A 45,279-nucleotide genomic window follows, 5' to 3' on the forward strand; every position below is an offset into this window, starting at 1 on the left:
CACACTCAAAACTAGGCTGTCAAACCCCGTTGGAATTTGTGAGGGATTTTGATAGGAATGCCGCCTAAAAAAGTGTCCGGTTTTAGTTGACCATTACAGATTATCGTGCTGGCATTAAACTGGAAGACTTGAATGCGGCAATGGAAGAAGAGCGATATATCGACATTTTGCATACTTGTAAACTTTGTGTGGGTAAAAATATTGATGTTGAAATAAAAAACAACCTGATATCGGGGGAACTTATGTTTATAAATAGTCGCGGACATTACGTCTTGAACAATGCGGGGCAGTCATTTTTTTCAGCGTTGAAAGAGGGGTATGAAAGGGATAGTTAGCCTGTGGTTGAGCCGATAATCCCCGCTAACTTTATGTTGCTGGGTTTCGTACCTCAACGCAGCAAACAAAGTAGATTGTCGAAATTGCCCTGGATATGTAGCAATGGAGACGCAAAATATTGCGTTTCCACGTTTTAATAATTATGTCAGTAAATTAATGAGTATTTGTTCGTAGATGGCTGACAGCACTTCAAGATCGTTCAGATCAATATGTTCGTTGATTTTATGGATACTTTCATTAATCGGTCCAAGCTCGATGACTTGTGCGCCAGTTGGGGCGATAAAACGGCCATCTGACGTGCCGCCGCCCGTGTCGTCTTTGGTTTCATAGCCAGTGATGGTTTTGATAGCAGCATGGGCGGCTTCAATCAGTTCGCCACGTTTAGTCAGGAAGGGATTGCCGGACAAGCGCCATTGCATATCATAGCTAAATCCGTGTTTATCCAGAATAGCGTGAGTGCGTTGTTTGATGATGTGCTCATCTAATTCCGTGGAAAAACGTAGATTAAATTGTACTTCCACGTTGCCGGGGATGATGTTCTCCGCCCCCGTACCTGAATGAATATTGGAGACTTGCAAGCTGGTTGGTGGGAAGTTGTGATTGCCTTGATCCCAAACTTCTTCCGTTAATTCCTTTAACGCAGGAGCAAAATTATGGATGGGATTATTGGCAAGTTCAGGATAAGCGACATGACCTTGAATGCCTTGGATCGTTAGTTTGGCACATAGAGAACCACGTCGACCTACGCGAATTACATCGCCGATTTTTTTGTCACTGGACGGCTCACCGACTAAACACCAGTCAATTTTTTCGTGTCGGGCTTCCAAAACCTCCACAACTTTAACGACACCATTGGTGGCTATGCCTTCTTCATCGCTGGTCATCATTACCGCAATTGATCCTTGATGATGAGGATGCTTGGCAACAAAGCGTTCAATAGCGGTTACGAAGGCTGCAATACCGCCTTTCATATCAGCGGCACCACGACCGTATAGCTTGCCGTCACGGATAGTTGGTTCAAACGGCGGCGAAACCCAGGCATCCAAAGAGCCGGTCGGTACAACATCCGTATGTCCTAAGAATACGAACAACGGTTTTGCAGTTCCTTTACGTAGCCAGAGATTTTGCGTATCGACAAAATCAAGGCGTTCTTCACTAAACCCTAATGGTTTGAGGCGATCTGTCAGCACATCTTGACAGCCTTCATCCAGGGGAGTGACCGAAGGACGGCGGATAAGGTCTTTAAGGAGTTCCAGGGTGTTGCTCATGTTAACTTGGCTTGGTAGATGTCTGGTTTAAAACCGATCAAGAGTTCACTGCCGGTATCTAAGATAGGTCGTTTAATCAGGGTAGGAATTCCCAGCATAAGCTGCAAAGCTTTTTCTTCTGTGAGATCAGCTTGTTGCTCGGCACTCAGTTGCCGCCAACTGGTGCTGCTGCGGTTAAGCATGGTTTCCCAGCCCAAATCAGCAGCAAAATGTTGAAGCTGTTCTGCTGTTAATCCATCGGCACGATAATCGTGGAACTGATAAGCGATACCGTTATTGTCCAGCCAGCCACGCGCTTTTTTGACGGTATCGCAGTTTTTTATGCCATAAAGCACAGCCATAATTACAACTGGCTGTTCAGCAATTCGTCAATATCAGGCAGTTCTTTGTCGGATTTACAGCGAATTTTATACAGATCGACGAATTCCATAAAAGCTTGCTGTAAGTCTTCAAGAATTTCCTCCTCATTTTCCCGCTCATCTTCGGGAACTTCGCTTGATTCTAAATACTCTTGTTGCAGTGCGATTTCGCTGTTAAGGGCAAGGGTCGCGTAGATGATGGCATTGTTGCTTAGGTTTTGGCTCATATATTTCTCTAATTAGTTAATGGTTTTTTCTTCGGGTTCACAATATCCGATTGGTTTTTCAGCGCCATACCCAAACATCTCATCAAGCATTTTCCAAGCTCTTTTCCTTGCTCGTTCTGAAAGATGAGAAGCACGATCAAGATTGCCCGCAGCTATTTCTCTTTGGACAAGCGTTCCATGATGGTTCATGTGAATTAATGAATCAGCCCACTCGGTCAACTTATCTCTACTAATTTTTATCTCATCTGTCATCTCGAAATCATTGTCTAAATTTGTTGTTTAATCCCGCAACAATTCATTAATACCCGTTTTGCTACGTGTCCTTTCATCAACTTGCTTGATAATCACTGCACAATACAGGCTGTATTTGCCATCAGAAGAAGGCAGGTTGCCGGAGACGACGACTGAGCCGGCGGGAATGCGGCCATAAGTGACTTCACTCGTCATGCGGTTGAAGATTTTGGTGCTTTGCCCAATATAAACGCCCATTGAAATAACGCAACCGTCTTCAACGATAACGCCTTCGACGACTTCTGAACGTGCACCGATAAAGCAATTGTCTCCGATGATGGTCGGGCCTGCTTGCAAAGGTTCCAAAACCCCGCCGATACCGACACCGCCGGAAAGATGGACATTTTTGCCGATTTGAGCGCAAGAACCCACCGTCACCCAGGTATCCACCATCGTGCCGCTATCGACATACGCGCCGATATTGACATACGAAGGCATCAGGATTGCGCCGGGTGCAATATAAGAACCACGGCGAGCAACCGCATTAGGTACGACACGGACACCGGCTTTGGCGAAGTCTTCTTCAGAATAGTTAGAGAATTTACATTCGACCTTATCGTAATAACGGGTGTTGCCGCCGTCCATCAGGCGGTTTTCGTTGATGCGGAAAGATAGCAACACAGCTTTTTTCAGCCATTGGTTGGTTACCCAGTCGCCGTTGATTTTTTCGGCGACGCGGGCTTTGCCTGTATCGAGTAAGGTCAGGGCTTCATTTACCGCATTGCGGACTTCTGCGCTGGCATTGGTGGGTGTGATGTCGGCGCGTTGTTCAAAGGCGTTGTTGATGATGTTTTCTAGTTCAGTCATGGTTGTTACTTTTAGTTTAAGGTGTTGATGAAATTTTTGATTCGATGTGCGGCTTCGACACAGTCAGCTAATGGCGCAACCAATGCTATACGAACGTAATTTTGACCAGGGTTAATATTAGCGAATTCACGGGATAAGTAACTGCCGGGTAAAACCGTAATGTTTTCTTTAGCAAAAAGTTGTTGGGCGAATTCGGTATCGGCAGTTGCTCCAGACAACTTGCTGTACTCTCTCTGACCTTGTAGGTCGTCAGATAAGTTTGTCTTTAGCCATATATAAAAGCTGGCCTCTGGTTTACTAATATCGCAGACATTGCTAAGTATGTCGATAAAAGCAGCGAATTTGGCACGGTACAATTCGCGATTTTCGATAACGTGGGCTTCATCCTGCCAAGCACGAATACTGGCATGTTGCGTGGGCAATGGCATGGCGCAGCCCTGATACGTACGATATTGAAAATAAGACTGTAAAATTTCCGCATCACCCGCAACAAAGCCAGAACGCAAGCCCGGCGCATTAGACCGCTTGGATAAGCTATGGAAAACCAAGCAACGTTTGAACGCGGTATTGCCCATTGCACAAGCGGTTTGCAGCAAGCCCACGGGCGGCTTGTCTTCGTCATCATAAAGTTCGCTGTAACATTCATCCGAGGCGATGATGAAATCGTATTTTTCAGCCAGCCGAACTAGCTTTTCCTGGTTTACTTGTGGCATGACAGCACCGCTAGGATTGCCTGGGGAACAAATATAAATTAACTGGCAACGCAGCCATATTTCTTCCGGTACGGAGTCAAAATCAGGCAGATAACCGGAAGATTCGGTGGTGTTCAGAAAGTAAGGTACTGCTCCCGACAATAATGCCGCGCCTTCATAAATCTGGTAGAAAGGGTTCGGCATGATGATTATAGGCTTTGCTGAAGCATCAACCACACACTGCGCTATCGAAAACAAGGCTTCGCGTGTGCCACTTACGGGCAAAATCTGGGTTTCGGGATCAATCACCTCACGCGGGATTTTGAAACGAAAACTCAACCAATCGGCAATGGCCTGCCTTAATGCGGGAATGCCTTTGGTGGTTGGGTAAGTACCAAGTCCTTTGATGTGTTCAAAGAGCGCATCCTGGATAAATGCTGGGGTTGGGTGCGTTGGCTCACCGATGGATAAGCTGATGTGCGCTTTGTCTTTCGGCGCAGTTATACCCTGCTTAAGTCGAGCCAGTTTTTCAAAGGGATACGGGTGGCAAAGTGCTAAACCTGGATTCATTTCAGATACAGTGCGGTTGTTTACCCATAGCTTGAGCTTGTTGATACAGCCCCATTGCTTGCTGCATATGCTGTTCCAAGTCTTGGATGCGGGTAGCGTGCGAGGGATGGGTGGACATGAATTCCACCGTTTGCTTCCCTTGAGTAGCTTGTGCCATTTTCTGCCATAACGAGACGCTAAACCGTGGATCAAAACCCGCTTTAGCCATCAAATCTACGCCAATTATATCGGCTTCGCTTTCCTGAGTACGACCATAAGGTTTAAGTACGCCATATTCCGCACCGACTCCCAACAGCCCGAAACCGAGCTGACCCAAAGGGGATGACGGCATCGCGAGGGCTTGCAAAATGTTCAGTCCTTGGCTCATCGCCATTTCTTGTGAAGCCCGTTCATTGCTATGCTTAGCCATTACGTGGCCGATTTCATGACCAATAACAGCAGCCAATTGCTCCTGATTATCGACCAATTGCAGCATTCCGGTATGCACGCCGATTTTATTGCCGGGCAGCGCGAAGGCATTCGGGCTGGTGTCCTCAAATACCACGACTTCCCAACTGCCGCCCACTATCCGCGTGATGGCGTTTGCAATACAAGTGGTTGCTTGATTATATTGGCTGTTATAGCTGAGTTTTTTATCTCTTTTTAAGGTATCAAATGCCTGTAAACCCATCTGGTTGATTTGCGTGTCAGGCATGAAAATGAACTGGCTTCTGCCAGTAGGGCTAGTAGCGCAAGCAGTGAGTGCTAACGTAGTTGCCAGAATAGGAAGTATTTTTTTGATCATAAGAACGCCCTATAGATGTTAACAGTGACGATTATTTTAACGTAACTTGGTGTATACAAGCTAAAAATGTACAGGGGTAAGAGGACTAGCGGTTCAAGGATAATGCTCCAAGCATAGATGTTCATAAAAAGACTATAATATGTGCCTTAATTAAAATCATTTTTCGACGGATGGTGTGGCCTCGTCTCGCTTATCACAGGCTAGATACTTGCCAAAAGACCACCAAGATCGAATTCAAAATATCCAAGCTTGCTCAGCGTATATGTGATGCAAGCTTGGGCAATGAAGCAAGGTCTTGTCGGTTCAATACTGGTTGATTCCAATCATAAACTTCCTTTAATGTTCTGTTTGCAGTTGACTAACTCAAAATAATTGAAGATAGAGCATTAAGCGAATTGCAAATTTCTTGTAGTTTTCGCGCGAAATCACTATTGCTCTTCAAATAGCAACTCAGCGGCAATTTATAATTTAACCAACACCTCCCCTCGCCCCATTTCCGACATATCACCCGCATAACGTTGGACTCGGCTGAATGCGACGATTGGATCGGAAAATTTAGAGTTACTACTTTTAAATGACGCAAATAATAATGGCAGAAAACCCAGCGTATGCGCCCCGCAGTCATTAAAACTGGCTGGTAGTTGAGGTTTATTCCATAGTAATAACGTACCGCGACGCATGGCATAACCTAAATATCGCCCCGTGTTACCCATGACGGCAATGGTTCCTGCTGTCATACGCGAACCGCAATAATCACCTGCATTGCCTTCAATTAGGATAGTACCGCGCCGCATGTGATCTCCTGCGCGTTCACCGACATTGCCTTTAACGAGAATAGTGCCACCCTTCATGCCCATCTTGTTGCCAGGAAGCGCAGCACCGAGAAAATCGCCGACACTGCCGGAAATTTCCAGATAGCCTTTTTTCATTTCGCAAGCGGCATATAATCCTACATTGCCGGAAACTTTTATTTCGCCGGATTTCATGCCCATGCCGAGATAAGCCCCCACATCGCCGTTTACGGTAATACTACCGCCATTCAATTCTTTACCGATAAAATCCAGTTTGTCATAGCTGTTGTTTATGACAATAGTCTGCGTATCGTCACCTGAAATAGTGAACAAATCACCTGCTGGAATTTGTTGTTTGCCACATTGCAAAGCTATCGCAGCGATTTCATTTGCCGTTTTGCCTAATAAGTTAAGAGGCACTAAAGGTGACATATCAACACGTTGCTTGGGCTGGATTTTCAATGTAAAAGTCAATGCACTCATGCCATAATCTCCTGCAAATGGAAGTGGAAAGGTCCCAGCTTACCACCATAATTTCCGGCACTAATGCGTTTAATACCGTTGGCTGCGCCTAGGTTACAAACAGCTTGAATACCTGCTCGCATGGCTTTATCAATATCTTCTTTGCTTAAACCATCAATCACAATTTCCATAACTGCTTCGATGTCAGGCGAAAGTTCGGTTTTGGTCGCACCTTTTAAGGTCGGGCAAAAAGCATCGTTGGTTGAGGCGTTTAATGTGGTGTATTTGGAACCCACTTTGGAACCTGATCGCACCACACCCCCTGGAAACGGCATAATCACATTGGGTATTTTGTTCATAACCTCTATCGCAGCTTCACACGCCGTTAACACTTGCGCTTGAGATTGCCCCAACACCAAGAAGTTACCACCGCCAATGGCTTCAACTTGCCCTGTGGTAGCTTCAGTTAAGAATTCGCCATCCATTACCGGCACACGCCAATACCGCTTTCCAGCGATAACTTTAGCAATCTGAAACCCATCGCCAAAGTAACGCAAGTTTTTACCGAGCGGAATTTTAGTAGCGCTCTCAATTCCGGCAAACAAAGCCGAAGTTGGAGAGGTCAGCACGCACTGCCCAGCCCTGGTTTCTAACTGTTTAGCCAAGCCTTTGCCGCCCATAGCAAAAATCATGACTGCCACACCTGGACGACCATCTGGCGTTTCTGAAGAATCCAGAATCCTGTCAATACCTGCTTCGCAGCCACACATGATTACTGACGTGGCAAAACCCGTCATGGTTTGGGCGGCAATCATCGCCCATTTCTCATTAATGGCTGTGATAATCGCCCGGGTTGCTTTCATAGGAAAAGCTTCGGCAAAAGTTGCGTCGATAGTTACGCCGTTGATAATCATATTGTTATGCTCACACCTTATATTTTTTATTCATTTACTAACAATTGCATAATAGGGATCTCTAATAATCCCCTCTCCCTCTGGGAGAGGGCTAGGGTGAGGGAAATAACCACTTGATTTTAAAGCCCTCATCCCAACCTTCTCCCAAAAAGGGAGAAGGAGCTTTTTGAATTATTAGAGGTTACCTAATGTATTTGTGGCAACAGAATCTTATTCTGAAATTTTATGATTCCAATATTGAAGCATGGAAACGAAAATTTGTGCGCCTAATCGACACTAAAAAGTGGGATTTCTAGCTACCCCCTCCCTAAATGTTAGTTATAGCCTGTTAGCTCTTAGAACCCCATCATAATCAATTGCCGACCTGATGAGTTACGCTTTGCCCTACCCAATCTATCCAACTTACAAGTCGCTCCATTGATCCACTTCATCCTCCGTACGGACGTACAGTCCACCCAAGCTATGGTTTACTTAAATAGGTGGCTTGTGCAGTTTTTGTGTTGAGCAGGCTCGACCACCCGTTCTATTATGCTACTTGGAATAAGGAAATCAAGGAATCTCTGATTCAAGATAAGGATGAACGAGTAACTCGTTGATTATGTTTGTTTGAGTCCTTCAGCGCACGCAGGGAAGCCATGTCGAACCATAAGCAGAATCAACTGCTTATGCCCTTCATTCTAATCTGTGATGGTCAACTAAAACTGGACGCTTCTTCACTTGCTTCAATCGCTTTACACAAATATCGCTCCATATGAGGTCATGTTGGGCCTCCCTTATTGTCCAAGTAGTACTATGTTCGTTGATATAAGCTAACAGTTTGTAATTGCATAGCAGGTAGTCCGTGTATAACTCTAGCTTTTCTTTTTCGATCCCAAAATGATATGCCTTTTGGTAGTGGGTTCGTAACATCAGTTAAGACGGTATGTCGCTCATCTTCATTAATGGCACGAGTGGTGTTTGGCTGCGTCTATTCGGGATTCATCAGGAAAATACGTGGGCAAGGCTTTATGAAGGATTGATTTAAAATTGTAACCGGATTCGGTGCGTACTAAACCCTTGTCCAACATCATCACACCCATAATAATCAAAACGATGGCCGATACCCGCATAAAGTAGTGTGTGGCAGCACTCGATAGTTTCCGCGCCAACCAGCCAAAACTCAGTAAGGCGGGTAATGTACCCAAGCCAAACAAGGTTAACATGGTTGCGCCTTCAAGCGGATTGCCATTGCCTGCTGCCAGAACATACATCGCTTGTAAGGGGCCGCAACCCAGTAAAAATCCGGAGAAAAAACCGATGAAAAAAGGGCTGCCCGATTGCCGCCGCTTCGCCATCGCAAAACGTGTCATTGCTTCAGGCTGTTTGATGCGGATATGTTTTAATGGGGACAAGATATTCAGCATATTCAGGCCGAATAACATCAAAAACAATCCCGCAACAATGGCGCTAACCCCGCTCATAAAAGGCGTGATGGTGAATAGTGAACCCAAAATCCCAAACAGCGCCCCAAAAAGGGCATAAGACAAGGTTTTGCCTGCACCGTAAAGAAGGTGAGACCGGTAAGCCGGACGGCCTTGCTCCACATCTTTTATAGTATATGAAAGCACGAAATTACCGCACATGCCTATGCAATGCAGCCCGGAAATCAGCCCAACGACAAATATCATCCCATTACCGGTGTGTGAATTGATCTCAGGCATGCTAACGCGCTGCCATAATTCTCTGGAAAACAGCATTAACAGGATCACGCCGCCTACAAAAAGCATCGTCAGCCCAAGCTTAAGGACACACTGCTTTTTGGAGGTGTTAGAAGGCAACTTGATCGCGTAACCCTTGGCGGCGATGAGACGGCCAATTTCTGTCAAACTGGTTTTTGAGGTATCAAAACACACATTAACGTTAGCGTGGGCATAGTCTGCCTGAACTTGATAAATCCCCGGCATATGGCTCAGTGTTTCTTCAATAATGGTTTCGCAACCAGTACACTGCATGCCGTTAATGGTTACTTGTCTACAAATATTCATGATTTATCTCCTAAGTTATTGACTATCTCTAGTTGCCAACAAGGGTCGATACCGCTTGATCCTTGTCCTTAAAATCCATAACTCCAACTAACGGCCAAGCCGTAATCACGATCAAGTTGGTAACCGTTGTAATCAGTGTGAACAGGTTGTAACCATTCAAACTTTAAGGTGTTGCCTTGGAATGCGCCACTTGGAATGGTGACGTTAACGCCCAGGCCTAAATCGACAAACTGGCCGCCATAGTTAGCGGGGAAGTCGAAGGGACCAATGTGTTGGAGGACAAAAGGAAGTCCCGTATTACTATCAATTTCTGTTGAAGCAGGATAAGCGCCATGAACCTTGCCTTGCGAGGTGTACACGCCGCGTACCGTGGTCGCCAGCCAGTTTGTCCAATGATAGCCGCCCCAGACGCTACCCTGGAAAATGTCGCCGAAAGCAAAACCTGATTCGTTATGGTCTTCCAGCCGCACCGTCCCTGTGGCTTGTGCGCCCCAGAGAAATTCGTCCACCTCGCCCATGTACGTCAGGCTGGGTTTAAAATCCCAGGTACCGCTGCCCAGTTGCATCCCGTAATGGATGCGCTGGTTATCGACGGGAGTGACCAGGGTTTTGCGTAAGTTAATATCGGCATCGCCCGTGGGCGCGGTACCGCCAAAACTTAAGGTAAGGTGATGGTGGGGCTTATCAAACACTTTAAACAAAGCATATATCCCCAGGACGCCGACGCCCCCAGTTTGGTGGGCATGCCCCGTCGGATGATCGCCGTGTATTGTGTTAAAATGCACGTTCGGGTTGGCAGTCATGGTCATCTCCATGTCTGCCCACTGCGGCATCAGCATCAGGGTGAGCCAATCGGTCGGGGCGACCATCAAGTCCAGCATGTGCATGTTCATCGCCATAAAGTTGGGCGTGACCGCGCACCCTCTGCCACCGCAACCGTCCGCACGCACGGTGTTGATACTGGCAGGATGGCTACCCAGCATCACATCACCAGACTGTTCGCTGCGCATATAACGGTAACCCACCATAAAATCGCCGGATTTCGGCAAGGCATGATCAAACATCACACCAGCGGGCGAATTGGAATGATTATGTTGATGATGTCCACCATGCCCATCATTACCGCTACCTCTCGTATTCAACGCACCCAGATTAACCTTGAGCGCGGCATTCGCCACCCAGTAATCATAATCGGCAAAAGCCTGTTCGCCACCGCCACCCAGCTTGAGGCTACCCTGATGAGTGTAATATTCAAAGCCGGTTTCCAGGCTGATCCCTTTGGCGAATTGTTTATTCACCGTCACCCCGCCGCTTAAAGTGCCAAACCCTGATAAGCGCTGATCGCTGGAGAAGTATTTTGGAAAGGTACGGAGCATTTTGCCGCTAATTGGTTCGCCAGCACGGTCTAAAACACCTTCAAACACTTGAAAGATACCTCTGGTATAAAAATCCGCCGCTGATTGCGAGTAATAGCGGATACGCGGGGTCACCGTCCAGCCTGCACCCAAAGGTTGCACCCAGTCGGCTTCAAAAGTGTGGGCATTGATGCTCCAGTCGTCATGGGCAAAATGGTAGTCGAAATGCAGGGCGGCATTTAAAGGCTCGATAAACTGGTCATACCCCAGATGCCAGTTAAACAGGTTGCGTTCATCGGGGCGAACTTCAATATACCCAAGAACGCCTGCAGGGCCTTCAAGATTGGTAAGGACAAATTCCTGGCCAGGCTTGAAATTGACGAAGTGGGCGTAGACTACTTTATAAGGGTTTGCCAGATAACCGGTGCTACGGGTATAGCCTAGGTCTAAGGAAAGGAGGGAATTTTTACCCAATACTTGAGTTAGTCCCAGTTGGCTGCCCCAATCCTCACGGTTGCCGTGCAAAATAGAGTTTGTCCGTAATATTTCTCTATTTTTATCGGCAGCATAGGTACTTTCGATATACCCGACGGGGACGGTTGGCACAACCGGTTTAACGACAATATTGCCAGCATTGTCGAAATCTGCCGAGGAATTATAGTAAGGGCTTGGGTCGTAGAAATTTCGTGCATCCGGATCTATTGTGGCAAACGTATCACTGTTAGTGTAACTGACCCCCCAGTTGACGGTAGTCTGCTTCTGGTTGAAATCAAAGCGCCCACCCAGGTTGGCAAAGCGGGATTCGTAATCATTTTCTACCGAGATACCGCCGCCAATGTCCAGCACCGCCTCGTCCCATTCATAACTCAACTTGAAATCGCCTTGTTTTCGGGTCTCAGGGGATGCTGTAGACATTACATGGGTGAGCTGGTTATTTCGCAGGGCAGGAACTGAATTAGCTGAGCCAAGGTCGGGTTATTAACAAGAGAATAAAAATTAAGGTTCCTGTCGATAAAAACATTCTGCACTTGTTGCGGAGCGGCATAGGGCGATGCCCCGACAGCTATAAAATTGCCTTTGCTGTCTTTAACGCCTCTGGGGTTAGATACTCCATAAACAGCCGGTGCAGTCCCGAAGGGCGTGGCACCAGACCAAGTGTCCTGGGTGTAATTGAAGGCAAACTTGATACGGTCAGTTAGGGTAAACCGCCCGCTACCGTGGATACTGTCAACTTCAATTGGATTGAGGTTTTGCGGCAACTTTGACGCTTGCAGCACACTTGGTTCCGGCGTTTCGACCAGTCCATAAATAGCCCGCTTGCCTTCCTGGTAATGGCTGTATTGGAAATCCACGCTGTCTTCGTCTGCTGCTTGTGCAGGGCTATACAGTAAGCCGGGCAAGATCAGTGCGGCGGATGATAAGGCGGCGAGCGGTGCAAGTACGGAAGCCGGATGGCTTTTTTGTTTGTTTGTGTAATTAGGTTTTTTATTTTTATTATCCATAACGATCTCAGTAGTTAAGAGAAGGCGGTTGCAAGGTTAAAATTAAGGTATCTCTGATTAAGTCCTTCGACTGGCTCAGGACGAACGGCCAGTATGGATAACGCCTGTTTACGCAATTCGGCGAATTGATCATCGTGTAATAGCTGCGCCATTTGTAGCACTACACTTTGTCCATTTTGCTTTCTCGTCCGAAACGCGAACCTAATATCCAGATTTCTTCCGCTTGGCCGCTTGTTATGATGGACAAAGGTGTTTGATGATTTAGCTGCGTTTAGCTTAGCCAAACCAGATTGCGGATTGCGGCATACTCGATCTATCCGCGAACCCAGCAGACATTCCATGACGTACCTGACATTTGCACCGACACAAGTAAAGGTTACGGTGCTGGGTAAGACGGAATAATGGATGACTGCTCCAGTCTTATCAGCGATTGCTTTCGGTATTTGCCCTAACGGCGCATACCTAGCCCCAAGCCTTATAGCGGTTGTGGCTTGTTTGGATAAGGTGATCTGGATGCTGGAAGATTGGCTTGCTTGTACGACATTGCTTACATTGTCTGCGCTGGCAAATGCACGGACGGCTACCAGCAACATCAGGCTGGAAAAAACGATCGGCAGAGCTAACGTCAGAGGTGTATTCATCAATAAACGATTTTGTCGGTTATTAGTGTCACTAAAAAACAACTCGGCACTCTAAATACGTATGCACTCAGACTGTTTGTTTTTATAGGTTTAGGACGGCGACTGACTATCTCTACACTTCGTTGTCGGTGCTTTCATTCCCTTATCCTGTCGGATGGGCTTTAAAAATCGACTTTTGAAGGCATACCAGCACTGGATGTCCGATACTTCTTCTCAAACAAAAATCGGGTGTAATTAGCAACTGACCCCAAGATCTTAATTCGATGCCATTTTCTTAGCACTTACTTTGTCAAGAGCTATTGACCATAAAAAAATTATTAATCAATATGTTGTAATAATTCCGTGTAAAACACGGTACGCTACAAAATGGTAGTTTTACTTCTTTAAATCAATAAAAACCACTAACTTATTTTGCAGCGGTACATCCTGAAAAAGATGCGGACTAAGAGCGTATATTTCTATAAACCCTCAATCCGCATTAGAACTCGAGGGGCAACTTAGTAAGATATGAACACTCGCAGAAGTCGCATATAGCCTAACAGCTTTTCCCTGCCTTTGGAATGCGGCAAATTGTCGCACCCATGCAGCCAAATATAATCATTAATAATCAAACATTTAACCTATATAGCAACACCGTTCGTGAGAAAATTTTGGCAAGAGGGGATACCTGCGACTTAAATGCAAGAGAGCTTTGGGCTATCAGTAAAACCTTTGTGTGAACCAAGATAATGAATCGATATTGATATTAGGTACACAAGCGCGTTTGTACAAAAGTTTTGTTTAGTATCGTATAGATAGGGTACTTACATTAAGACCTTCTTACTGTTGTGAGTTACAATTATACTGGCTCACAAGATTAAAGGATTCAAAGTACAAATTGGCAAATGTCAACCTTGAAACGTTGTTGTTTTTGCGTACGCAAGCAATCGATAATAGCCATTAAACTCATTTACTAGCACACCGAATATAAACTTTGTATAACGAATACTTTCATTTTAGCGAGCTGCCGTTTTCGATAGCGCCAGACCCGCATTTCATGTTTATGAGTACCCGTCATCAAGAAGGGTTAGCACACCTGTTGTACGGCATTAATTACGGCGGCGGCTTTGTCGCCTTAACGGGCGAAGTCGGCACGGGTAAAACCACATTGTGCCACTGTTTATTGCAGCAACTGCCAAAACACATTGATATTGCCCTCATCCTAAATCCCATGCTCAATGCCACCGAATTATTGGCGACCATTTGTGATGAATTAAAGATTATTTACGACCCAAACTGGCACACATTAAAAACCCTCATTGATGCCTTAAATCTGCATTTACTCACCGCCTATGCCAGTGGTAGGCGCACGGTGATCGTCATTGACGAAGCCCAAAACCTAAGCATGGACGTGTTAGAACAAATCAGGTTGCTGACCAACCTTGAAACCAGCAAAACAAAGTTACTGCAAATCATTCTGGTCGGACAACCTGAACTGAAAGATTTATTAAACCAGTCCGAACTGCGCCAACTAAATCAGCGGATTACCGCCCGCTATCATCTACTACCACTCTCACTGGATGAAACCCGCACGTACATTCGCCATCGGCTCATGGTTTGCAAAGGTGATCCCTATCTTTTTACAGAGAGTGCCATCAATAAAATCTTTCAACTCTCCAAAGGCATTCCTCGTGTCATCAACATTATTTGTCATTGCGCCTTATTGGGAGCCTACTCAACTGATACGCGCATCATCACTCCGCCTATCATCAAACGCGCGGCCAAAGAAACACTGGGGGTTAACGACACACCATCACGGTTAAAACCTTTGTTAGCCATATTGGCATTAAGTTGTCTTGCTGCGAGGCTATTTTATGTATACGGTGACATAACATACCCAACACCACCCAAATCTAAGACGATTTTATCCGGCAAGTTTCCTGAAAAAGCGGCTCAAAAACAACCAATACCCGTCAAGGTTTCACCAACTATTGCCACGCATGAACCTGTCATTGAAACAAAGCCCTTTAGCTCATGGTTAGATAATCCAGATCTTACCTTGAATACAGGATTAACTAACGCCCTTAAACTTTGGGGCAAAGAAATACCAGCTAATCAGCAAGTAGACTGTAATTACGCACAAAAAACAGGTTTGTTGTGCCTGTTCGACAGAAGTAACTGGAAAGACCTAATCGCATTCAATCGCCCAGTCGTGTTGGAGTTTTCTTTATCTCCAGATACCAAACGCTATGCGTTACTAACAGCCATAAAGGATGGTCAACCTACCCTGAGCTTCGACCACAACGTGACATTTCCGTTAGCCGATGTACTGAGCTTTTGGGATGGGTATTACGTATTACTCTGGCAATCACCTGCTCCCACAATGAAGGCGATTTATCCTGGGCAATCATCTGCAAACGTATTATGGTTACGTCAACAGTTGACGGCAGTTGACGGCATAAACCAGGAAATCCAATACCCCCAGTTTTTTGATGTAAGCCTGAAAGCACGAGTCATTAATTTCCAACAAGCACATCATCTTACCCCAGATGGTAAAGTGGGTATTCAGACTATTTTTCATCTTGATAATGCAACCGGCGCAAAGGGTTCGCCACACCTAAAACAGGACTGATTCGCACTATGTCATATATTCTCGACGCTCTCCGAAAATCTGAACAGCAAAGGCAAACCATCCAGCCTGATACTGTTACGGACAGAATACTGATTAACCAACCACAACCCAAACAAAAACGGCCAAAGTGGATAGTTGCACTCGTTATCGGCAACTTGCTGGTTATCGCCTATTTTGTCTGGTTTTTTACCCATAAAGCTCCTATGGAACAGCAGTTTAAGGTAGTAGCGGACAATTCAGAAAAACAGCTTTTACCACTGCCTGTTACGCAGCCACAGAATAGGATTAACGAAGAACCCAATCAATCGTTACCTAAACCGCCAGAACCAGCATCGACCTCTATTGCCCAATGGGTTGAAGCAAAAAAAGAAGCAAAAAAAATGGCCGATATTCAACGCACAAATAAACAACTTTCAGAAAAAAAACCGCTTCCCGTCAAAAAGGAGCTTTCTATTCATAAACTAACGACAGCTCCCAAGCCTGAAATGTTAGAAACGATAGCGGAAAAACCAGCAACCCTACCACCGAAGCAAGGTATAGTCGCCGTAGATGAATTGCCTTATGAAATCCGTAACAACTTACCTAACCTGAACATCAACGTGTTCAGCTATGCTAACCAGCCTGAAGATCGTTTTGTGATTATCGACATGGTTAAATACCGAACTGGGCAGCTCATCAAAGGCTCGGTAAAGCTCAAAGAAATTCTTCCTAACAGCATTGTCTTGCAGTATGGCAGCAGCACGTTCAGAATTGAAAGGCCTTGAGTCCTCTCTGGCTATATGGAAAAACCATCAACCAAAAAAATTATTGCAATGAGTGCCGCGTTATCGTGCTTGGCGGCGGGATTAGAGAGCATTGCAAGTCTTGCTATAAAAAATAAAATGGAAAGGCTGGCGGGAAAATTCCCGCCAGCACATTAATTTTTAAGGAGGTGTCGTCATGGTTGGCGAACAAAGTGTCGTTATGCTGATTCGAAAACGCCTTATTGTTCGGTTCTCAATAAAAACGATAATAGCCAAGCCATGACCCGCCCTATCAAGATTAAATAACCTCTTACTCATTTAATTGAAGACCTAAGGAACTCTGACCAAAGTATTTCCGCAGGTATAAGTATAAGGGGCTACGCCTCTGGAATAAGTGGATAAAACAATTTGACTTCCGTCGGTTTTAGCACCGACGGCATAGCTTGCGTAATAATAACTACAACTACCTATGGCAAAAGTTATACCATTAGTCAGTCCCCAGGTTTGGGTTGCAACGTCGCTATATAAGTTGGCTTTTTTTGCGGTTAATTCTGCAAAATATGGATGACCAGCTGAAATAGTGCCATTTGCCACAGACAATTCGTTAACTGCCGTACCTCTGGTGCATTTAAAAAAGCTTTGGACACGACCGTTCGTCAACGTGATATTATTGACTTTGCAAGTATCCGTGCTGCCAGTGACCTTATAATTTCCGGGAACTATGACCTTGGTGGTAATAACTGGTGAAGGTGTCGCCAGGACATTGGCTGTCGAACTAATAATTCCCCCAGCATTTACATTAAGGTCTATGATGACATCAAAATATCTGACCTTGCCTGTGCTATCTGTGGTTGGTACGCTGAATGCGCGTACGGTATCTCTTAGAGCATAACTTGCGCTTTTTTCAAGCATGATAGCCGGAATAGCTGCCTGAGCCAAGGCAGGCAGGATTGCCCCCGCCATTAATACGATTGCTACAATTTTCTTGGTATTGTTTTTCATTGCTTTTCCCCATGATTATTTGTGTCAGAATTTAGGTGCTGCCACGTCACCTTTACGCCGAACTTCTGCAATATCTTGATAGATAATTTTTTGGTTAGCATGAACCATGTTTTAAATCAAATCAATTTTTTTTAGATTTAAAACTATTGCCCGGCGGGGACATGAAACACGGAATGTTTCTTCGCCAGAAACAAATAAAAAGTAGGCACGACGAATAAGGTAAATAGCGTACCCACAACCTAAGCCACCTGCGATAACCAGGCCGATGTCGAAACGGCTGGCTTGCTCCTGGGCCAGATGCCATGAGCAGGGGAAGCATCGCTACAATCATCGCTACGGCAGTCATCAGGATAGGTCTTAACCGGATAGCGGAAGCCTGCTCGATAGCTTCTTGCTTGCTTAATCCCTCCTTGATTTGTAACTGATTGGCGAATTCTACAATCAGGATGCCGTTTTTGCCGCCAATAATCAATAACGTGGTGAAACTGGACACATAAAGGCAAATAAAATGGCCGATATTCAACGCACAAATAAACAACTTTCAGAAAAAAAACCGCTTCCCGTCAAAAAAGAGCTTTCTATTCATAAACTAACGACAGCTCCCAAGCCTGAAATGTTAGAAACGATAGCGGAAAAACCAGCAACCCTACCACCGAAGCAAGGTATAGTCGCCGTAGATGAATTGCCTTATGAAATCCGTAACAACTTACCTAACCTGAACATCAACGTGTTCAGCTATGCTAACCAGCCTGAAGATCGTTTTGTGATTATCGACATGGTTAAATACCGAACTGGGCAGCTCATCAAAGGCTCGGTAAAGCTCAAAGAAATCCTTCCTAACAGCATTATCTTGCAGTATGGCAGCAGCACGTTCAGAATTGAAAGGCCTTGAGTCCTCTCCCACTGGGAGAGGACATTTGCCGTTTGAAGAAGAGATTAGGAAGAGCAAAGCTTTCCTAAAGTTAGGCGCATAAAAACCAGACTTTCCCTGGTCTTTATTGTTGGATGGTTAGGGTAGATACCTTACGCGTGTCGTTACCCAATCCAGAGAAAAATCGCGCGCCGTCGAACTGGAAACATTAGTTAAACGGACTCTGAAGTTACTGTTTGTCAGTTCAGTATCAAACCAAGTACGCCCCCATGTATCAATGGGAGCACCCAAAATATAAGTTTTACTGCCTGTAGCCAATGTTCCTGTAGCTTTAGCAGTAGTCCAACTAATACCGCCGTTCCAGGATAGCTCAACGCAAACTTTCGGCGTTCCTGCTGTGCTATCGGCCTTAGCATTTAGACGAACCTCAACACCTTTTATAACAGCTCCGGCTGGAACGTTAATACCGAAGTTGAGGTATTGATGTTTATCTTTACCACTATTAGTGCAGGTGGTGTTAGTGTTCGTACCACTGTTAGTATCAACCGCAAAGAGACCATTCAGGCTATAGGCATTAGTGGGGTTGGCGCCATAACCGTTATTGTCGCCAGCACCTGTGGTAACAGCTACATGTGCGCCGGGGCTAAAAAACCCTGTCGTGGTCACATCACAGTATTGAGCTTGTTTGCCTATCGAACTATAGGGGCAAGCAGCTTGGGTCAAAAGATACAAGATAGCACTCCGGTTGCGAGCTGTTTCGGCTGGGATTACTTCATCAGCCGGATAAAAACCCCCAAGTGCGGCAGTTGCTGGATACATTTCAAATGTATAGTTTAGAATGCCATGCACACCATAAAGCCAATCGTTTATAGTTCCGTCAGTAAGATAAAGATCGCTTGCTTGCTCAGGTGTATAACCGTTAGTTGCAGCCATACTAACCCCCATGGCAGCTAAGGTATTGCGGTCATCTAAAGTCATATCAGCGGGCACATCGGTCGTTGTATAGCCATAAGGCCAAAGAATTAACTCACTATAGGTATGAAAATCAATCGCGACAGAAATTTGCTGTTTCCCATTGATGACCCGACTGTTAACAAAATTGCGAACCACCGTGGTTTCAGGTGCTGAAAATGCCGATGAGCCTCGGTACGTTTCACTGCTTGTGACACTGCTGCTACCACCGCAACATCCCCAAAGATAATCCCAGTTACGATTTAAATCAGTGCCGACAAATGCAGAACCCGCATTAATTTGGCGATTTTTGCGCCAAGATTGATACGTACCTGTGGCGATGTCATATTCTCCACCATCGGGATTCATATCAAACACCATCCATATTTCACGGCTATTCACCAAAGCAGTGATTTGAGTATCAACACTGTATTCATCAGTCAGCATTTTCAAGGTGTATAAGGCCTGTTCGACCGTCAAATGCTCCCGTGCGTGTTGATGATGGGTAAACAATACTTCCGGTTCATCTTCGTCACTTGCCACATTATCAGAGATTTTACCCCCCCAAATAGTGCGCCCTTCTTGGCTTACACCCATGTTTATTAACTGAAAAATATCTGGATGGTCGATAGCCGCTTGCTGGAGTTCCGCAACCATTTCGGCGTAATCGTGAAAAGCCGAGTCGGCAACGGGAAAAGCCAACGCCCTAGCTTCCGAGAAAGTAGGTAACTCAGGCGTTAACCCCAAGGCTGTAATCGCACGCTTTTCCTTTGGTGTTGCTTCAACCAAGATATAATCGTGCCCAACTTCTAAAATTAAAGCTCCAGTACGAGAAACCCTGGTTCGTGTGTCTACATCGAAAACTTTATGAATCATGTAGACCGAGGATGCTTTTTGATCAGCGTAGCTATGGCTAGACCATGAAAGCGTTGTCAGCATTAAAAACAGCATTGCATACAGCGATGAATGACTAGATCGACTAAACATTTTCATTTTTTCTATTCCTTAAACTTTATTAAGACCCTATAAGCCTAGCAGCAACTACGAGTTATTCAATAAATCACCCTTTATAGTTCAGGGCTTTTTTCAATCTGACCAAAGACGAGTACGCTTATGAGAGGTTATAGACAGCTAGCCGAAGTACAACGATACCAAATTAAGGTCTTAAAGAAAGCCCAAAACCAAAAACAAATAGCCGAGATAATAGGTACGAATGACTTAATTGATCATTAAAATCTATTTATTTTTTCAATAAGTTATAAGTCAAGCGAGCACACTGCTTTATCGTTTGCCCACCATTGGCCGTCAAAATAGAGGACAAAAGATCGTTGTTATTAACATTAACATGTATATTGAGCCGTATCCTTCACTGTACTGATATGATGTTCCCTAGCCAACAACAAATAAAACGCTGGCACCACAAATAAGGTAAATAAAGTCCCCACGCCTAAGCCACCTGAGATAACCAAGCCGATGTCGAAACGACTGGCTGCACCTGGGCCGGATGCCATGAGCAGGGGAATCATGGCAACGATCATCGCTACGGTGGTCATCAGGATGGGCCGTAGCCGGATGGCGGAAGCCTGCTCAATAGCTTCTTGCTTACTTAAGCCTTCCTTGATTTGTAACTGATTGGCGAATTCTACAATCAGGATGCCGTTTTTGGCTATTAGACCAATCAACGTAATCAAACCTACTTGGGTATAAATATTGATAGAAGCAAATCCCAACATCAGGAACGCCATGGCACTGGCAATGGAAAGCGGCACGGACACCAGGATAATCAAAGGATCGCGCCAGCTTTCAAACTGGGCCGCCAGCACCAGATAAATCACCAGCAAGGACATAAAAAAGGTAATAACCAAGGCACTGCCTTGTTGGGCGTATTGCCTGGATGCGCCGGTATAATCCCACTGGAAGTTTTTGGGGAATGCGGCTTTGGCTTCTTGCTCCAAATACGCCATCGCATCTCCCAAGGCGACACCTGGAGTCATCAAGGCAGATACAGTGAGGCTATTTAGCTGTTGGAATTGTGTTCGTTTACTGGGTTCCACAGATTTTTTGATTTTTACCAGTGATGACAACGGCACTTGACCACCACTTGCTGTGTTTATATAGTATTGGTCAAACTTGCTGGTATCCAGTCTTGAAAGGTCATCGACTTGCGGGATGACTTTATAGCTACGCCCCAATAAGCTAAAGCGGTTGACATAACTGCCACCTAGCAAAGCAGCCAAGTTTTTGCCGATGTCGCTCATCGTCAAGCCCAAGTCGGCGGCGCGGTTACGGTCGATCACCAAGGTGGCTTTGGGCTGGGTGAATTCCACATCTTTCATCATGAAAATAAATTTTCCACTCTTCATGGCGGTATCAATCAAGCCATTGGCAACCTGCTCTAATTGGTCGTAATCTGCATCGGTGACTACGACAAATTGCAAAGGCAAACCGCCGCCCGAACCCGGTAAGCTGGGGCGTGGAAACACTGCCGTGTTAAATCCAGCGATCTGACTGGCCTTAGCTTGCACTTCCGGTTGTATTTCCATTTGCGAGCGACTGCGCTCAGTAGTAGAAGGCATTTTAAAGCCTCCGAAAACAGTGTTGGCGCTATTGCCAAAGCCGAGCAACAAAAAGCTTTCCTTGTATTCAGGGATGGTTTCAAAGATTTTGACCAGCTCTCTTGTATACGTCTCGTTATACTTTAAAGTGGCCGTTTGTGGCCCTGTGGCAATAAAAAACAGGATACTTTGGTCTTCTGTCGGTGCTAATTCTTTTGTCGATAGGTTGAACATCAAATAAATACTGATGACGACAAGGACGGAAAATACCAGAATGGCAGACGGGAATTCCAGTACCTTATGCAATCCGCGCCTATACACCTCTGCAAGCCTCATAAAAAAATGCTCTACCGCATGTTCAAACCGGCTGGGTTCACTTTTTTCTTTCAGCAGCTTTGAGCTTAACATTGGTGCCAATGTCAACGCGACCACGCCGGAAATAAGCACTGCACCCGCTAAGGTAAACGAAAACTCGGTAAATAGTGTGCCTACCAAACCGCCCATGAAACCGATAGGTGCATAGACCGCTATCAAGGTCGTGGTCATGGCGATAACGGGCAAGCCTAATTCCCTTGCACCCTGAATAGCAGCCTGTAGGCGTGTTGAACCCATTTCGATATGGCGATGGACATTTTCCACCACGACAATCGCATCATCCACCACTAACCCTATGCCTAAAACCATCGCCAGCATAGTGAGTAAATTGATGGAAAACCCCATCAACAACATCAAGAAAGCACCACCTATTAAGGAAAGCGGCACGGTTATCGCAGGAATGATGGCGGCACGAAGCGAGCCTAGCGACAGGTAGATAACCAGCAGCACGATGGCGACAGCTTCAACCAAAGTGGTCACCACCTCGCTAATGGAGTCTTCGATGAATTGGCTAGCATCGTAAGGCAGCAATACATGCATCTCGCTAGGTAATCCCGCTTCAATCTCTTTCAAAGCAACGCGCACAGACTTTGCTACCGTGAGCGGATTAGCCCCAGGTGCTTGTTCTACACCCATGAAGATTGCTATCTTGCCTTTGTACCAGTTAACTGAATCGTAGTCTTCACTACCCATTTCAGTTTTTGCAACATCAGCTAATCTAATGAGAGCGCCATTACGTTCACCCACAATCAATTGTTGAAATTCTTCTTCTTTCGATACATCGGTAGTCGCACTAAGATTGATGGCAACAAAATCACCTTTCGTCTGCCCTGCCCCCGACAAGTAATTATTATTTTTAAGCACCTCATTAATGTCACTAGCCGTTATCCCTAAAGCAGCCATACGCTTAGTATCCAGCCAAATACGCATGGCAAAGGTTTTATTGCCTAACATCTTTGCCTTGCCGACACCCGGAATCGCTTGAATTTTTGGCTGGATCACCCGCAACATATAGTCGGTGATCTGCGCAGATTTAATAGTGTCACTGTACAACGCCAGATACATCAATGCGGTGGATTCGCCCGTCTGCGAAGTAATCACAGGGTCTTCTGAATCTTGGGGCAAAACGTTGCGTTGGCTCGCGACTTTCGCCTGAATCTGCGCGACGGCAGCATTAGGGTCATAGTTGAGGCGCATGTGCGCTTCTATGCTGGAAAGCCCTTGGCGGCTACTTGATGACAGGAAGTCAATACCATCAGCTTCTGCAATCGCCTGCTGTAAAGGCGTAGTGATAAAACCTTTGACCAGATCGCTGCTCGCACCTGGATAGGCGGTAGCAATGGTAACGACGGTATTTTCGGTTTCTGGGTATTGCCGCAACTCCAACGCAACAATAGCCCTTAAGCCGACAATCAAGATCAATAAGCTAATTACGCTAGCTAATACAGGACGTTCGACAAAAACATCGGTAAATTTCAAGGAGCTGTCCCCCGCTCACCGGGTGCTGGCAACTTATCCAAAACCACAGGCATTCCATTTCGTAATTTGACTTGTCCGGCGCTAACGACCTTTTCATTTTCATTCAAGCCTTTAACGATTTCGACTCGACCCTTACGGGTCTCCCCTGTTACGATTTGCTTAAGCTTGACAGTTAAACCTTGCTTGCTGGATTCGATAACAAACACTGAATCGCCATAAGGATTGTAAGAAATAGCGGTATCGGGTACGGTCAATACGGTTTTTTGTTCACTAGAAAACAATTGGACATCAACAAACATACCAGGGTGCAATAGATGTTCTGCATTATTCAGGGTAGCGCGGATTTTCACCGAACGGGTCGCTACATCGATACCAGAATTGATAGCAGTAATATGCCCATTGAAACTTTTATCTGGATATGCCCGTACAGTTAAAGTCAATTCCTGGTTTACTTTTAGGCTTGCCAGATGCTGTTCTGGCAAGGCGAAGTCGGCGTAAATCGGCTGCAATTGTTGTAAAGGAGCGATAGCATCACCCGGCGCAAGATATTGCCCGACATTTACCTTTCGTATACCTATTTGCCCATCAAATGGCGCCACTATACGCTTTTTTTCGATTGCAGATTTTTTGGCGGCAACGACCGCTTTGGCTTCGTCTAATGTGGCTTTATTGAGATCATAATCCGATTTTGAAATAAAATTACGTCTAATGAGCTGTTGACTTCGGGCAAATTTGGCTTGCTCCAATCGCTGACTGGCTTCTAAACCCGCAAGCTCCGCTGCATCCGTACTTGAATCCAACTCAACCAACAAATGCCCTCTTCTCACTAACTGGCCTGATTCAAAATGAATGGCTTTCACCTTACCCGCCACTTCGCTACTGACATCTATACCAGCCACAGCAACCAAACTACCGACAGCCGAAAGGGAAGATTGCCACTCGTCAAGCTGCACAATCGTAGCGGCCACAACCGCTGGCGGCTGAACTGGAATGTTTTTTATCGCTTGACTGATTTGGAAAAATTTCCAGCCAAACAGTCCACCAAACAACAACAGGGACAAAAAAATTATCAGAGCAAAACGTTTAATCATGAATAGCCTTACAAAGCTGGCTCTATCAACATCTAGCCAGGGTAATAGTGGGAGAACTGTTAGTGTACCCTAGGCCGACGCACACCCGCAAAACGCTTGCGCCAATAACTGTTATTCATGCTAGACACTAATACATGCCCAGTACGACTACTAGGTGCATGTATAAATTTATCATGATTAATAAAAATACCAACATGGGAATAGGTTCTACCACTGGTGTTAAAAAAAACTAGGTCACCTGAGCGAAGATCATACTTGGATATTTGCGGCAAAGTAGAGGCCATCTCTTGTACGGTACGCGGCAACTTGATGCCCTGCCTACCGTACACATGCTTAACAAAACCGCTGCAATCAAAGCCTTCCGCTGGCGTTTCCTTGCCATAGCGGTAAGGAGTGCCTTGTAAACTAAGTGCATAGTCAATCAAGGGTTGTTGCGTTTGGATTTGTGGCTTAATTTCAGGCGTACTGGCACAACCCGTAACTAAGGCAATAATCAACATCAACCCCAGCTTGGGGATAATTTTACTATTCAAAAGCGTGTACCGAAAAACCATCACTTTGCTCAAAATTGGTCATTTTATTGACATATTTATCCAATAGCTAGACTAGGAAATTATCCGATGTTCTTACCCATAGAAACAGCTATCGCAGATCATATTAATTAGATATATTTTGTTTTATTTTTACAACAAATTTAACGCGCTAACTAAGTCAAAAATAATTCCAAACACTTTCCTTTCAAACTTTGTTTTATTTATTGTTAATGTAAATTCTATATTATATTTTTATTTCACTGTTAATAAATAAGATTGTATTATCACTGGCTTTTCTTTTCCAGCCATATCTTTTTGTTGTAATTATGATAATAATTGTTGTGTTTTGGTAAATATCCTACTACACTTCATCCGAGCTCCAGTATTAGTCCGTAGTGGGGGCCGGCTAGTAACACCTTCCAGGAAACTGGAATAACTACAAACAGAAGAGGAATTATCATGAAACAACGACAAACATTAAAACTCGCGGCACTTGCTCTATGTGCTTTTGCGGCACATGCCGACGAGGTAATATTAAAAAATGGCGACAAAATATCGGGAACTGTTATAAGTAAATCCGGTAGCGTCTTGGAAATGAAAACCGATTATGCTGACAAAGTGGTTATTAAATGGGATGCGATTGACACGCTCAACTCTGATAAACCGATGACGGTTACCCTTAAAGACAAACAGGAACTGACTGGCCTAGCAGGATCAAGCCAAAACAACTCTATGACTTTAAAGAGTGGCGGCGTTTATGATAGCCAGCCGATACCTCTGACTCAAGTTGACGAAATCAACAAAAAATTCTTTGCTGGTTCCGCAAATTTCGGTGGCGGTCTTTCTAGCGGTAATACAGAACGGCAAAACTACCATGGGGATGCCAATATCATTGTGCGGGGGCGTGATGATAAAGTCACTCTAGGAGGACAATACAATTATGGTGACAATACTGATGTTAAAACCAAGGAAACAACCTTAAACGCGCGTAACTGGCAATTGTATGGCACTGCTGCACACTACTTTACACCGCAATGGTACGGCTATGCACATGGCTTGTTTACTAATGACCGCATGCAAGACATCCAATTACGGTCTGCATTCGGTGTAGGTGCTGGTTATCAGTTCTTTGCATCTGAAGATCTCAACCTGTCCTTAGAAGCCGGACCTGATTATGTCAGTACAAATTTCTACGATACAGCGTTTGATTGCAGCCGTTATTACAATCCAATAACCAATCCAGGCGCCTGCAACAAAATATCTGACACGAGTGGTATTGCTGGTCGCTGGGCAGTCAACTACGATCAGTTTGTCTGGAATCGCAATGTGCAATTATTCCACAGCCATGAAGGTTTAGTATCTGATGCCTTGTTTATCCGTTCACGGACTGGTTTCAGAGTACCAATTTGGAATGGCATTCAATTTACCAATGAAGTTCAGGTGGATTACTTCAGCAAACCAGCTCCTGGCAAAGAAAACACCGATATGCGTTATATGTTTACCATCGGGTACGGTTGGTAAAACCTGATTCCTAATTTTATAGTTTATATAGCGCAATAAAAAAGTGGGTGGATTGATTGAATAACATCAATTCACCCACGCTTTACCAAACGCCCTAACCATTAAAATTGATAACTCAATACAGACAACAGCCAATCAGCTTCGTATTTAGAGCAGAATCCTCACATACCCAGCAAATAAAATCTTACATCGGTTTTTGAAAACCATAGATGTAATACATCAACAACCTAAGTCTGCTAAGCACCTCTGCGGTGGCAGTTTCAATCAGGGCAAATACGCTACTAACACGGTATTCTTGGCTTAAGCGCCGGAGATAACTGTAAGTGGGCAAGGTATTAACGGTGATGTCGCGTTCCGTTTGTATTGTGAAATCAGTTTTTACCGCCAGCTTACGGTAATCCCCTACACCACACAGGATGTTACATTTACCATAAAAACCATCACTCACCGTTTGAGGCAATTTGATTTTGGTAAACGGCAGTAACACAGGCTTAGGCACAAAATCAGACAATGCCAGGTAGCCGCCCGGTTTAAGCACTCTGAAAGCTTCCTTGAAAAACTGCTCCCGGTCAGGAAAATGGAAAATACATTCCACCGCCAGCACTACATCAAAAGACGCATCGGGCAATGGTAAGGTGCAGGCATTGCCTTGTTTGAATTCGATGGTATTGTTGGAGATTGGCCTAACAATTTCACGCGCCCTAGTCAACTGGCGTTCATCAAGATTAACACCAACTAGATTCATGCCTTGGTAATTCTCATTGATATGGGCTATCGTCCCACCAAACCCACAGCCTACATCCAACACGCTCAGATTATTTTGTATGTGTCCGGCTAAGCAAACCTGTCTACTCAGCTCTTCTGTTGCCTGGGCAAAATCCTCAGCAGTCAATGCCGCGCGTTGTGGTTGTCCCCAATAACCCCAATGCACATGCCGACCGAAACTTTTTGCAACGGCTTCATTGCCGTCTTTAAGAGCCGCCAATAAATAATCGAAGTAAGGTAGCCGGATTTCCTGAGAGCCCTGGGTATCCAACGCTTTTGTACTACTTGATTGATCTTTGTTAGTCATTTCAGCCCTTACTTAAGTTAGTATAAATTGCACACCTCTTGCATACTTATATCAATCCCAATGAGTTCTCATTGAAACCTACTCCAGAGGGAGAAGGCTGGGATGAGGGGATTAGTATTATACCCCTAAGCAGAGGCACATATGTTGGCCGCAGGATAGCCGGAAGAATGCTTAGAAATCACTCTTGGTTAAGTACAACTGAGATAAAACGCAGCAACTAAAAATATGAAATTAATGATTAGCCGTTAACGAAGCGGAGAAATAATGCCGACGATAATTCGTATTGCCCAAGCAATGATCAGAATGCCAAACCCCCTGTCCGACAGACTCCTAGCTTGGCCTTGTCGCCCCTATGAGCATAATTACATGGGGTGCCTGTTAACGTTTAGGGGTAACTGTATTTGAAAAAATCAAAGTACCCCTAAAAAGCCCCCCTATTTATGCGGGATGTCAACGGATATTGCGGGACTAGGTAGGCCTATATATAAGCCATAAGTCTTGGTATTACTGGATTTTTGGGATGTTGTGGGCGGTGCTAAACAGTCTAATGGCGCGCCCGAGAGGATTCGAACCTCTGACCTCAGCCTCCGGAGGGCTGCGCTCTATCCAGCTGAGCTACGGGCGCTTAATCTTATGAAACCCAGCCGAGCATTTTACCCGATTGGCAAGGTAATTACGATAACATTGTTTTCAGGTTTTGGAGATTGGCTTTGCCGCGTTCTTTTATTACTTCTGAGGATAGCTGTTTTTTGTTGATCCATTCGAGGTCGTCTTCGGGCAGTTCGCCAAGAAAGCGGCTGGGCTGGCATTCCATTATGTCACCATATTTTTTGCGGTGCGTACAATAGCTGAATGTTAACGTCCGTTGGGCGCGGGTAATGCCGACATACGCCAGCCGCCGCTCCTCTTCTACGCCATTCGTACCATTAACATCGTCTGATTCAATGGTGTTTTGGTGAGGCAGGATATTTTCTTCCATCCCTACCAGAAATACATGCTGAAATTCCAGCCCTTTCGCGGAATGTAAGGTCATCAAACTGACTTGATCACTCACCTGCTCTTCTTGGTTTCGTTCCAAAATATCCATCAGCATAATATTGGCGATAATTTCTGCTAGCGGCTTTTGTGCCTGCTCATCTTTATCCGCAATGCGCTTAAGCCAGTTGATTAATTCAGCCACATTTTTCATCTTGCGCTCCGCCGATTCGCTGGTTTTGCTATTTTCCCTAAGCCATTGACCATAGCCGATTTCATTAATCATTTTTTCGATAACGACAAACGTGTCATCCCACTCAACACGTTCGGCAGTGGTGATGATCCAATCGTGAAATTTTTCCAAGCGAGCGATTGATTTACTGGACACGGTTTGGCTTAAGCCTAATTCGGTGCTGGCGGCAAACAGGCTGGTTTGCCGTTGATTGGCATAAGCCCCCAGTTTTTCCAAAGTCGTCGGCCCCAATTCCCGCCTGGGTGTGTTGATAATCCGCAAAAACGCGGCATCATCATCGGGATTAACCAGTAGCCGCAAATAAGCCAGGATGTCCTTGATTTCGGAATACGCGAAAAAAGACGTGCTGCCGCTGATAAAATACGGGATGTTGTTCTCCCTTAGGCCGCGCTCAAACAAGCGGGATTGATGGTTGCCACGGTACAGGATGGCATAATCCTGGTAACGTCCGCCGGTCTTGAACTTATGGTGGATCAGTTCGGCCACCATTTGTTGCGCTTCGGTGCTTTCATCCTTATGGCTTAACACCCGAAGCGGGTCACCATAACCCAGTTCGCTCCACAGTTTTTTTTCGTACGTGTGGGGATTGTTGGCGATTAGTTGGTTAGCCACTTTGAGAATGCGCCCGGTCGAGCGGTAATTCTGTTCCAGTTTAATCACTTGCAAGCGCGGAAAGTCTTTTTGCAACTGGCTTAGGTTTTCCGGCTGGGCACCGCGCCAAGCGTAAATGGACTGGTCGTCATCCCCTACGACGGTAAAGCGTCCCAGGTTTCCGGCCAGCAGCTTCACCAATTCGTACTGGGTAAGGTTGGTATCCTGGTATTCATCCACCAGCAAATAGCGGATCGTGTTTTGCCACTTTTCCAAAACAGCCGGATGCTGTTGGAACAACAACACGGGCAGCAATATCAAGTCATCAAAATCGACCGCGTTATAGGCCTTAAGGCTGCGGGTGTAATCGGCATAAAGCTGAGCGGTTGCCTTGTGTTCGACAAGCCCAGTGGATTCTGCTTGCTTAGGCATAACAAAGGCGTTTTTCCATTGCCCGATCTGGTTGGCGAATTGCTCCACCTTATCTGCATCACAATCACTTTTGCTATGGGCGATCAGGTTTTTCAGCAGCTTACCCTTGTCCTCTTCGTCATACAAGCTCAAGCTCGGCATATAACCCAAGGTCTTGTGTTCCTTGCGGATGATTTCCAATCCCAGCGCATGGAAGGTCGAAACCCGCAGACCACGGGTCTGTTGCTTATCCAGTAACTTAGCGACGCGACCTTGCATCTCACGGGCGGCCTTATTGGTGAAGGTAACCGCCGTAATGTGACGCGCCGGCAGACCTTGCTTAATAAGATAAGCGATTTTCTCGGTAATCACCCGCGTCTTGCCACTGCCAGCCCCAGCCAGTACTAGCAAAGGGCAATCAACAAATTTTACAGCGGCTTGCTGTTGGGGGTTTAGTTTGGTCATTTGGTGTTTTAGGTTACATCAACCACAAATAATGCGATTTATGTTGGGCAATAAGGCTAGATGCTTTACTTGGTTTTGTTGCGATTGTGTTTTTGGACAAGGGCTTGCTGTAGGTTACAATGAAAGCCTGTTGGTTTTTATTGGATGTCCAGTCCAATTATCGTACCACACTGAGCTTTTAACCTGAGAATTCTAAAACCTAAACAAGAGGAAACCCGATGAAAAAAAGTTTATTTTGCTTTGCCCTGTTAATTTCCGGCAGCGTTTTTGCAACTACCGATCATTATGTACTTCGAGATGGCAAACATGTCCACCATTTGAAAATCACCCAAAACGGTGACGAAATCACTGCCAGTTCGGATGTAGATTTTGAACCTAACGCGGACGAAAAAGGCAGCAAAGCCTGTTCAGCTGATATTGCTGACGAAGCCAAAAGTACAGGCAAAGACACACTGACCTTGAAAAAGAAATCTGAAGAAGCAGCCACTTCCTGCGTATTGAACATCAAACTCAGCCCAACAGGCGCAAAAATTGAGCAATCCGAAGACTGTTCGAGTTTTGTCACTGGCATTTGTCACTTCTCTAGTGATGGTAAGGAATTGGTCAAAATCAAATAAGGCTGTAACAACAATGGACAGGTCAATCAACTACGCCTGTCCAGTTTTCGGTAACCAATTGCCTCACTTAGATGGCTTACTTCAATATTCTCTGACTCAGCTAAATCCGCGATAGTCCGCGCCAGTTTCAATATGCGGTGATAAGCACGATGTGACAGTCCGAATTTATCCATCGCTTGTTCCAATAGTTGATGACCCTGTTCTGACAAGGTACAAAGCTGCTTGACTTCTTTTGCCGTTAACGCAGAATTGGCTTTGCCGCTACGTGCTAATGCGCGGTTACGGGCAGCCACCACGCGGATTCTGATGCTAGCACTGGTTTCCTCACCTTGCAGAGAACCTTTCCTCAACACTTCATGCGAGATTCGGGGTACATCCAGGTGCATGTCGATGCGATCAAGCAACGGCCCTGACACTCTAGCGCGATAGCGCATCACTTGCTCGGATGTGCAATGACATCTACCGGAAGCATCACCCATATAACCGCAAGGGCAAGGATTCATCGCCGCAATTAATTGAAATCGAGCGGGAAAATCAACTTGCCGGGCGGCGCGGGAAATGGTGATATGCCCCGTTTCCAGCGGTTCGCGCAGTACCTCTAAAACTTTTCTATCGAATTCCGGCAATTCATCCAAAAATAACGTGCCGTTATGTGCTAACGATATTTCTCCAGGCTTAGGATTGCTGCCGCCACCAACCAACGCAGGAGCGGACGCAGTGTGATGCGGAGCGCGATAAGGTGGTTTCAGCCAGTTCGCCACATTTAGTCCTTGGTCGCTGATGGAAGCAATGGCGGCGGTTTCCTGCGCTTGTCGTTCGGTTAATTGCGGCAAAATCGTGGGCAAACGTACAGCTAACATAGATTTACCTGTGCCAGGAGGCCCCAACATCAGTAAATTATGCGCGCCAGCCGCTGCCACCTCAAACGCCCGTTTTACATGATACTGCCCATGCACATCGGCAAAGTCGATCTCGTGGTCTGAACTTGGTTGCGTTATTTCGGAATATTCGTACTGAATAAGCTGCAGTCCGGCGAGGTGGGCGCATATTTCCAATAGGTGCACGGAGGGAATCAGCTCAATATCTTTAACCAACGCCGCTTCAGCTACGTTTTCTTTAGGCAAAATCAGCTTTCGATGGTTTTTTCTGACTTCTATGGCAATGGGCAAAACGCCGTTGATCGGACGCAACTCGCCGCCTAAAGACAACTCGCCGACACATTCATATTGGTCAAGGTTTACGTTAGGTATCTGCCCTGATGCCGCCAAAATGCCCAAAGCAATCGCAAGATCAAACCGCCCTCCCTCCTTGGGTAAGTCTGCTGGCGCAAGATTGACGGTGATACGTTGGGCGGGGAATTCAAAGCGGGAGTTTAGGATAGCGCCGCGAACTCGATCTTTGCTTTCTTTGACGGCGGTTTCAGGCAAGCCAACAATATTCATAGCAGGAAGCCCATTCGCTACGTGTACTTCTACCGTAACTAGCGGGGCTTCAATGCCAGAACGGCCACGGCTGTAGATGACAGCTAAGGTCATGAAGAAGATATAAGGTGCAAGGCTAAAGGCTCAAAAAGCCCACAGAGTTTTGTTATTCCACTTTATCCTTCCGCCTTGTGCCTTTCGCCCTTGAATCCAACTCCACTTCCTCTCTTGCTAGTATTTGCTGTTCCATTTCTGCAACGCGTTGTTCTAAGGCTTCCAGCTTATGTCGGGTTTTTGCCAACACTGCTTTTTGTACCTCGAATTCCTCGCGGCTTACCAGATCAAGACGCGCCAAAGCACTTTGCAAAATGGCATGAAAATTCTTTTCCGCATCTTCTTTAAAGTGATTGAAGCTGGGCGGAATGGCATTGGCTAAACGGTTAGCAATGTCGTCGATGGATTTGCTGTCAAACATATAAAAACCTCGAATTATAAAAACAAAATAAACAATACCTTATAAATCATACATCAACAACTCCAAGGCTCAAATATTCCACAAACGGCTGAAAATCTTTGTCGCAAAACAGCAATTGATGACCGTTTTGGATGCAGAAGGTGGCAATCATGCAATCAATGGTTTTTCTGATTGTGATACCTTGTTTTCGTAAGAATCGGAAATTCTCCGCTGCGACAATGGCGTTTTGTAGTCCCAGCATGTCGAAAATGGTTAAACTTAACAAAACTGCTTTTGCTGTGCTGAAGTCTTTATCGTTCTGGAATACCTGTAAAATTTCGGTAAGGATTATGTCGCCGATGGCGATAAGCTCAACGCCTAAAAGCAAATCCAGCTTTGCGGTATAGGGGTTATTTGCGCCATTAAAATAATCGATCCAAACACTGCTATCGACCAAAATCATTGATCGGCTCTAAGTTCATCCAGGCTGCCTTCCCAATGGAGCTTGCCTTTAAGCTCTTTGAGAGTCGTTTGTTTTCTGAGGATTATCAATGTCTTCAAGCCCAATTCAACCGCTTCTTTCTTGACCTTAAGTCCAGTCGCTTTTAAGGCCTCTTGCATTAAGGTGTTATCAATGACGACGTTGGTACGCATAGCCGTTCTCCAGATGTGGATGATGTTTGTATATTACACACAATTGGGTTTGGTATTTGCGTATTTGGGTAGCCTGCATGAAGCGCAGCGTAGTACGGGAGTCAGTCACGAATTCCTGGATTCCGCAAGCTCCATCCATCCCGTATGTTGGGTATATACGTAGGTTGGCAGTGAGGTACGAACCCCAACAATTCGGAGCTGTAAATGTTGGGGTTCGTACCTCACCCGCAACCTACATTGACTTACTCTCCTGCACGTAACAGGGCTGCAAGCCAATTCTACAGACATCCAGATTCAAGTAGTTAAATAAAAAATTTCAAATTAAGATTATTAAAATATTTTATCTATAAGATATGACGGTATATCTGCCATTGCACAAGTATTAAAGGTCATTGTATGTTTAATAAAATTTTCAACTCGTTTGCCCTCCGCGCGACTATTAGAGATGCGCTCCTTCTAACTATCTTATTGATTCCCTCGTCATACGCCCTAGCTACTGAGGTACAAGGGGTATCCTGCGTGAACAAGCATATGGGTGCAACGAAACACATCTACATTGAGTATTTGGATTCTAAGATGAAAAGCTGTCGCACTATCTATAGCACGGATGGTGGTCAGAGTAAGGCCATTGCCTGGGCACGAAAAAACACACAAATATGTATCCAAGTTGCCAATAATCTTGCCGCTAAATTGGGCAATTCAGGATGGAATTGCAATCCTCCGAGTAAAACAGTAAGGAAAGTAAAATCTAAAACACGGCCTAAGATCGTTCGTTCACACTCTGAAGATGAACTTTTAAACAGCATAGAAAAATAGCTCAAGCGTTACGGCAAATAAGGGGGTTTTCAAAACACTTATACGCCAACAAATACTCCACTTGTGGGGGAATATTTATTTATATATATTTCAGAATGTTGCCAATAAAAAAGAGAATCAATGAGATTAAACTCACTGCCAGCCCACAGTACTGCCTTGCCTATTCACACAGACATAACCCTAAATTTAGTTGTTTACACGCAAAGCAAAATCATGTTTTGGCTTTCAGTTTTCGTAAGGAAAACTCCACAGAAAAGCACCCATTCAAACTGTCAATTGTAGAAATCCATACCAAACAGTGGATTATTTGATCAAAATCTATCGCCTAGACTTGTAATTCCGTTATCTTTTTGGTGTTTTATATATTGTCCTTATACCAAAGGATGCACTGTTAAACTGCCGCGCCCATCTTCCGTGATCTCATCATCGCTGATTTTAAAGTTGCCCAGTTTCATGGTGAGATAGCGGTCAAAGTACGACTTCAAATCCTTTTCTACCGATATATCAAAATCCGGCCTGACGACATGGGTTGTTCCCCATTTGGTGTGGATAACTTTGCCATCAACAACAACGAGTTCGCCGTCTTTGAACACATAATCGGGCTTTTCAAACATAGCTTGACGATTGGTATTATCGGTGTACACGGTAATATCAGCGAAATATCCCGCACCCAAGCCGCCACGGTCTTTCAAGCCGATCAGTTTTGCCGCGCCTGCACGAGTCATAATGGCGATTTCCTGCAAGCTGTATTCACGGGTGATTGAAGCTAAAGTCGTCATTTTTTGAGCTTCTGGATGGATAGTTGCCAATACCTCGTTACGGAACGTCCGATCCATCAATAAGCGGATTAAATGAGGGTAGCTGGTAAACGGTGCGCCATTGGGATGGTCAGTGGTTAGGAAAATTCGCCACGGGTCATCAACCAGCAGAAAGGTTTCCAATCCAATCGCCCATTGCAAAGCGTTAACGAAATTTTGATCTTTGTATTTGAACGGCACAACACCACAACCTGCATCGCACTCAATATCCATGCACACCCATTTATTAGGGCTGGCAAACTTATGGTTGGCATGTTGCCGCATACTGTCACCCGATGCAGTAACGGTTTGTCCAAATAAAATCTGACCGACATCAATGGTGATATTTTTATTTTTATTGACTGCCTCGGCAATTTGCACCGCACCCGAGGAAAATTTTAGATCACCTTCCGTACCATAACTGTGGAATTGGATATGGGTTAAGTGCATTGGCAGGCCACCAATACCTTGGATGGTATCCAGCGTTGTTTGCATATTACCGGGTACGCCTAGGTTGCAGCCGTGCACATGCAAAGGATGGGTAATGCCCAACTCTTTAACAGCAGTCGCCAAGACTTGCAGAATTTGCCGAGGTGTTACGCCATAGTGGCTGTTCTGCTCATCCAGATCCAGTTTACGCTGGTTGAATTTGAATGCGTTTATTCCACCTGGATTCACGACCTTAACACCTATTGCTTTCGCAGAATGAATTGTCCAGGCGACATAATCATTAATAGCTTTCTGGTCTTTTTTGGCGGTCAGCAGTCGCAGAAAATAATCATCGCTACCCAGCATGACATAGCCGCCCTTATCTAGGATGGGGATGTCCGCCATTTCCATGTGAGCCTGGCGTGCGTTTATTGGCAATACTGCTGGCTCAAACCCTGCTGTGTAGCCCATTTCCGCATAACGGTAGCCAGTCACGTAAGTGCTGGGCATGGCGTGTCCATTACCTGAGCGCGTGATGTTTGTGCGGGGTACGGGGTCTTGACGATGGTCTTCCGGTAACAAAGTCCGCGCAATATTGCCTTTCCCACCCCCGATATGCGTATGCATGTCGATAGCGCCGGACATGATTACTTTGCCACGGCAATCATATTCTTTATCAACTAGCGCACCTTTGGGAATATCTATGATGCGACCATCTTTAAAATAAACATCTTGAATAACACCCGCTACGCCGCTGGCAGGATCAAATACCTTGCCTCCTGTGAGTTTAATCAGCATGCTGCTTGTACTCCCTTTAATGCGTTCTCAATTGCAGCTAAAACTTGCGCCGTGCTGGGCAAGCCAGAATCGCGCAATTTTTTCAGGCGAATAGCCACCACATTATCGGTACGGTAAGCATGGCCTGCGTGGTCAATACCGGGTGTGCCGACGGGGATGAACACATCCGGTTCTTTAGTGAATATCATGCCAGATCGCCCGACGACGATGGTAGGTAATTCACTTACGGGAGGTACGGCTTTGATATTGAAGGCGTTTACCCAAACTAAAGTATCGGCTTCGCCGTTTGCTAACATTAGACTTGTGTCATAAAGGAACGGATCATATTCTGGATAACCCCGAGCAAAACTCACCCTTGCTGGATAACCTGTTGTCCAACCACAAACTTGATTGGCGGTCTGGTCGCCTTCCTTACCTGCCAGCGGTAAGCCAGAGCATCTGGTGGTGCGATTAATGTCTTTAATCATTTCCGACAACGCCTGCACCGTCAATTCAGCCTGACTGTAACCTAATGCTCCAGCCGCCCAAGTTACCACACTGTATTTTGCGGCATTTAATTTGTCCGCAATTGCTTGTAGCTCAGACACTGCAATGCCACCAACTTCTACGGCACGAATCGGCAGTCCTTTCACTAATGCCCTAAGAACCGCTACGACTTCAGGCAGTGATGAGTTATCACAATTAAGTATTTTGGCTTTTTGTCCGGCTGGAGATGTAGACGCGTTACCTAAAGGTACTTTTCCTAAGTAAATCACTTCGCGCTGGTTAGTATTTTCCAGGAACATCGCTTCTTGGTTCCAAAGATAACGCTCAAAAAAACGGGGTGCAAAACTCTCAAGATCGGTGCCAACAACCAAAAGTAGATCGCAGCGGTTTTTAACTTCCGCTAATGTCGTGTTCATCCAACCGGAATCCTGCAACGCCAAGAAGTTATTTCGGGCGGCGGAAAAGTTCATATTATCCACCACAGCGCCGCAACGATCAGCTAACGACAATAACGCTCGCATTCCGTTGACATCAGTTGCACAGCCGCCAATTACAGGCTGTTTGGTATCAGCTAGAAGCTTTGATGCTTTACTCACGGCATCTTGAAGGCTAACTGACTTACCTGCAATTCTAGGACTGGTCTCGCCAATTGCTTGTTCAAAAGCAGGCAAATTCACGGCACAACCATTTTCTGTCACTTTAAGGGTTATCCCATCAATCTGAATCGACAAATCATCCGTGCCAATCCCACAAAACGGGCTGGGTACTTCAGTTATTACAGTCACTCGTATTCCCCTGCTTGGTTTATTTTGATGCTATCGTACATAAAGATATTCTAACTCGAATAGCCGAAAATTATATGTTGTTTGAGGTATCTTTTAGCTAAATAAGCAATACAGACTAATATTAAACCTTAATTCGTATGGGCAACCAGTGTTGTTGGTTTAAGATTTACCGCAAATGTACTATTTAAGAAATCCCGTTTTAGGCATCGTAATTACCGTACTGTTAGCGCTGGCGCTCTGTTTAATAACGCCTGAAACAAATGCCGAGGTCACCGTTTCAGGGATCGAAGGCGAAGCTGACGACAACGTTATGCTGATGTTGTCGATTCAAAAAGAGAAATGTAACTCGCCAAAATGGAAAATTCAGGGCTTGTTTGAAGATTCCAACCAAGAAATCGACCAAGCTTTACGGGCTTTGGGTTACTACCACGCCACCATAAAAAAATCATTGGCTTTTAATAAGGACTGCTGGAAGGCCAATTTTCAGGTTACGCCTGGTCAACGAGTTGAAGTTAGCGATGTAGCAATTATTATTAACGGAGATGCCAAAAACGATCCAGAATTTTTAAATCTCCTGAAAAAAATGCCCTTAAAACAAGGCAGTCCATTGCATCATGGCAAATACGAAAGCATGAAGGACAAGATTGAATCCTTGGCTCTTGAAAGCGGATACCTACAAGGTTCGTTTACCGAAAAAAAACTGCTGATTGATAAACAAAACAACATCGCACACATCAAGCTCAAGTTTGATTCTGGCAAGCGTATGGTTTTTGGTGACGTAATTGTGCAGCAAGATGTTTTGGATGACGGATTTGTAAAAAAATATCTGACGATAAAAAGTGGCGATGTCTACACCAGTGAACAGTTGGCTAAAACCCACAACGCGCTTTCGCAAAGCGGCTATTTTGACACTGTTGATATCCGCTCTGACCTGGGGCAGGTTAAAGATCAACGCGTACCTGTCACCATTAAACTTTCGGCCAAAAAGAAAGCCCATTACGGCTTTGGTGTCGGCTTTGATACTGATATAGGGCCGTTATTGAATGCCAGTTATATCAACCGTCGGATCAATCATTACGGACATTTCTTTACCGCCAATATTGATCTCTCGCCTGTGTTATCGACTGCCGAAGTGGAATACAGCATTCCGTTGGACAAGCCGTTAACTGATCTTTTTAGTTTTGGCGGCGGCCTTAAGCGCGAACATACCAATACATTTAAATCCCTGTCGGCTACAATTTCGGCTCGCCACAAGCATGCTTATGCAAACGGCTGGAGACAGACGCTTTTTCTTGATTACAGTTATGAGGACTTTACCACTGCGTCAAATTCCGGTCAGACATTATTATTGGTGCCGGGCGGTAGCTGGTTATATTCTGTTTCAAACAATCCGTTACGGCCAACCGAAGGATACCGATTAGAGTTTGAAGCTAAAGGCAGTTATGAAAATCCAATTTCCGATGTCAGCTTTATACAAGGTTATCTGTCGGCCATTTGGTTACACGAATTACCACTGGGCGGAAAATTTATTGGCCGAACCTTACAGGGCGTAACGCTAGTCAACCAGATCACTCAATTACCAACCAGCTATAGGTTTTATGCTGGCGGTATCAATAGTGTACGCGGTTATAACTACAAAGAATTAGGGCCAAAGGATAACTTAGGCAATGTCGAGGGCGGTGAATTATTAAGTGTTTTTAGCGCAGAATATGAACACCCAGTGCTTGAAAACTGGGGGGTAGCCGCTTTTGTGGACACCGGCAATGCCTTTAATTTCGACAGCATCAACTTTAAGACTGGTGTGGGATTAGGTGTTCGGTGGTATTCCCCCGTAGGGCCAATTCGGCTTGATTTCGCTTTACCTTTGGACGAATCGGATTCTTCCTTCCAAATTCATTTCGCTGCGGGTGGAAGGATATGAAGAAACGTTTCCTGCAACTTTTATTGGTATTGGCACTGGTTATCCCAATTGCCGTAATCGGCTTATTCAGCAATGAAACTGGCAGTCGCTGGCTTTTACAGGGTATTTTTTCAAGCCTACCTGGAAAAGTATCGGTCGAAAATATTCAAGGCCGCTTGCTAGACCGTATTGCATTAACTGGGCTAAGTTACAAAAGCGATACGGAAATTGTAACCATCAAAAATATCGACCTCTCATGGCAACCTTCCCAAATATTCTCAGGCACTTTAAAGATTGTTGATCTGACTATCAATGGCTTGAACATAAGCATAAGCATCACCAAAACAAAAGAAGAAAAAGAGCCTACGAATATGGATGCAGGTATCAATCTACCTATTCAGCTTGATATTGGCAAGATCCTAGTAACAGATGTGCACTTTACGAGTGACGGGCAATTGCAGACGTTAGATAAACTACAACTATCTGTTAAGACGGAAGGCAATAAATTCAAACTACTTTCACTGACTATTAATTCCGATAAGGTTAATGCTACGGCCAATGGAACTGTGTCGTTGGTAAAGGCTTTTCCTTTAAGCTTACAGGCCGAATGGCGAGTCAATGCCGATAAAAATGGTGTATGGCAAGGTTCAACCACGATAAGGGGTGACTTATACAAACTCTTATTCGACAATCAGTTAGCTTCACCCTTCAAACTAGACCTGAAAGGACATGTAGAAGATGTGTTTAAAACGCCTCGCTTAAAAGCACAAGGTAACTGGCAGGGTTTGGCATTTCCATTTGCTGCCAGCCTCCCGCAAATACAAAGCGAAGAAGGCCATCTTGAGCTAGAAGGGTTACTCACAGACTACCATCTTACGGTAAATGGGCAATTGAACCAGCAATATGTGCCGCAAGCGTTGTTATCTTTTGATGGCAAAGGTGGATTAGATGGCATACACATTAACAAATTGGAACTCAAATCAAAAATCGGCTTATTTCAGCTGACAGGTAATGCGTCTTGGGGGAATGTGCCGGAGTTCAACCTGACCGCAACAGGCCAACAATTCAATCCCGCCATTATCATCGCAGATCTGCCCGGTAGCCTAACATTTAGTAGCCATCTAAAAGGCAAGATCGACCCCAAAGCCATACAAATTACTGCTGATATTGACAAGTTGAGCGGACAACTACGAAACCAAGCATTGAATGCCAACGGCAAATTGGCCTTGAATGGTGACCAGCTTAAAGTTGACTCATTTCTCGCAGCATTGGGTGCAAATAAAGTAACAATTGACGGCTTGATTGGGCAGACAAACGGAAACCTTGTCTTTGTGATGGATATCCCAACTTTAGGCTCATTATGGCCGAACTTGGGCGGCAGCCTAAAAGGAAATGGCGATTTGCATGGTGGCTGGAAGAATCCCACTGTGAAATTCGACGCGGAAGGTAAGGGCCTAAAATTTGCGGAACACAGTTTGAACGGTTTATCCGTAAACCTTGATTATCATCCTGACGACCAAAAAATCTCAACGATCAATGTCTCAGCCGATGCCATCAAAAGCGGCACTACCCAAATTGATAAGCTATCAATAAAAGGCAAAGGTACGCCCAAGCAACATGGCTTTAACATTGACATCAATTCATCAAAAGCTACTATTTCCACTGTATTAAAAGGCAGTTTGGCGACCAATTACTGGAAAGGTGACATTTCCAAATTGGGTATTACCCTCAAAGATGGAAAAAGCTGGTCACTTAAAGATAACGTACCACTGCGGGTAGAAAAAAAACCACTTGGGTTTGATGTTGCCTTGGCTGAGGGGTGTTTAGTGCAGGAAGCCGCTTCACTCTGCACACAAGGTTCCTATCTGGCTAATGGTGACCTTGGCTTTCAATTGCTTGCAAAGGCGCTACCGACCAACTTGGCACAGGCCTATTTACCTGAACAGGTGAGAATAGAAAGCCTTATTAATGCAAATGTGGACATTCAAAGGAAGAAAAATCTACTGAATGGCAGTTATCGAGTGGCTACGACACCAGCGCAGGTTTTTTTAAGCACTAAGAAAACCAAACAGGAAATTCACTTAGGCGCATCCTCTTTGTCAGGGAACATCAAAGGCGATAAGGTTTCGGCAGATATAGACTTGCTGTTGGCAGGCCATGATTATTTGCAAGGACAGTTAGTCATGGATATCGGCAAAACCCAGACAATCTCAGGAACTATATCTGCATCAATTGCTGAATTTTCGCTGATTAAACCATTTGCCCCCGAAATCTCAGACATCAAAGGGCTTCTAAAAGCGGATTTAAGCTTGCAAGGCCCTATAAAAAAACCACTGGTAAGCGGGCATATTGATGTTACCGATGGCTTAGCCGATATGGGGAAAATGGGGCTGCACGATATTGATTTGCATGTTGTTGCCTCGGGCAATCGCAGCAATGGCATCCATATTCAAGGCTCTACCGTACCAATCGTCCTGAATAAGCCTGATTCATCGGAAAAAATTAACTTAAAAACCAAAATTAACCTTGATGCAGACCTACAGATTCAAGATGTCATTGCCGGAAATTTTAGTCTGGCACTGCCTGACAACACCATTCTCTCACTCGAAACCCAAGGAACAAAAAAAGAAATCGTATTAGGTGCAACTTCACTCTCTGGACTCATAAATGGCGAATCACTCTCCGCAGATTTGAATATGACATTAATAAAGCAGGATTATCTACGCGCAAAGTTGCAAATGGTTACAGGCAAGACGCAAGCACTATCCGCACAAGCTACAGCTTCAATCCGTGAATTCGCAATGATTGAGCCTTTTGCTCCGCAATTATCCAATATCAAAGGTCTGTTGAAAGCCAATTTTACGGTGAAGGGTACGGTACAAAATCCTTTAGTCAACGGCGACGTACATCTTACCAACGGTGATGTAACAGTTGATAAGCTCGGCCTTAACGTTCGTGATATAAACCTCCAAGCCGTTGCGTCAGCCGAAAAAGCCGACCTAATCCAGATAAACGGTTTCGCAAAATCCGGTGAAGGCCTTATTAATCTTAGTGGTACGGTCAGTTTACAACCGGAATTACACTACCCAGTTGAGTTAGACCTAACAGGCAAAGACTTTGAAGTAGCCAAAATACCCGAAGCACAAATCGCTGTCTCGCCAGACTTGAAAATAGCCTTGAACGATCAACAAAAACAAATCAGCGGTGAATTAGCCGTTCCCAAAGCGATCCTGAAAATTCAGGACATCCCTGAAAATGCGGTAAAAGTCAGTGAAGATGAAATTATTCTAGGCGAAGAAAAAGTGGAGATCAGCACACAAGCAGCGCCTGAAATTAATGCCGATATAGAAGTTAAACTAGGCAAACAAGTCAGCTTCACCGGTCAAGGGTTACAAACCAACTTGGTTGGCAACCTGAAAATCATCAAGACTGGTGAAAAAATGGTGATGCAAGGCAATGTCGATATGGTCAAAGCCAGTTACAAACGCTTTGGACAAGATTTGACGGTACGCAAAGGCCGTTTCTTGTTCAATGGGCCAGCCGATAATCCCTGGTTGGATGTAGAAGCCATAAGGCTATCCAAAAGTAAAAAGGTCACCGCTATCCTGGCCCTGACCGGATCACTGAAAAATCCGCAAACCCATATCTCCGCCGAACCGTCCTTGCCCGAATCAGAAGCCCTGGCCTACTTAGTCACGGGTGCGCCCCTCAATCAAGTCAGCAAGTCAGACAGCAACATGCTTGCCAGCGCCGCATTGTCTTACGGAGCCGGAAAAGTGACCTGGCTTGCCGATAAGCTGGGGATTGACGAATTCAACGTCGAAGAGGGCAAAACGCTTCAAGATAGCTTGCTGGTTATGGGCCAATACCTGACCCCCGATTTTTATGTAGGCACCAAAGTTGGCATGTTCAACAAACAAGCCAATCTTGTCCTAAAACATAAGCTGACAGATACTATCAATGTCGAAACCCAAGCCGGCACTTCGCAACGGATAAAATTGAATTACGAGTTTGATGGGGATTAAGTGATAGCTCCTCAACCAACCAACCAACCAAACAAACAGACTAAGCAGAGAACAGCTCTGTAACTTAATCGCTAGGAAAATATTGACAGCGCGAAAGAATTTTCGTACAAGTTAGGCGGTGTTTGATTTGTTGCATGGGCACAGTTTTTTATTCGTCTCATAAACCATAGACAATGTTTGTTAATTTAATCTTAGAGGTTTGTTTCATATAGAAAAATCAACTTAACTTAATTATATAAGGATACCCTCATGACCATAAAGTATAAACTTTGCCCTGCTCATTATGTTACTAACGGCTTCCGCTCAGGCGGCGGTTAACCCGCCTATTGTCACAACTCCGAAGGCGAAGGCGTATTTTTTGGATACCGTTCTTTGGCTCTACAACCCGACCACCAAAACCTACAATATTCCAGTATGTTGGGAGAAGTTAAGCCAATCTACTGCCGCAGAAAGAGCCAACGTCGTCACTGCAATTGCTAATACCTGGCAAAAGTATTCATTGGCAAGATTTAACGGTTGGGGGCAATGTTTGCCGACTTCGACAGGCATTAGGATTACCGTAGATAATGTCAATGGGCCTCAAGCTGCGCTTGGGAGGCAAGGAAATGGCAAAGTTGGTGTGATGCGGTTGAATTTTAGGTTGAATACAATTTCAGCACTACCATTTGTTGGGTCGTCAACAACACTTTTTCAAAGATGCAGAGCCGATAACCCCGGAATATCTTTACAGACTTGTATAAACTCTTCAGCCATTCATGAGTTCGGTCACATCTTAGGTTTGGCTCATGAACAAAACAGATCTGACGATCCATGGATTACATCGCCAGGACTTTGTCGCCTTAACGACCCTGATCCTCGGATCATACCAGAAGGTATATTTTCCACCTTTGGAAACACCATGTTTACCGATTATGATCCTTACTCAATGATGAATTATTGTCGATCTAAATATTTTGGTAGAATCGATTTAAGCCCGCTAGACAAAATGGCAATCAGGGTTTATTACGGACAAATGCCAAGTTATGATAGTCGCACAAGAATATTACGGATTCCTCGTATTGTCAGATATGATGGGATTGTACTTACAGGATCGTTTAATTTGTTACCTGATGGTCGATTTCAGCAAGCGGCAAGTTTAAAAACGACAACAACACCGTCAATGGTATCAACAACATTGTCTGCTAATGGAACGTTGAATATTCCAGAGCTAAAACACATTAACATTGCAGGACACGTCAATCAGATTCTTAGAGCAACTTTATTAAAAACAGCTACACCAGGTGTATATATAAAAAGTTGGGTTAGGGTTCAACCAACTAAATTCACTCCAGTGAATAATTAAACTAAGTTATCCTTTTAAACTAGAGCTGTGTTTTTTTATAAAAAACACAGCTCTATTTGTGGTCTTTGATAAAAATATGACTCAAATTAACTTTAAAATCACTAACCAAAAAATATTTTTAGGGCAAATATTTCTATTAACCTGTTGTGCTTTTTTATCAGCTTGTTCATTCATTCCGGAATCAGTCTTTTTTTTTGGTTTCCCAATCGCGGGAATGTCAGATGGGTGGGGTG

General features: G+C 44.9%; 38 protein-coding genes and 1 tRNA gene. 11 read left to right on the forward strand and 28 right to left on the reverse strand.

Going from position 1 to position 45,279, the window contains the following annotated elements; all coding sequences use genetic code 11:
- The first annotated feature begins 86 nt into the window (after positions 1-86).
- Positions 87-335 carry a hypothetical protein gene (locus tag ABL924_RS06290; protein ID WP_349026223.1) on the forward strand — a complete coding sequence of 83 codons (249 nt, stop codon included), beginning with the start codon at positions 87-89 and terminating at the stop codon, positions 333-335.
- Between the two features lie 141 nt (positions 336-476).
- Here the strand turns inward: ABL924_RS06290 and dapE are convergent, their stop codons facing one another.
- From dapE to ABL924_RS06355, 13 genes are all read right to left on the reverse strand, one after another.
- Positions 477-1,604, reverse strand: a complete 1,128-nt coding sequence (dapE, locus tag ABL924_RS06295) for a succinyl-diaminopimelate desuccinylase (protein WP_349026224.1) — start codon at positions 1,602-1,604, stop codon at positions 477-479.
- On the reverse strand, positions 1,601-1,945 hold the full coding sequence (locus tag ABL924_RS06300; RefSeq protein ID WP_349026225.1) for an ArsC family reductase: 345 nt from the start codon (positions 1,943-1,945) through the stop codon (positions 1,601-1,603). Before ABL924_RS06300 ends, dapE begins: the two co-directional genes overlap by 4 nt.
- Before the next feature lie 2 nt (positions 1,946-1,947).
- A complete protein-coding gene (locus ABL924_RS06305; protein WP_349026226.1) occupies positions 1,948-2,190 on the reverse strand; it encodes a hypothetical protein in 243 nt (80 codons plus the stop codon).
- 12 nt (positions 2,191-2,202) lie between these two features.
- The gene (locus tag ABL924_RS06310) at positions 2,203-2,442 is read right to left on the reverse strand and encodes a hypothetical protein (RefSeq protein ID WP_349026227.1); all 240 of its coding nucleotides are present in this window, start codon (positions 2,440-2,442) and stop codon (positions 2,203-2,205) included.
- A 27-nt stretch (positions 2,443-2,469) separates the two neighbouring features.
- Positions 2,470-3,288: a 2,3,4,5-tetrahydropyridine-2,6-dicarboxylate N-succinyltransferase gene (gene dapD / locus ABL924_RS06315; protein WP_349026228.1), complete on the reverse strand. Its 819-nt coding sequence runs from the start codon at positions 3,286-3,288 to the stop codon at positions 2,470-2,472.
- A gap of 11 nt (positions 3,289-3,299) precedes the next feature.
- Positions 3,300-4,550 carry a succinyldiaminopimelate transaminase gene (gene dapC, locus ABL924_RS06320; RefSeq protein WP_349026229.1) on the reverse strand — a complete coding sequence of 417 codons (1,251 nt, stop codon included), beginning with the start codon at positions 4,548-4,550 and terminating at the stop codon, positions 3,300-3,302.
- 1 nt (position 4,551) lies between these two features.
- On the reverse strand, positions 4,552-5,334 hold the full coding sequence (locus ABL924_RS06325; RefSeq protein WP_349026230.1) for a M48 family metallopeptidase: 783 nt from the start codon (positions 5,332-5,334) through the stop codon (positions 4,552-4,554).
- Positions 5,335-5,795: 461 nt separating this feature from the next.
- Positions 5,796-6,608 (reverse strand): formylmethanofuran dehydrogenase subunit C, encoded by an 813-nt coding sequence (locus ABL924_RS06330; RefSeq protein WP_349026231.1) that lies wholly within the window; start codon positions 6,606-6,608, stop codon positions 5,796-5,798.
- Positions 6,605-7,501, reverse strand: coding sequence for a formylmethanofuran--tetrahydromethanopterin N-formyltransferase (fhcD, locus tag ABL924_RS06335; RefSeq protein WP_349026232.1), 897 nt, complete (start codon positions 7,499-7,501; stop codon positions 6,605-6,607). The genes ABL924_RS06330 and fhcD overlap by 4 nt, the downstream gene beginning before the upstream one ends.
- Positions 7,502-8,439: 938 nt before the next feature.
- On the reverse strand, positions 8,440-9,525 hold the full coding sequence (locus ABL924_RS06340) for a sulfite exporter TauE/SafE family protein (protein ID WP_349026233.1): 1,086 nt from the start codon (positions 9,523-9,525) through the stop codon (positions 8,440-8,442).
- Between the two features lie 68 nt (positions 9,526-9,593).
- Positions 9,594-11,795: a DUF3570 domain-containing protein gene (locus ABL924_RS06345; protein WP_349026234.1), complete on the reverse strand. Its 2,202-nt coding sequence runs from the start codon at positions 11,793-11,795 to the stop codon at positions 9,594-9,596.
- Positions 11,795-12,382: a DUF3570 domain-containing protein gene (locus ABL924_RS06350; RefSeq protein ID WP_349026235.1), complete on the reverse strand. Its 588-nt coding sequence runs from the start codon at positions 12,380-12,382 to the stop codon at positions 11,795-11,797. The genes ABL924_RS06345 and ABL924_RS06350 overlap by 1 nt, the downstream gene beginning before the upstream one ends.
- 14 nt (positions 12,383-12,396) lie before the next feature.
- Positions 12,397-13,023, reverse strand: coding sequence for a hypothetical protein (locus ABL924_RS06355; RefSeq protein WP_349026236.1), 627 nt, complete (start codon positions 13,021-13,023; stop codon positions 12,397-12,399).
- A 973-nt stretch (positions 13,024-13,996) separates the two neighbouring features.
- Between ABL924_RS06355 and ABL924_RS06360 the strand changes: the two genes are divergently transcribed.
- Positions 13,997-15,634, forward strand: coding sequence for an AAA family ATPase (locus ABL924_RS06360; RefSeq protein ID WP_349026237.1), 1,638 nt, complete (start codon positions 13,997-13,999; stop codon positions 15,632-15,634).
- Positions 15,635-15,642: 8 nt separating this feature from the next.
- Positions 15,643-16,398 carry a general secretion pathway protein GspB gene (locus ABL924_RS06365; RefSeq protein ID WP_349026238.1) on the forward strand — a complete coding sequence of 252 codons (756 nt, stop codon included), beginning with the start codon at positions 15,643-15,645 and terminating at the stop codon, positions 16,396-16,398.
- A gap of 309 nt (positions 16,399-16,707) precedes the next feature.
- On the opposite strand, the gene ABL924_RS06370 is transcribed toward ABL924_RS06365, so the two are convergent.
- Together ABL924_RS06370 and ABL924_RS06375 are read right to left on the reverse strand one after the other, a co-directional pair.
- On the reverse strand, positions 16,708-17,379 hold the full coding sequence (locus ABL924_RS06370; protein WP_349026239.1) for a hypothetical protein: 672 nt from the start codon (positions 17,377-17,379) through the stop codon (positions 16,708-16,710).
- 121 nt (positions 17,380-17,500) lie between these two features.
- A complete protein-coding gene (locus ABL924_RS06375) occupies positions 17,501-17,872 on the reverse strand; it encodes an efflux RND transporter permease subunit (protein WP_349026240.1) in 372 nt (123 codons plus the stop codon).
- A gap of 15 nt (positions 17,873-17,887) precedes the next feature.
- Between ABL924_RS06375 and ABL924_RS06380 the strand changes: the two genes are divergently transcribed.
- Positions 17,888-18,271, forward strand: a complete 384-nt coding sequence (locus ABL924_RS06380) for a general secretion pathway protein GspB (protein ID WP_349026241.1) — start codon at positions 17,888-17,890, stop codon at positions 18,269-18,271.
- A gap of 117 nt (positions 18,272-18,388) precedes the next feature.
- Here ABL924_RS06380 and ABL924_RS06385 read toward each other — a convergent pair whose 3' ends face one another.
- The 4 genes from ABL924_RS06385 to ABL924_RS06400 all read right to left on the reverse strand — a co-directional run bounded on the left by ABL924_RS06385 (position 18,389) and on the right by ABL924_RS06400 (position 25,234).
- Positions 18,389-20,194, reverse strand: coding sequence for a M14 family metallopeptidase (locus tag ABL924_RS06385; protein ID WP_349026242.1), 1,806 nt, complete (start codon positions 20,192-20,194; stop codon positions 18,389-18,391).
- Between the two features lie 347 nt (positions 20,195-20,541).
- The gene (locus ABL924_RS06390) at positions 20,542-23,610 is read right to left on the reverse strand and encodes an efflux RND transporter permease subunit (RefSeq protein WP_349026243.1); all 3,069 of its coding nucleotides are present in this window, start codon (positions 23,608-23,610) and stop codon (positions 20,542-20,544) included.
- Entirely contained in the window at positions 23,607-24,701 is a 1,095-nt protein-coding gene (locus ABL924_RS06395; RefSeq protein ID WP_349026244.1) for an efflux RND transporter periplasmic adaptor subunit, read from the reverse strand. Before ABL924_RS06395 ends, ABL924_RS06390 begins: the two co-directional genes overlap by 4 nt.
- A 59-nt stretch (positions 24,702-24,760) precedes the next feature.
- On the reverse strand, positions 24,761-25,234 hold the full coding sequence (locus tag ABL924_RS06400) for a C40 family peptidase (RefSeq protein WP_349026245.1): 474 nt from the start codon (positions 25,232-25,234) through the stop codon (positions 24,761-24,763).
- A gap of 459 nt (positions 25,235-25,693) precedes the next feature.
- Here ABL924_RS06400 and ABL924_RS06405 point away from each other — a divergent pair, with 459 nt between their 5' ends.
- On the forward strand, positions 25,694-26,755 hold the full coding sequence (locus tag ABL924_RS06405; RefSeq protein ID WP_349026246.1) for a DUF481 domain-containing protein: 1,062 nt from the start codon (positions 25,694-25,696) through the stop codon (positions 26,753-26,755).
- A gap of 184 nt (positions 26,756-26,939) precedes the next feature.
- On the opposite strand, the gene ABL924_RS06410 is transcribed toward ABL924_RS06405, so the two are convergent.
- From ABL924_RS06410 to rep, 3 genes are all read right to left on the reverse strand, one after another.
- Positions 26,940-27,827 (reverse strand): methyltransferase domain-containing protein, encoded by an 888-nt coding sequence (locus ABL924_RS06410; RefSeq protein WP_349026247.1) that lies wholly within the window; start codon positions 27,825-27,827, stop codon positions 26,940-26,942.
- Positions 27,828-28,375: 548 nt separating this feature from the next.
- Positions 28,376-28,452 (reverse strand) — tRNA-Arg (locus tag ABL924_RS06415).
- A gap of 48 nt (positions 28,453-28,500) precedes the next feature.
- Entirely contained in the window at positions 28,501-30,522 is a 2,022-nt protein-coding gene (gene rep / locus ABL924_RS06420) for a DNA helicase Rep (protein ID WP_349026248.1), read from the reverse strand.
- A 218-nt stretch (positions 30,523-30,740) separates the two neighbouring features.
- Here rep and ABL924_RS06425 point away from each other — a divergent pair, with 218 nt between their 5' ends.
- Positions 30,741-31,139, forward strand: a complete 399-nt coding sequence (locus ABL924_RS06425; protein WP_349026249.1) for a hypothetical protein — start codon at positions 30,741-30,743, stop codon at positions 31,137-31,139.
- 26 nt (positions 31,140-31,165) lie between these two features.
- Here the strand turns inward: ABL924_RS06425 and ABL924_RS06430 are convergent, their stop codons facing one another.
- The 4 genes from ABL924_RS06430 to ABL924_RS06445 are packed head-to-tail and all read right to left on the reverse strand — an operon-like array spanning position 31,166 to position 33,668.
- Positions 31,166-32,674: a YifB family Mg chelatase-like AAA ATPase gene (locus ABL924_RS06430; RefSeq protein WP_349026250.1), complete on the reverse strand. Its 1,509-nt coding sequence runs from the start codon at positions 32,672-32,674 to the stop codon at positions 31,166-31,168.
- A gap of 52 nt (positions 32,675-32,726) precedes the next feature.
- Positions 32,727-33,035 carry an accessory factor UbiK family protein gene (locus ABL924_RS06435; RefSeq protein ID WP_349026251.1) on the reverse strand — a complete coding sequence of 103 codons (309 nt, stop codon included), beginning with the start codon at positions 33,033-33,035 and terminating at the stop codon, positions 32,727-32,729.
- Between the two features lie 46 nt (positions 33,036-33,081).
- Positions 33,082-33,477, reverse strand: coding sequence for a PIN domain nuclease (locus ABL924_RS06440; RefSeq protein ID WP_349026252.1), 396 nt, complete (start codon positions 33,475-33,477; stop codon positions 33,082-33,084).
- Positions 33,474-33,668, reverse strand: a complete 195-nt coding sequence (locus tag ABL924_RS06445) for a type II toxin-antitoxin system VapB family antitoxin (protein WP_349026253.1) — start codon at positions 33,666-33,668, stop codon at positions 33,474-33,476. The genes ABL924_RS06440 and ABL924_RS06445 overlap by 4 nt, the downstream gene beginning before the upstream one ends.
- On the opposite strand from ABL924_RS06445, the gene ABL924_RS06450 reads away from it, so the two are divergent.
- Both ABL924_RS06450 and ABL924_RS06455 read left to right on the forward strand, forming a co-directional pair.
- A complete protein-coding gene (locus tag ABL924_RS06450) occupies positions 33,649-33,831 on the forward strand; it encodes a hypothetical protein (RefSeq protein ID WP_349026254.1) in 183 nt (60 codons plus the stop codon). The genes ABL924_RS06445 and ABL924_RS06450 overlap by 20 nt on opposite strands.
- 413 nt (positions 33,832-34,244) lie before the next feature.
- Complete coding sequence (locus ABL924_RS06455) at positions 34,245-34,484, forward strand: hypothetical protein (protein WP_349026255.1); 240 nt, start codon at positions 34,245-34,247, stop codon at positions 34,482-34,484.
- A 371-nt stretch (positions 34,485-34,855) separates the two neighbouring features.
- Here the strand turns inward: ABL924_RS06455 and ABL924_RS06460 are convergent, their stop codons facing one another.
- Positions 34,856-36,508, reverse strand: a complete 1,653-nt coding sequence (locus ABL924_RS06460; RefSeq protein WP_349026256.1) for a formylmethanofuran dehydrogenase subunit A — start codon at positions 36,506-36,508, stop codon at positions 34,856-34,858.
- Complete coding sequence (locus tag ABL924_RS06465; protein ID WP_349026257.1) at positions 36,502-37,779, reverse strand: formylmethanofuran dehydrogenase subunit B; 1,278 nt, start codon at positions 37,777-37,779, stop codon at positions 36,502-36,504. Before ABL924_RS06465 ends, ABL924_RS06460 begins: the two co-directional genes overlap by 7 nt.
- Positions 37,780-37,954: 175 nt before the next feature.
- On the opposite strand from ABL924_RS06465, the gene ABL924_RS06470 reads away from it, so the two are divergent.
- The 3 genes from ABL924_RS06470 to ABL924_RS06480 all read left to right on the forward strand — a co-directional run bounded on the left by ABL924_RS06470 (position 37,955) and on the right by ABL924_RS06480 (position 45,046).
- Positions 37,955-39,700: an autotransporter assembly complex family protein gene (locus tag ABL924_RS06470; RefSeq protein ID WP_349026258.1), complete on the forward strand. Its 1,746-nt coding sequence runs from the start codon at positions 37,955-37,957 to the stop codon at positions 39,698-39,700.
- Positions 39,697-43,704, forward strand: coding sequence for a translocation/assembly module TamB domain-containing protein (locus tag ABL924_RS06475; RefSeq protein WP_349026259.1), 4,008 nt, complete (start codon positions 39,697-39,699; stop codon positions 43,702-43,704). Before ABL924_RS06470 ends, ABL924_RS06475 begins: the two co-directional genes overlap by 4 nt.
- A gap of 283 nt (positions 43,705-43,987) precedes the next feature.
- The gene (locus ABL924_RS06480) at positions 43,988-45,046 is read left to right on the forward strand and encodes a hypothetical protein (protein ID WP_349026260.1); all 1,059 of its coding nucleotides are present in this window, start codon (positions 43,988-43,990) and stop codon (positions 45,044-45,046) included.
- The last annotated feature ends 233 nt before the right edge of the window (positions 45,047-45,279 follow it).

Source organism: Methyloglobulus sp., from assembly GCF_040079455.1.
GTDB lineage: Bacteria > Pseudomonadota > Gammaproteobacteria > Methylococcales > Methylomonadaceae > Methyloglobulus.

Coding starts and splice junctions, on each gene's coding strand:
- dapE (WP_349026224.1), bottom strand. CDS start 1,604: ATGAGCAACACCCTGGAACTCCTTAAAGACCTTATCCGCCGTCCTTCG.
- ABL924_RS06300 (WP_349026225.1), bottom strand. CDS start 1,945: ATGGCTGTGCTTTATGGCATAAAAAACTGCGATACCGTCAAAAAAGCG.
- ABL924_RS06305 (WP_349026226.1), bottom strand. CDS start 2,190: ATGAGCCAAAACCTAAGCAACAATGCCATCATCTACGCGACCCTTGCC.
- ABL924_RS06310 (WP_349026227.1), bottom strand. CDS start 2,442: ATGACAGATGAGATAAAAATTAGTAGAGATAAGTTGACCGAGTGGGCT.
- dapD (WP_349026228.1), bottom strand. CDS start 3,288: ATGACTGAACTAGAAAACATCATCAACAACGCCTTTGAACAACGCGCC.
- dapC (WP_349026229.1), bottom strand. CDS start 4,550: ATGAATCCAGGTTTAGCACTTTGCCACCCGTATCCCTTTGAAAAACTG.
- ABL924_RS06325 (WP_349026230.1), bottom strand. CDS start 5,334: ATGATCAAAAAAATACTTCCTATTCTGGCAACTACGTTAGCACTCACT.
- ABL924_RS06330 (WP_349026231.1), bottom strand. CDS start 6,608: ATGAGTGCATTGACTTTTACATTGAAAATCCAGCCCAAGCAACGTGTT.
- fhcD (WP_349026232.1), bottom strand. CDS start 7,501: ATGATTATCAACGGCGTAACTATCGACGCAACTTTTGCCGAAGCTTTT.
- ABL924_RS06340 (WP_349026233.1), bottom strand. CDS start 9,525: ATGAATATTTGTAGACAAGTAACCATTAACGGCATGCAGTGTACTGGT.
- ABL924_RS06345 (WP_349026234.1), bottom strand. CDS start 11,795: ATGTCTACAGCATCCCCTGAGACCCGAAAACAAGGCGATTTCAAGTTG.
- ABL924_RS06350 (WP_349026235.1), bottom strand. CDS start 12,382: ATGGATAATAAAAATAAAAAACCTAATTACACAAACAAACAAAAAAGC.
- ABL924_RS06355 (WP_349026236.1), bottom strand. CDS start 13,023: ATGAATACACCTCTGACGTTAGCTCTGCCGATCGTTTTTTCCAGCCTG.
- ABL924_RS06365 (WP_349026238.1), top strand. CDS start 15,643: ATGTCATATATTCTCGACGCTCTCCGAAAATCTGAACAGCAAAGGCAA.
- ABL924_RS06370 (WP_349026239.1), bottom strand. CDS start 17,379: ATGAAAAACAATACCAAGAAAATTGTAGCAATCGTATTAATGGCGGGG.
- ABL924_RS06380 (WP_349026241.1), top strand. CDS start 17,888: ATGGCCGATATTCAACGCACAAATAAACAACTTTCAGAAAAAAAACCG.
- ABL924_RS06385 (WP_349026242.1), bottom strand. CDS start 20,194: ATGAAAATGTTTAGTCGATCTAGTCATTCATCGCTGTATGCAATGCTG.
- ABL924_RS06395 (WP_349026244.1), bottom strand. CDS start 24,701: ATGATTAAACGTTTTGCTCTGATAATTTTTTTGTCCCTGTTGTTGTTT.
- ABL924_RS06405 (WP_349026246.1), top strand. CDS start 25,694: ATGAAACAACGACAAACATTAAAACTCGCGGCACTTGCTCTATGTGCT.
- ABL924_RS06410 (WP_349026247.1), bottom strand. CDS start 27,827: ATGACTAACAAAGATCAATCAAGTAGTACAAAAGCGTTGGATACCCAG.
- rep (WP_349026248.1), bottom strand. CDS start 30,522: ATGACCAAACTAAACCCCCAACAGCAAGCCGCTGTAAAATTTGTTGAT.
- ABL924_RS06425 (WP_349026249.1), top strand. CDS start 30,741: ATGAAAAAAAGTTTATTTTGCTTTGCCCTGTTAATTTCCGGCAGCGTT.
- ABL924_RS06430 (WP_349026250.1), bottom strand. CDS start 32,674: ATGACCTTAGCTGTCATCTACAGCCGTGGCCGTTCTGGCATTGAAGCC.
- ABL924_RS06435 (WP_349026251.1), bottom strand. CDS start 33,035: ATGTTTGACAGCAAATCCATCGACGACATTGCTAACCGTTTAGCCAAT.
- ABL924_RS06440 (WP_349026252.1), bottom strand. CDS start 33,477: ATGATTTTGGTCGATAGCAGTGTTTGGATCGATTATTTTAATGGCGCA.
- ABL924_RS06450 (WP_349026254.1), top strand. CDS start 33,649: ATGACGACGTTGGTACGCATAGCCGTTCTCCAGATGTGGATGATGTTT.
- ABL924_RS06445 (WP_349026253.1), bottom strand. CDS start 33,668: ATGCGTACCAACGTCGTCATTGATAACACCTTAATGCAAGAGGCCTTA.
- ABL924_RS06455 (WP_349026255.1), top strand. CDS start 34,245: ATGAAAAGCTGTCGCACTATCTATAGCACGGATGGTGGTCAGAGTAAG.
- ABL924_RS06460 (WP_349026256.1), bottom strand. CDS start 36,508: ATGCTGATTAAACTCACAGGAGGCAAGGTATTTGATCCTGCCAGCGGC.
- ABL924_RS06470 (WP_349026258.1), top strand. CDS start 37,955: ATGTACTATTTAAGAAATCCCGTTTTAGGCATCGTAATTACCGTACTG.
- ABL924_RS06475 (WP_349026259.1), top strand. CDS start 39,697: ATGAAGAAACGTTTCCTGCAACTTTTATTGGTATTGGCACTGGTTATC.
- ABL924_RS06480 (WP_349026260.1), top strand. CDS start 43,988: ATGTTACTAACGGCTTCCGCTCAGGCGGCGGTTAACCCGCCTATTGTC.